The sequence below is a fragment of the Rhodoferax sp. RT4P68 genome (assembly GCF_056521305.1).
In genome coordinates this window covers 391,408-446,281 of sequence record NZ_JBWMBB010000005.1, presented here as the reverse complement: position 1 = coordinate 446,281, position 54,874 = coordinate 391,408, and the positions used below count along the sequence as shown (strand labels likewise).

General features: G+C 67.6%; 54 protein-coding genes, 1 pseudogene and 1 riboswitch (1 of these 56 cut by a window edge). Of the genes and pseudogenes, 15 read left to right on the top strand and 40 right to left on the bottom strand.

Annotation, left to right across the window (positions count from 1 at the left end):
- Nucleotides 1-236: 236 nt before the first annotated feature.
- From glcF to AC099J_RS14060, 5 genes are all read right to left on the bottom strand, one after another.
- A complete protein-coding gene (gene glcF, locus AC099J_RS14080; RefSeq protein WP_479615875.1) occupies nucleotides 237-1,478 on the bottom strand; it encodes a glycolate oxidase subunit GlcF in 1,242 nt (413 codons plus the stop codon).
- Nucleotides 1,479-1,492: 14 nt separating this feature from the next.
- Nucleotides 1,493-2,608 (bottom strand): glycolate oxidase subunit GlcE, encoded by a 1,116-nt coding sequence (gene glcE / locus AC099J_RS14075; RefSeq protein ID WP_479615874.1) that lies wholly within the window; start codon nucleotides 2,606-2,608, stop codon nucleotides 1,493-1,495.
- 192 nt (nucleotides 2,609-2,800) lie between these two features.
- Nucleotides 2,801-4,240 carry an ammonium transporter gene (locus AC099J_RS14070; protein ID WP_479615873.1) on the bottom strand — a complete coding sequence of 480 codons (1,440 nt, stop codon included), beginning with the start codon at nucleotides 4,238-4,240 and terminating at the stop codon, nucleotides 2,801-2,803.
- 31 nt (nucleotides 4,241-4,271) lie between these two features.
- Nucleotides 4,272-4,610: a P-II family nitrogen regulator gene (glnK, locus tag AC099J_RS14065; protein WP_068835224.1), complete on the bottom strand. Its 339-nt coding sequence runs from the start codon at nucleotides 4,608-4,610 to the stop codon at nucleotides 4,272-4,274.
- Nucleotides 4,611-4,639: 29 nt separating this feature from the next.
- Complete coding sequence (locus tag AC099J_RS14060) at nucleotides 4,640-5,377, bottom strand: TorF family putative porin (RefSeq protein ID WP_479615872.1); 738 nt, start codon at nucleotides 5,375-5,377, stop codon at nucleotides 4,640-4,642.
- A gap of 209 nt (nucleotides 5,378-5,586) precedes the next feature.
- Between AC099J_RS14060 and AC099J_RS14055 the strand changes: the two genes are divergently transcribed.
- The gene (locus AC099J_RS14055) at nucleotides 5,587-7,122 is read left to right on the top strand and encodes a YifB family Mg chelatase-like AAA ATPase (protein ID WP_479615871.1); all 1,536 of its coding nucleotides are present in this window, start codon (nucleotides 5,587-5,589) and stop codon (nucleotides 7,120-7,122) included.
- A gap of 2 nt (nucleotides 7,123-7,124) precedes the next feature.
- On the opposite strand, the gene AC099J_RS14050 is transcribed toward AC099J_RS14055, so the two are convergent.
- The 14 genes from AC099J_RS14050 to AC099J_RS13985 all read right to left on the bottom strand — a co-directional run bounded on the left by AC099J_RS14050 (nucleotide 7,125) and on the right by AC099J_RS13985 (nucleotide 23,543).
- Nucleotides 7,125-7,934, bottom strand: coding sequence for a PEP-CTERM/exosortase system-associated acyltransferase (locus AC099J_RS14050; RefSeq protein WP_479615870.1), 810 nt, complete (start codon nucleotides 7,932-7,934; stop codon nucleotides 7,125-7,127).
- A 315-nt stretch (nucleotides 7,935-8,249) separates the two neighbouring features.
- On the bottom strand, nucleotides 8,250-11,000 hold the full coding sequence (gene metH, locus AC099J_RS14045) for a methionine synthase (RefSeq protein ID WP_479615869.1): 2,751 nt from the start codon (nucleotides 10,998-11,000) through the stop codon (nucleotides 8,250-8,252).
- A gap of 22 nt (nucleotides 11,001-11,022) precedes the next feature.
- Nucleotides 11,023-11,098, bottom strand: a riboswitch (S-adenosyl-L-homocysteine riboswitch).
- Between the two features lie 113 nt (nucleotides 11,099-11,211).
- A complete protein-coding gene (gene hutG, locus AC099J_RS14040; protein WP_479615868.1) occupies nucleotides 11,212-12,030 on the bottom strand; it encodes an N-formylglutamate deformylase in 819 nt (272 codons plus the stop codon).
- The gene (locus AC099J_RS14035) at nucleotides 12,027-13,439 is read right to left on the bottom strand and encodes a formimidoylglutamate deiminase (RefSeq protein ID WP_479615867.1); all 1,413 of its coding nucleotides are present in this window, start codon (nucleotides 13,437-13,439) and stop codon (nucleotides 12,027-12,029) included. Before AC099J_RS14035 ends, hutG begins: the two co-directional genes overlap by 4 nt.
- Complete coding sequence (hutI, locus tag AC099J_RS14030) at nucleotides 13,436-14,653, bottom strand: imidazolonepropionase (RefSeq protein ID WP_479615866.1); 1,218 nt, start codon at nucleotides 14,651-14,653, stop codon at nucleotides 13,436-13,438. The genes AC099J_RS14035 and hutI overlap by 4 nt, the downstream gene beginning before the upstream one ends.
- An 11-nt stretch (nucleotides 14,654-14,664) precedes the next feature.
- Nucleotides 14,665-15,237 carry a HutD/Ves family protein gene (locus AC099J_RS14025; protein ID WP_479615865.1) on the bottom strand — a complete coding sequence of 191 codons (573 nt, stop codon included), beginning with the start codon at nucleotides 15,235-15,237 and terminating at the stop codon, nucleotides 14,665-14,667.
- Nucleotides 15,234-15,902, bottom strand: coding sequence for an amino acid ABC transporter permease (locus AC099J_RS14020; protein WP_479615864.1), 669 nt, complete (start codon nucleotides 15,900-15,902; stop codon nucleotides 15,234-15,236). The genes AC099J_RS14025 and AC099J_RS14020 overlap by 4 nt, the downstream gene beginning before the upstream one ends.
- Before the next feature lie 27 nt (nucleotides 15,903-15,929).
- Nucleotides 15,930-16,670 carry a glutamine ABC transporter substrate-binding protein gene (locus tag AC099J_RS14015; protein WP_479615863.1) on the bottom strand — a complete coding sequence of 247 codons (741 nt, stop codon included), beginning with the start codon at nucleotides 16,668-16,670 and terminating at the stop codon, nucleotides 15,930-15,932.
- Nucleotides 16,671-16,758: 88 nt separating this feature from the next.
- Nucleotides 16,759-18,474, bottom strand: coding sequence for a urocanate hydratase (hutU, locus tag AC099J_RS14010; protein WP_479615862.1), 1,716 nt, complete (start codon nucleotides 18,472-18,474; stop codon nucleotides 16,759-16,761).
- Nucleotides 18,475-18,505: 31 nt separating this feature from the next.
- Nucleotides 18,506-20,068 carry a histidine ammonia-lyase gene (hutH, locus tag AC099J_RS14005; protein WP_479615861.1) on the bottom strand — a complete coding sequence of 521 codons (1,563 nt, stop codon included), beginning with the start codon at nucleotides 20,066-20,068 and terminating at the stop codon, nucleotides 18,506-18,508.
- A 37-nt stretch (nucleotides 20,069-20,105) separates the two neighbouring features.
- A complete protein-coding gene (hutC, locus tag AC099J_RS14000) occupies nucleotides 20,106-20,897 on the bottom strand; it encodes a histidine utilization repressor (RefSeq protein WP_479615860.1) in 792 nt (263 codons plus the stop codon).
- 4 nt (nucleotides 20,898-20,901) lie between these two features.
- Nucleotides 20,902-21,684 carry an ABC transporter ATP-binding protein gene (locus tag AC099J_RS13995; RefSeq protein WP_479615930.1) on the bottom strand — a complete coding sequence of 261 codons (783 nt, stop codon included), beginning with the start codon at nucleotides 21,682-21,684 and terminating at the stop codon, nucleotides 20,902-20,904.
- Nucleotides 21,685-21,698: 14 nt separating this feature from the next.
- Nucleotides 21,699-22,532, bottom strand: a complete 834-nt coding sequence (locus AC099J_RS13990; RefSeq protein WP_479615929.1) for an ABC transporter permease — start codon at nucleotides 22,530-22,532, stop codon at nucleotides 21,699-21,701.
- Between the two features lie 48 nt (nucleotides 22,533-22,580).
- The gene (locus AC099J_RS13985) at nucleotides 22,581-23,543 is read right to left on the bottom strand and encodes an ABC transporter substrate-binding protein (protein ID WP_479615859.1); all 963 of its coding nucleotides are present in this window, start codon (nucleotides 23,541-23,543) and stop codon (nucleotides 22,581-22,583) included.
- A 150-nt stretch (nucleotides 23,544-23,693) separates the two neighbouring features.
- Between AC099J_RS13985 and AC099J_RS13980 the strand changes: the two genes are divergently transcribed.
- Entirely contained in the window at nucleotides 23,694-24,029 is a 336-nt protein-coding gene (locus AC099J_RS13980; RefSeq protein ID WP_479615858.1) for a PIN domain-containing protein, read from the top strand.
- A gap of 5 nt (nucleotides 24,030-24,034) precedes the next feature.
- On the opposite strand, the gene AC099J_RS13975 is transcribed toward AC099J_RS13980, so the two are convergent.
- The 4 genes from AC099J_RS13975 to AC099J_RS13960 form a co-directional block, all read right to left on the bottom strand.
- Complete coding sequence (locus AC099J_RS13975) at nucleotides 24,035-24,466, bottom strand: PIN domain-containing protein (RefSeq protein WP_479615857.1); 432 nt, start codon at nucleotides 24,464-24,466, stop codon at nucleotides 24,035-24,037.
- Nucleotides 24,467-24,469: 3 nt separating this feature from the next.
- A complete protein-coding gene (locus tag AC099J_RS13970; RefSeq protein WP_479615856.1) occupies nucleotides 24,470-24,796 on the bottom strand; it encodes a type II toxin-antitoxin system Phd/YefM family antitoxin in 327 nt (108 codons plus the stop codon).
- Between the two features lie 65 nt (nucleotides 24,797-24,861).
- Entirely contained in the window at nucleotides 24,862-25,236 is a 375-nt protein-coding gene (locus AC099J_RS13965; protein WP_479615928.1) for a PfkB family carbohydrate kinase, read from the bottom strand.
- Nucleotides 25,134-26,180, bottom strand: coding sequence for a homocysteine S-methyltransferase family protein (locus tag AC099J_RS13960; RefSeq protein WP_479615855.1), 1,047 nt, complete (start codon nucleotides 26,178-26,180; stop codon nucleotides 25,134-25,136). Before AC099J_RS13960 ends, AC099J_RS13965 begins: the two co-directional genes overlap by 103 nt.
- Nucleotides 26,181-26,324: 144 nt before the next feature.
- Between AC099J_RS13960 and recQ the strand changes: the two genes are divergently transcribed.
- The gene (gene recQ, locus AC099J_RS13955; RefSeq protein WP_479615854.1) at nucleotides 26,325-28,259 is read left to right on the top strand and encodes a DNA helicase RecQ; all 1,935 of its coding nucleotides are present in this window, start codon (nucleotides 26,325-26,327) and stop codon (nucleotides 28,257-28,259) included.
- Nucleotides 28,260-28,503: 244 nt separating this feature from the next.
- Nucleotides 28,504-29,655 (top strand): sensor histidine kinase, encoded by a 1,152-nt coding sequence (locus tag AC099J_RS13950; protein ID WP_479615853.1) that lies wholly within the window; start codon nucleotides 28,504-28,506, stop codon nucleotides 29,653-29,655.
- A gap of 9 nt (nucleotides 29,656-29,664) precedes the next feature.
- Here AC099J_RS13950 and AC099J_RS13945 read toward each other — a convergent pair whose 3' ends face one another.
- Nucleotides 29,665-30,000, bottom strand: a complete 336-nt coding sequence (locus AC099J_RS13945; protein ID WP_479615852.1) for a hypothetical protein — start codon at nucleotides 29,998-30,000, stop codon at nucleotides 29,665-29,667.
- A gap of 326 nt (nucleotides 30,001-30,326) precedes the next feature.
- On the opposite strand from AC099J_RS13945, the gene AC099J_RS13940 reads away from it, so the two are divergent.
- Complete coding sequence (locus tag AC099J_RS13940; RefSeq protein WP_479615851.1) at nucleotides 30,327-30,920, top strand: Clp protease/crotonase-like domain-containing protein; 594 nt, start codon at nucleotides 30,327-30,329, stop codon at nucleotides 30,918-30,920.
- Between the two features lie 257 nt (nucleotides 30,921-31,177).
- Here AC099J_RS13940 and AC099J_RS13935 read toward each other — a convergent pair whose 3' ends face one another.
- Both AC099J_RS13935 and AC099J_RS13930 read right to left on the bottom strand, forming a co-directional pair.
- A complete protein-coding gene (locus AC099J_RS13935) occupies nucleotides 31,178-32,566 on the bottom strand; it encodes a type II toxin-antitoxin system HipA family toxin (protein WP_479615850.1) in 1,389 nt (462 codons plus the stop codon).
- Entirely contained in the window at nucleotides 32,556-32,939 is a 384-nt protein-coding gene (locus AC099J_RS13930) for a helix-turn-helix domain-containing protein (RefSeq protein ID WP_479615849.1), read from the bottom strand. Before AC099J_RS13930 ends, AC099J_RS13935 begins: the two co-directional genes overlap by 11 nt.
- 308 nt (nucleotides 32,940-33,247) lie before the next feature.
- Here AC099J_RS13930 and AC099J_RS13925 point away from each other — a divergent pair.
- A pseudogene (locus tag AC099J_RS13925) lies at nucleotides 33,248-33,415 on the top strand (Fic family protein); the annotation flags it as partial.
- Between the two features lie 18 nt (nucleotides 33,416-33,433).
- Here AC099J_RS13925 and AC099J_RS13920 read toward each other — a convergent pair.
- The 5 genes from AC099J_RS13920 to AC099J_RS13900 all read right to left on the bottom strand — a co-directional run bounded on the left by AC099J_RS13920 (nucleotide 33,434) and on the right by AC099J_RS13900 (nucleotide 37,996).
- The gene (locus AC099J_RS13920) at nucleotides 33,434-34,225 is read right to left on the bottom strand and encodes an SDR family NAD(P)-dependent oxidoreductase (protein WP_479615848.1); all 792 of its coding nucleotides are present in this window, start codon (nucleotides 34,223-34,225) and stop codon (nucleotides 33,434-33,436) included.
- Nucleotides 34,226-34,467: 242 nt separating this feature from the next.
- A complete protein-coding gene (locus AC099J_RS13915) occupies nucleotides 34,468-35,142 on the bottom strand; it encodes a VOC family protein (protein WP_479615847.1) in 675 nt (224 codons plus the stop codon).
- A 10-nt stretch (nucleotides 35,143-35,152) separates the two neighbouring features.
- Complete coding sequence (locus AC099J_RS13910; RefSeq protein ID WP_479615846.1) at nucleotides 35,153-36,076, bottom strand: alpha/beta hydrolase; 924 nt, start codon at nucleotides 36,074-36,076, stop codon at nucleotides 35,153-35,155.
- Between the two features lie 19 nt (nucleotides 36,077-36,095).
- Entirely contained in the window at nucleotides 36,096-37,109 is a 1,014-nt protein-coding gene (locus tag AC099J_RS13905; protein WP_479615845.1) for a Bug family tripartite tricarboxylate transporter substrate binding protein, read from the bottom strand.
- Between the two features lie 14 nt (nucleotides 37,110-37,123).
- The gene (locus AC099J_RS13900) at nucleotides 37,124-37,996 is read right to left on the bottom strand and encodes a TauD/TfdA dioxygenase family protein (RefSeq protein WP_479615844.1); all 873 of its coding nucleotides are present in this window, start codon (nucleotides 37,994-37,996) and stop codon (nucleotides 37,124-37,126) included.
- 141 nt (nucleotides 37,997-38,137) lie between these two features.
- On the opposite strand from AC099J_RS13900, the gene AC099J_RS13895 reads away from it, so the two are divergent.
- Nucleotides 38,138-39,076, top strand: a complete 939-nt coding sequence (locus AC099J_RS13895; protein ID WP_479615843.1) for a LysR family transcriptional regulator — start codon at nucleotides 38,138-38,140, stop codon at nucleotides 39,074-39,076.
- A 169-nt stretch (nucleotides 39,077-39,245) separates the two neighbouring features.
- On the opposite strand, the gene AC099J_RS13890 is transcribed toward AC099J_RS13895, so the two are convergent.
- Both AC099J_RS13890 and AC099J_RS13885 read right to left on the bottom strand, forming a co-directional pair.
- On the bottom strand, nucleotides 39,246-40,253 hold the full coding sequence (locus tag AC099J_RS13890; RefSeq protein WP_479615842.1) for a TerC family protein: 1,008 nt from the start codon (nucleotides 40,251-40,253) through the stop codon (nucleotides 39,246-39,248).
- Nucleotides 40,254-40,557: 304 nt separating this feature from the next.
- On the bottom strand, nucleotides 40,558-41,721 hold the full coding sequence (locus AC099J_RS13885; protein ID WP_479615841.1) for an ATP-binding protein: 1,164 nt from the start codon (nucleotides 41,719-41,721) through the stop codon (nucleotides 40,558-40,560).
- Between the two features lie 293 nt (nucleotides 41,722-42,014).
- Between AC099J_RS13885 and AC099J_RS13880 the strand changes: the two genes are divergently transcribed.
- Nucleotides 42,015-42,326, top strand: coding sequence for a hypothetical protein (locus AC099J_RS13880; RefSeq protein ID WP_479615840.1), 312 nt, complete (start codon nucleotides 42,015-42,017; stop codon nucleotides 42,324-42,326).
- Nucleotides 42,327-42,663: 337 nt separating this feature from the next.
- Here the strand turns inward: AC099J_RS13880 and AC099J_RS13875 are convergent, their stop codons facing one another.
- Nucleotides 42,664-44,064 carry an HET domain-containing protein gene (locus tag AC099J_RS13875; protein WP_479615839.1) on the bottom strand — a complete coding sequence of 467 codons (1,401 nt, stop codon included), beginning with the start codon at nucleotides 44,062-44,064 and terminating at the stop codon, nucleotides 42,664-42,666.
- Here AC099J_RS13875 and AC099J_RS13870 point away from each other — a divergent pair.
- The gene (locus AC099J_RS13870) at nucleotides 44,006-44,170 is read left to right on the top strand and encodes an SWIM zinc finger family protein (protein ID WP_479615838.1); all 165 of its coding nucleotides are present in this window, start codon (nucleotides 44,006-44,008) and stop codon (nucleotides 44,168-44,170) included. The two genes, AC099J_RS13875 and AC099J_RS13870, sit on opposite strands and share 59 nt — an antisense overlap.
- On the opposite strand, the gene AC099J_RS13865 is transcribed toward AC099J_RS13870, so the two are convergent.
- The 6 genes from AC099J_RS13865 to AC099J_RS13840 form a co-directional block, all read right to left on the bottom strand.
- Nucleotides 44,091-45,905 carry an AMP-dependent synthetase/ligase gene (locus AC099J_RS13865; protein WP_479615837.1) on the bottom strand — a complete coding sequence of 605 codons (1,815 nt, stop codon included), beginning with the start codon at nucleotides 45,903-45,905 and terminating at the stop codon, nucleotides 44,091-44,093. The genes AC099J_RS13870 and AC099J_RS13865 overlap by 80 nt on opposite strands.
- Before the next feature lie 105 nt (nucleotides 45,906-46,010).
- Nucleotides 46,011-46,826: an ABC transporter ATP-binding protein gene (locus AC099J_RS13860; RefSeq protein ID WP_479615836.1), complete on the bottom strand. Its 816-nt coding sequence runs from the start codon at nucleotides 46,824-46,826 to the stop codon at nucleotides 46,011-46,013.
- 87 nt (nucleotides 46,827-46,913) lie between these two features.
- Nucleotides 46,914-48,101, bottom strand: a complete 1,188-nt coding sequence (locus AC099J_RS13855) for an ABC transporter substrate-binding protein (RefSeq protein WP_479615835.1) — start codon at nucleotides 48,099-48,101, stop codon at nucleotides 46,914-46,916.
- A gap of 11 nt (nucleotides 48,102-48,112) precedes the next feature.
- Nucleotides 48,113-49,150, bottom strand: a complete 1,038-nt coding sequence (locus tag AC099J_RS13850) for a branched-chain amino acid ABC transporter permease (RefSeq protein WP_479615834.1) — start codon at nucleotides 49,148-49,150, stop codon at nucleotides 48,113-48,115.
- A 92-nt stretch (nucleotides 49,151-49,242) separates the two neighbouring features.
- On the bottom strand, nucleotides 49,243-50,121 hold the full coding sequence (locus AC099J_RS13845) for a branched-chain amino acid ABC transporter permease (RefSeq protein WP_479615833.1): 879 nt from the start codon (nucleotides 50,119-50,121) through the stop codon (nucleotides 49,243-49,245).
- Nucleotides 50,122-50,133: 12 nt separating this feature from the next.
- Entirely contained in the window at nucleotides 50,134-51,042 is a 909-nt protein-coding gene (locus AC099J_RS13840) for an ABC transporter ATP-binding protein (protein ID WP_479615832.1), read from the bottom strand.
- Between the two features lie 115 nt (nucleotides 51,043-51,157).
- Between AC099J_RS13840 and AC099J_RS13835 the strand changes: the two genes are divergently transcribed.
- The 6 genes from AC099J_RS13835 to AC099J_RS13810 form a co-directional block, all read left to right on the top strand.
- Complete coding sequence (locus tag AC099J_RS13835; RefSeq protein WP_479615831.1) at nucleotides 51,158-51,949, top strand: TetR/AcrR family transcriptional regulator; 792 nt, start codon at nucleotides 51,158-51,160, stop codon at nucleotides 51,947-51,949.
- Between the two features lie 92 nt (nucleotides 51,950-52,041).
- Complete coding sequence (locus AC099J_RS13830) at nucleotides 52,042-52,827, top strand: enoyl-CoA hydratase/isomerase family protein (protein WP_479615830.1); 786 nt, start codon at nucleotides 52,042-52,044, stop codon at nucleotides 52,825-52,827.
- Nucleotides 52,828-52,881: 54 nt separating this feature from the next.
- Nucleotides 52,882-53,319, top strand: a complete 438-nt coding sequence (locus AC099J_RS13825; protein ID WP_479615829.1) for a glycerate kinase — start codon at nucleotides 52,882-52,884, stop codon at nucleotides 53,317-53,319.
- 89 nt (nucleotides 53,320-53,408) lie between these two features.
- Complete coding sequence (locus AC099J_RS13820) at nucleotides 53,409-54,347, top strand: branched-chain amino acid transaminase (protein WP_479615927.1); 939 nt, start codon at nucleotides 53,409-53,411, stop codon at nucleotides 54,345-54,347.
- Between the two features lie 4 nt (nucleotides 54,348-54,351).
- Nucleotides 54,352-54,606, top strand: coding sequence for a zinc-finger domain-containing protein (locus AC099J_RS13815; RefSeq protein ID WP_479615828.1), 255 nt, complete (start codon nucleotides 54,352-54,354; stop codon nucleotides 54,604-54,606).
- Nucleotides 54,603-54,874 carry the beginning of a glycosyltransferase gene (locus tag AC099J_RS13810; RefSeq protein ID WP_479615926.1) on the top strand. Its footprint extends 847 nt past the window's final position, so 272 of the gene's 1,119 nt are visible here — the first part of the coding sequence; its start codon is at nucleotides 54,603-54,605; its stop codon lies off the right edge, out of view. Before AC099J_RS13815 ends, AC099J_RS13810 begins: the two co-directional genes overlap by 4 nt.

The following is a 54,874-nucleotide window of genomic DNA, read 5'->3' as shown; positions in this document are numbered from 1 at the left end:
CACGCCGGCTGTCTGCTATGGCCCCACGGGCGCGGCCTACCACGGCATCGACGAATGGGTTTCGCTGGACAGCCTGATGGAGGTGACCGCCGTGCTGGCGGTCTTCATGGCGCGCTGGTGCGGGGTGAACCAGAGGGCGTGAGCTTGCCGGCCTGACGGGCCGTGCGATGGCTGTCGGCCCGCCGAGGTCATTGCATGGACCGGCACGGGCACCGGCGCTGGCGCTGGCGTTGCCGTCAGGCCAGCGCGGCGTCCAGCACCTCGACCCAATGGCGCACCGGCGTGTCACAGCCGCCTTGGAGGTGGGTGATGCATCCGATGTTGGCCGAGACGATGGTCTGCGGCTGCAGCGCCTGCAGGTGGCCGAGCTTGCGGTCGCGCAGCTGGGTCGACAGTTCAGGCTGCAGCACCGAATACGTGCCTGCAGAGCCGCAGCACAGATGCGCTTCGTTGGTTGCCACGCGCACGTCGAAGCCCAGCTCGCCGAGGTGGCGTTCCACCAGGCCGCGCAGTTGCTGGCCGTGCTGCAGCGTGCAGGGCGGGTGGAAGGCGACCACGCCGCGCGGGCGCTCGGCCGACAACTTGCCTGCGAGCGGGCCGGCGATCTCGGGCAGCAGCTCGACGAGGTCGCGCGCCATCGCGCTGACATGTGCCGCCTTGTCGGCATAGGCCGGGTCGCCCTGCAGCACGTGGCCGTAGTCCTTGACCATCACGCTGCAGCCCGAGGCGTTGACGACGATGGCCTCGACCGCACCCTCGGCGCCGGGCTGCAGCAGCGGCCACCAGGCGTCGATGTTGGCGCGCATCTGGGCCTTGCCGCCGTCGTGGTCGTTCAGGTGGAACTTGACAGCGCCGCAGCAGCCGCCACCGCCAGGCCCGCGCACGCCCGAGATGCCGGCCGCGTCCAGCACGCGCGCTGTGGCGGTGTCGATCGAAGGCGCCATCGACGGCTGCACGCAGCCGGCCGGCAGCAGCACACGCCGCGCGTGGCGCGGGGCTGGCCAGGCACCGGCGGGGCGGCGTTCAGGCACCTTGGCGCGCAGCTTGTCCGGCAGCAGGCCGCGCACCGCCTGGCCCACACGCATGGCCGGCGCGAAGGCAGGCGAGGTCAAGCCTTCTTTCAGCGCCCAGCGCAGGGCGCGTTCACCGGCGGGGCGTTCCACCTTGGCGTCGACCAGCTTGCGGCCGATGTCCACCAGATGGCCGTAGTCCACCCCCGAGGGGCAGGTGGTCTCGCAGTTGCGGCAGGTCAGGCAGCGGTCCAGGTGCAGCTGCGTGGCGCGCGTGGGCTCGGCGCCTTCCAGCACCTGCTTCATCAGGTAGATGCGCCCGCGCGGGCCGTCCAGCTCATCGCCGAGCAGTTGGTAGGTGGGGCAGGTGGCGGTGCAGAAGCCGCAGTGCACGCACTTGCGCAGGATCGCCTCGGCCGCCAGGCCGTCCGGCGTGCCTTGGTATTCGGGGGAGAGTTGGGTTTGCATGTCCTGGGCTGTGCTCAGAAATCGGCGTACAGGCGCCCGGGATTGAAGATGCCGGCCGGATCGAACGAGGCCTTGAGCGCGTGGTGGATGCGCATCAACGCCGGCGGCAGCGGGTCGAAGAACGCAGCGCGCGCGCCGCTGCGCTCGCCCGTCGCTGCGAGGAACAAGGTGGCGCTGCCGCCCACCGCCTGCGCGGCCTGGCGCACGTGCGCGGCCTGCGCGGGCGGCGCCGCCAGCCAGCGCTGGCCGCCGTGCCACTCCACCAGCGGCGCCTCGGGCAGGTCGAGCACCGGTGCCGTCTGCGGCACAGACAGGCGCCACAGGTCACGCGCGTGGCCGATGTCGGCCCAGGGCATGGCCATGTCGCGCCGCGCTTGCCAGAAGGTGGTGGCGGCTTCGGCCGCCAGGCGTTCGCCGCCCAGGTGCTTGCAGGCCGCGTCGACATCGGCCACCGCACCGCGCAAGCGCACTGTCAGGCCTTCGCCCTCTTGCCAGCAGCTGGCGTTCAGCGGCAGCGGCTGGCCGCCCCACTGATGCAACTGGCGCAGTGCCTCGGCCTGCTGCCAGTCGAAGCGCAGCGTGGCCTGGGCCGGCGCCACGGGCAGCACCTTCAGGCTGATGTCGGTGATGAGGCCCAGCGTGCCCAGTGCACCGGCCATGAGGCGCGAGACGTCATAGCCCGCCACGTTCTTCATCACCTGGCCGCCGAAGTTCAAATGCTCGCCACGGCCGTTGATCAGCTGCAGCCCCAGCACGAAATCGCGCACCGCGCCGCTGTTAGCGCGTGCCGGGCCCGACAGGCCGGCCGCCAGCATGCCACCACAGGTGGCCTGGCGCGGGGCATCGGGGTCGGCGCCGGGCAGGCGGTGCGGCGGCTCGAACGGCAGGCACTGGCCCTGCGCGGCGAGCGCGGCTTCGAGTTCAACCAGCGGCGTGCCACAGCGCACCGTGACCACCAGCTCGCTGGGCTCGTAGCTGACGATGCCGGTGTAGCCGCGCGTGTCCAGCGGTTCGCCGTGCAGGCGTTGGCCGTAGCCGTCCTTGCTGCCACCGCCGACCAGCCGCAGCGGCGTGCCGTCCTGCGTGGCGCTGCGCACCCGCTGGACCATCTCCTCCAATAGAGCATTCATGCGGCGCATGGTACGCGCGGCCCCGGGCCGGTGGCCCTGAGATTTTTTCAGCTGCGGCGTGAGCTCCCGGCCGGGCCGAGCCACCCAAAAAAAGGGCCCGCGGGGAACAATCCCCGCGGGCCCAACCTTTTCAGGAGACCTCGTGCATTGCACGCCACATGCCAGCCGGGCTGGCCGTGGCGCTGATCTTCCTCAGCGGTTGTAGGCCGTCTCGCCGTGCGAGGTGATGTCCAGGCCTTCGCGCTCTTCCTCTTCCGTCACACGCAGACCCACCGTCATGTCGGCGATCTTGTAGGCGATGAAGGCCACCACGGCGGACCAGACCATGGTGAACAGCACGCTCTTGGTCTGGATCCAGACCTGTGTGCCCATCGAGAACGTGTCGGGCGTCAGGCCGCCGGTGCCGCCCAGGCTTTGGGAGGCAAACACACCGGTCAGGATGGCACCCAGGATGCCGCCCACGCCGTGCACGCCGAACACGTCGAACGCGTCGTCGGCACCCAGCATGCGCTTCAGGCCACCCACGCCCCACAGGCAGATCAGGCCGGCCAGCAGGCCCAGCACGATCGAGCCCATCGGGCCGACGAAGCCGGCAGCGGGCGTCACGGCCACCAGGCCACCCACCGCACCGGAGGCAGCGCCCAGCATGGACGCCTTGCCCTTGTGCAGAGCCTCGCCCATGATCCAGGACAGCGTCGCCGCAGCCGTGGCCAGGATGGTGTTGATGAACGCCAGGCCGGCGGCGCCGTTGGCCGCACCGGCAGAGCCGGCGTTGAAGCCGAACCAGCCCACCCACAGCAGCGAGGCACCGACCATGGTCAACGTCAGCGAGTGCGGCGTGTAGGCTTCGCGGCCGTAGCCGACGCGCTTGCCCAGCACATAGGCGCCCACCAGACCGGCTACACCGGCATTGATGTGCACCACGGTGCCGCCGGCGAAGTCCAGCGCGCCGTCCTTGGCCAGCAGGCCGCCGCCCCAGACGATGTGGGCCATCGGCACGTAGCTGAAGGTGAACCACAGCACAGCGAAGACCAGCACCGCCGAGAACTTGATGCGTTCGGCGAACGAGCCCACGACCAGCGCCACGGTGATGGCGGCAAACGTGCCCTGGAACGCGACGAACACGTACTCGGGGATCGTGATCAGCGCGCCGAAGGTCTCGGTGGTCACGCCCTTCAGGAAGATCTTGTCGAACCCGCCGAAGAAGTTGCCGTCACCCGAAAACGCCAGGCTGTAGCCATAGATGGCCCACAGGATGCTGATCAGCGAGAAGATCACGAAGACCTGCATCAGCACCGACAGCATGTTCTTGGAGCGGGCCAGGCCGCCGTAGAACAGCGCCAGTCCGGGCAGCGTCATCAGGATGACCAGCAGCGTGGAGGTCAGCATCCACGCGGTATCACCGGAATCGACCTTGGGAACGGGGGCGGCGGGCGCTGCTTCCGCGGGTGCGGCGGCGGGCGCTGCGTCCGCAGGAGCCGCTGCGGGAGCTGCTGCAGCGGCTGGCGCAGGCGCTTCCACCACGGATGCTGCGGCCGAAGCCGCGTCGGCGGCGGGCGCCTGGGCCAGGGCCATGGACCCTCCCATCCACATGCCCAAACCAAGTACCAAGGTAGCCAATATTTTTTTCATTGCCTATGTCTTTCTGATGTGGAAAGGCGCCTTACAGCGCTTCCTTGCCGGTCTCGCCCGTGCGGATGCGCACGACCTGCTCGAGGTTGTAGACAAAGACCTTGCCGTCGCCGATCTTGCCGGTGCGGGCCGCGCTCTCGACGGCCTCGATCACGCGGTCGACCAGCTCGTCGGACACGGCCGCTTCGATCTTCACTTTCGGCAGGAAGTCGACCACGTACTCCGCGCCGCGGTACAGCTCGGTGTGGCCCTTCTGGCGGCCGAAGCCCTTGACTTCGGTGACGGTGATGCCTTGCACACCGATGCCGGACAAGGCTTCGCGGACCTCGTCGAGCTTGAACGGTTTGATGATGGCTGTGACGAGTTTCATGTGAGCTCCTCAGCGGGAAGAAAGAGGCGTCAGAACGAGTACTTCAGGCCGACCACCACCGTGGTCTTGCCGTTGAACTTGCCCGACGGGGTGAAGTACACGCCCTTGTCGGCGTCTGTGGCGATCAGCGCGGCGGAGGCCGAGAAGCCGTTGCCCAGATCCTTGCCCAGCGTCAGCGCGTAGTCGGTGTACGAAGCGCTGCTGTAGTTCTTGACCTTCTGGTAGCCGACGTGCGGGGTCAGCGTCCAGCCGCTGCCCAGGTCGAATGCAGCAGCCAGGTCCACGTAGAAGCTGTTCTGGCTGTCGGCAAAGCCGAACAGGTCGCTGATGGCGTGCGAGTACTTCAGCGTGAACATGCTGTAGGTCACGGCGCCATAGAGCTCGGTGGTGTTGGGGCTGGCCGCCAGGTCGTGGCTGGGGTACTGGTAGCGCAGCACGCCGACGTCATAGCCGATCACGCCTGCGGTGCCCTTGTAGCCGCCGTAGAAGTCGAGCTCGACCGGGGAGTCGCCGCCCGCGTCCTTGACCCATTTGATCGTGGAGCCCCAGGCGCCCAGGTACAGGCCGCTGGAATGACCGAAGTCGACGCCACCTTGCAGGGCAGCCTGTTGGCGCGACTGCGAGATGCCGCGGTAGCGGTAGTCGGTGACGACACCGGCGTTGTAGCTCAGCGTGTAGGCAGGTGCCGGTGCTGCGGTCTGCGCGAATGCGGCGCCGGACAGGGCCAGGCTGGCAACGATCAAGGACTTCTTCAAGCTCACGGTCATGGGTCTTCTCCAATTTGAGGTGTATGCAGGGGGCCGGCACCCTGTCAAGCACGGAGCGTGCCATGCGGCCGCAGGCATACCCGGTGCGCAGTGCCGCCGCCATTCGCGTTTGGTAACAACTTACAACAGGGTTGCCCCGGTTTGGTGCGTGTCACCGCCAACGGGCCTGCGTGCACCCGAAATGCACCGTCATGGGGAGTTGATCTGCAATGAGCTTGTCTTTGGTGCAAAGTCGTGTCCTGGTGGGGCTCGACGCCGCCGCGGTCACCGTCGAGGTGCATCTGGCGAACGGGTTGCCTGCCTTCACACTGGTGGGGCTGGCGCACGTGGAGGTCAAGGAAGCGCGCGAGCGCGTGCGCTCGGCCATCCTGAACGCGGGCCTGGAGTTCCCGCACAACAAGCGCATCACGGTGAACCTGGCGCCGGCTGACCTGCCCAAGGACTCAGGCCGTTTCGACCTGCCGATCGCGCTCGGCATCCTGGCCGCCAGCGGGCAGATCGACGCGGCGCGCATGCAGGGTTTCGAGTTTGCTGGCGAGCTGTCGTTGTCTGGCGAGCTCCGGCCGGTACGCGGCGCGCTGGCCATGGCGCTGGCATTGCAGGCGCAGCAGGTCGACGTCGGCCTGGTGCTGCCGCCCGGCAGTGCAGAAGAGGCGGCGCTGGTGCCGGGCATGCGGGTTTACCGCGCGCGCCATCTGCTGGACGCCGTGGCCGCGCTCCAGCCTGCCACCGCCGCGCCCGCGCCGGACGACGCCGGCTGGGTGCGCCTAGCGCCCACGCCGCGACCGCCCGCCGCCGGCTATGCGGACCTGGCCGACGTCAAAGGACAGACGGCTGCCAAGCGGGTGCTGGAAATCGCCGCTGCGGGCGGCCACAGCGTGTTGTTGGTCGGTGCACCAGGTTCGGGCAAATCCATGCTCGCCCAGCGTTTCGCCGGTCTGCTGCCGCCCATGACGACGGACGAGGCGCTGCAGAGCGCGGCCATTTCCAGCCTGGGCGGGCGCTTCACGCTGTCGCAGTGGGCCATGCGGCCGACCTGCCACCCGCATCACACGGCCAGTGCGCCGGCGCTGGTCGGTGGCGGCTCACCGCCCCGTCCGGGCGAGATCTCGCTGGCCCACCATGGCGTGCTGTTCCTGGACGAGCTGGCCGAGTTCCCGCGCGCGGCGCTGGAAGCTCTGCGCGAACCGCTGGAGACCGGCAGCATCGTCATTTCGCGCGCCGCGCGCCGGGCCGAGTTCCCGGCCCGGTTCCAGCTCATCGCCGCGATGAACCCCTGCCCCTGCGGCTACCTCGGTTCACCGCTGCGGCCCTGTCGCTGCACGCCGGACCAGGTCGGGCGCTACCAGGGAAAGCTGAGCGGCCCGCTGGTCGACCGCATCGATCTGCACCTCGAGGTGCCAGCCCTGGCGCCGCAGGACTTGCTGCAGGCGCCGCCCGGGGAGTCGACCGCGAGCATCCGCGCGCGCAGCGCCGCAGCGCGCCAGCGTGCACTGGACCGGCAAGGCAGCCACAACCAGGCTCTACAAGGCCAGGCGCTGGATGCGCAGGCACGGCTGACGAAAGAAGCGGGCAAGTTCCTCAATGCCGCCGCTGCGCGGCTGGGGTGGTCGGCACGCAGCATCCACCGGGCTGTGCGCGTGGCACGCACCATCGCGGACCTGGCCGAAGCCGACGAGTTGGCCATCGGCCACGTGGCCGAAGCCGTGCAGTACCGCCGCGCGTTGCGCACGCACGGGGGCTGAGCTCAAACGATGGCGGGCACGGGGGCAGGCGCAGCGGCAAAGGGCGCGGGCGCCGAATGCCGCATGGCGGCGTGGACCATGTGGGCCGTTTCGATCTGGGCATGTACTTCGTGCCAGATCGGGCGCACCAGGGCGCGCAGGCTGGGGTAAATCTCGGAGACACGCATCATCGATGGCACGCGCATGCCGCGGTGCTCGATCGGGGAGCCGACGGCGTGGATGGCGATGCCGGCTTTGGCGAAATGCCGGGCCAGCCGTGGCTCGGTCAGTGTGAACAGGTATTCCAGGCCCTGGCGTTGCGCCATCGCCACGGCGCCGAAGTACAGGCTGACCGGGATGTTGGGGAAACGCGCCACCGGCAGGCCGGCGATGTCCGCAGCCGACACCGTCACCGGGGCACGCCCTTCACCCTTGCGGCGGCGGAATTCACCCATCACCGCCAGACGTGAGACCTCGCCGATGCGATCGCGCGGGAGCTGGGCGGGGTCGACAATGCTGCGGTCCAGCGAGTCGCGGCAAGCGACTTCGAACGGCAGCGGCGCGTGCGGGTTCAGTGGGTCCGGCATCACCACGCGGGCACAACCTGCAGGGCGCGCGAGGTCGGCGGTGCGCACCAGGCAGTGCATGGAATGGCGATCGAAGCGGTCGGTTTCGCGCTGATCGGGACGCACAGGCTCGAAACCGAGCTCCCGCGCATACACGTCGTGGCGAATAAAATACACTTCGTCCCGCGTGGCATCATCCAATGCAGGCGTAACGCGGAAATACTTCCCAAATCGATCGTTCTCCCCCAGCGGCGTAGAGTTTTTCATAAGTTTTAAGGATTTGTGTGTTGCGCAATCTGCCGGACTGTGTGTAGGACTATGCTAATGGCGTTTGTAGTCAAAACACACTACAAATTGTCAGGACAAGGGGAGCGGTCTCGATCCCCCGCGATCCGGCCTCCCACCGCTGTCTTCGGTTGGCAACAGCAGAGAATCAATCGGTCGAAACCTGCTCTATTGCTGGGCAGGCGCTGATACGGTTAGAAGCAGTTTTCGGACGAATCCAATGCAAAAAAACCGCCGACGGCAGCGGCCGGTGCGGTTTTTTGGGGGTCACGCGGCCTAAAACCGCACTGCAATTTGTTACAAATGGGCGGACAGCGCCCGTTCCAGCGCTGCGGCTTCCACACCACGCCTGCGTGCGAGGTCGTGCAGCTGGTCTTCGCCGATCTTGCCGACGTTGAAGTACACGCTGGCGGGGTGCCCCAGGTAGAAGCCACTGACGCTGGCCGCTGGCAACATTGCCAGGCTATCGGTCAGCGTCATGCCGATCTCGTGCGCCTGCAGCACCTCAAACATCTGGCGCTTGACGCTGTGCTCCGGGCACGCCGGGTAGCCCGGCGCCGGGCGGATGCCGCGGTACTGCTCGCCGATCATGGCCGCGTTGTCCAGCTGTTCGCCGGCGGCGTAGCCCCACAGGTCGGTACGCACGCGGTGGTGCAGGCATTCGGCAAACGCCTCGGCCAGCCGGTCGGCAATGGCCTTGAACATGATGGCGGAGTAATCGTCCAGGTCGTCGGTGAAGAACTTGTCGCGCTTGTCCGCGCCGATGCCCGCAGTGACGGCGAACATGCCTGCGTAGTCGGCCACGCCGCTGCTGTCCGGGTGACGGGGCGCCACGAAATCGGCCAGGCAGCGGCTGGGCCGCATCACGCCGTCGATGGCCTGCTTTTCGGTCTGCTGGCGCAGGCCGTGCCAGGTCAGAGCGACCTGGCTGCGCGTCTCGTCCGTGTAGAAGGCGATGTCGTCATCATTGACGGCGTTGGCCGGGTACAGGCCGATCACGCCGTTGGCCGTGAGCCAGCGGCCCTCGATCAGGCGCTTGAGCATCCGCTGGCCGTCGGCATAGACGCGCACCGCTTCGGTGCCGACGATCTCGTCCTTCAGGATCGCCGGGAAAGGCCCGGCCAGGTCCCAGGTCTGGAAGAACGGCCCCCAGTCGATGTACTTGGCCAGCTCAGTCAGGTCGAAGTTCTTGAACACGCGCCGGCCGATGAACTTGGGTTGGACCGGCTGGTAGGCGGCCCAATCGATCGGCGTCTTGTTGGCGCGCGCCTTCGCAATCGGCCACAGCGGCGTCTGCTTCTTGCTGGCGTGCTGCGTGCGCACCTTCACGTAGTCGGCGTTCAGTTCGTCGATGTACGCCGATGCCTGGTCGGACAGCAGGCTCTGCGCCACGCCCACGCTGCGCGAGGCATCGGGCACATAGACCACAGGGCCTTCATAGTGCGGCGCGATCTTGACCGCCGTGTGCACGCGGCTGGTGGTCGCCCCGCCGATCAACAGCGGGATCTTCTTGATGCGGAAGTGGTCGTCCTTCTGCATCTCGCCGGCCACGTACTGCATCTCCTCCAGGCTGGGCGTGATCAGGCCCGACAGGCCGACGATGTCCGCGCCCTCGACCTTGGCCCGCGCCAATATCTCGTGGCACGGCACCATCACGCCCATGTTCACGACCTCGAAGTTGTTGCACTGCAGGACGACCGTCACGATGTTCTTGCCGATGTCGTGCACGTCGCCCTTCACGGTGGCGATGATGATCTTGCCCTTCGTGCGCACGTCGCGTCCGGCGGCTTCGTCCAGGCGCTTTTCTTCCTCGATGTAGGGGATCAGGTGGGCCACAGCCGACTTCATCACGCGGGCCGACTTCACCACCTGCGGCAGGAACATCTTGCCGGCGCCGAACAGGTCGCCCACGATGTTCATGCCGGCCATCAGCGGGCCTTCGATCACATGCAGCGGCCTGCCGCCCTTGGCCAGCACGGCCTGGTAGGCCTCCTCGGTGTCCGGCACGATGAAATCGGTGATGCCGTGCACCATGGCGTGGGCCAGGCGCGCTTCCACTGTGACCGGCGCCTCGGGCGTGCCGCGCCAGTCGTTCCTCTTGCTCTCGTCCTTGGCGCCGCTCTTGGCCGTCTCGGCCACTTCGACCAGGCGCTCGCCGGCATCGGGCCTGCGGTTCAGCACCACGTCTTCGACACGCTCGCGCAGAACGGGCTCCAGGTCGTCATAGACGCCCACCATGCCCGCGTTCACGATGCCCATGTCCATGCCGGCCTGGATCGCGTGGTACAGGAACACCGTGTGGATGGCCTCGCGCACCGGGTCGTTGCCGCGAAAGCTGAAGCTCACGTTCGACACGCCGCCCGACACCTTGGCGCCCGGCAGGTGTTGCTTGATCCAGCGCACGGCCTCGATGAAGTCGACCGCGTAGTTGTTGTGCTCCTCGATGCCGGTGGCCACGGCGAAAATGTTGGGGTCGAAGATGATGTCTTCGGGCGGGAAGCCCACCTCGTCCACCAGGATGCGGTAGGCCCGCTCGCAGATCTCCGTCTTGCGCGCGAAGGTGTCGGCCTGGCCCTTCTCATCGAACGCCATCACCACGGCGGCCGCGCCGTAGCGGCGCACCAGCTTGGCCTCGTGCTTGAACTTCTCGACGCCCTCCTTCATCGAGATGGAGTTGACGATGCCCTTGCCCTGGATGCAGCGCAGCCCGGCCTCGATCACCTCCCACTTGGAGCTGTCCACCATGATCGGCACGCGCGCGATGTCGGGCTCGGACGCGATCAGGTTCAGAAAGCGCACCATGGCCGCCTTGCTGTCCAGCATGGCCTCGTCCATGTTGATGTCGATCACCTGGGCGCCGTTTTCCACCTGCTGGCGCGCCACCGACAGCGCCTGGTCGAACTCCCCGTTCAGGATCATGCGGGCGAAGGCCTTGGAGCCGGTGACGTTGGTGCGCTCGCCGATGTTGACGAACAGTGTGCCGGCGCCGATGGAGACGGGCTCCAGGCCGGACAGCTTCATGGCGGGAACGGAGGATGCGGAGGACATGGGCTCACCTGTGGGTCGTGTGGTCAGGCGAGCGTCGTTGTGGCGGTCCCCAAGCCTGACGGGCGGCTGATCGGCCCGCTGCAACGCTCCTTGGGAGGCGGGATTTTATAGGGGCACGCCGCTGCAGTCGCTCCACTGCCGGTCGAAGATGGATTGCCGACGGTGACGGCGTCGCCACCCCGTGCGGCACGCTGCGCCGCGGGCAGGGCGTTCACCGCGGCGTTTCGGCGAAGCTCAGCACCGCTTCCAGCATGCGCTTCAAGTGCGGCTGCACGCCGGCCGCCACGCCCGGCAGGTAGTCGAAGGGCAGCGCCTCCTGCATGTAGCTGCACTGCGTCATCTCCAGCTGCACGGCGTGCACGCCATCCTGCGGACGGCCGTGCTGGCGCGTGATGGTGCCGCCGGTGAAGCGGCCGTTCAGCACGCTGGTGTAGCCCTCGGCCTGCCGGGCAATGTCCAGCAGGGCATCGGCCAGCGCCGGGTCGCAGCTCGTGCCCTTGCCGGTGCCCAGGTTCAGATCGGGCAGCTTGCCGTCGAAAAAGCGCGGCAGCTCGGAGCGGATCGAATGCGCATCCCACAGCATGGCGATGCCGTGCGCGGCCTTGATGCGGGCCAACTCCTCGGTCAGCTGGGCGTGGTAGGGGTGCCAGATGGCATCGCGCCGCGCGGCGATCTCGTCCTCGTCGGGCTGGTCGGCCGGGTCGGCGTAGATGGGGGTGTCGTCGAAGGTGTCGATGGGGCACAGACCGGTGACGCTTTGGCCCGGGTACAGGCTGGCGCCGTCCGGCGGGCGGTTCAGGTCGATCACGTAGCGGCTGTGCGTGGCCACCAGCACCGAGGCGCCGAGCGCATCGGCGAAGTCGTACAGCCGCTCCAGGTGCCAGTCGGTGTCGGGCACGTGCCGCGCCTCGTCGGTGAAGCGTGCGGCCAGCGCTGGCGGCACGTGCGTGCCGACATGCGGCATGGAGACCAGCAAAGGGCGCGTGCCCTGGCGAAAGCGGAAGGGGGGTTCGGTGGTGGTGAAGCTCATGGTGTTTCCTTCATCAACTGTGTGCGGGCCGCGACCAGCCCCTGGGCTGCGCCGGGTTGGGCGCTGTGGCGTGCCGCTTGGACGTGGGCGCGGCCTGCGACAAGCACGCTGTGGATGGCGCTGGTGCGGTGGCTGGCGAAGACGTGGGCCGACAGCATTTCGGGCGCCGCCAGGCCGGCCAGCGCCGGGTGCTGCGCATCCAGGGTGACCAGGTCGGCCTGCTGGCCCACGGCCAGGCCGGCGATGGGGCGGCCGGCCGCGCGCGCGCCGCCGGCCACGGCAGCCAGGGTCATGGCGGTGGCGACCTGCGGCTGGCCGGGCACCGCCATCACATTGCGCCGGCGCGTGGCCAGGCGCTGGCCGTATTCGAGCAGCATCAGTTCCTCAGCCGCATTGACGCAGGCATGGCTGTCCGAGCCCACGCCCCAGGCGCCGCCGGCCGCTTGCCAGGCTGGCCAGTCGAACAGGCCGTCGCCCAGGTTGGCCTCGGTGCTGGGGCACAGGCCGGCCACGGCGCCGGTGGCCGCCGCGCGCCTGTACTCGTCGGCATCCATGTGCGTGGCGTGCACCAGGCACCAGCGGGCGTCCACCGGTGCGTGGTCCAGCAGCCAGGCCACGGGCCGCTGGCCGCTCCAGGCGATGCAGTCGTCCACCTCCTGCGTCTGCTCGGCGATGTGGATGTGGATGGGCGCCGTGGCGTCCAGCGCGAACAAACCCGCCAGCGCGTCGCGCAGGGCATCGGGCGGCACGGCGCGCAGTGAATGCGGTGCCAGGCCCAGGCGGAACCCGTAGCCGACTCCCGCTGCATCCGCGCCCTGCGCAGTGCACAGCGGCTGCAGGCGCTGCAGCAAGCGCAGCATGTTGTGGGTGGAACGGATGAAGCGGCGCTGACCCTCCCCCGGCGGCTTGCCGCCGAAGCCACTGGTCTGGTAGAGCACCGGCAGCAGCGTCATGCCGATGCCGGCGCGGCCTGCGGCACGCAGCAGCGCCAGCGCGAGTTCGGCATCGTCGGCGTACGGCCGGCCATCGCCATCGTGGTGCACGTAGTGGAACTCGCAGACGCTGGTGTAGCCGGCCTCCAGCATCTCCACGTACAGACCGAAGGCGATGGCTTCGAGCAGCGTGGGCGAGAGGCGGGCGGCGAAGCGGTACATCAGCGTGCGCCAGCTCCAGAAGCTGTCCTCGCTGGCGCCGCGGTATTCGGTCAGCCCGGCCATGCCACGCTGGAAGGCGTGCGAATGCAGGTTGGGCATGCCGGGCAGCACCGGGCCGGCCGCGGTGGCCACGTTGGGCGGACGTGTGGCGCCGGCCTGCACGTGCAGCAGCGCGCCGGTGGCGTTCCACTCCAGCAGCACGTCACGCGCCCAGCCGGCAGGCAGCAATGCGTCGGCAGCAAACAGGGCCGTCATGTGGCCTCCTGTGCGATGCGGCCCTGCCGCACCACGGTGCGCACGGGCCGATGGCCGAACCAGTAGGCCAGCTCGGCCGGCTCGCGCAGGTTCCACAGCACGAAGTTGGCCGGCCGGCCGACGGCCATCGCGCCGTGCGTGTCCTGCAGCCCCAGCGCGCGCGCCGCGTGCTTGGTGATGCCGGCAATTGCCTCTGGCACCGTGAGGCGAAAGAGTGTGCATGCCATGTTGGCCATCAGCAGCAGCGAGAGCGCCGGCGAAGTGCCGGGGTTGTGGTCGGTCGAGACCGCCATGGGCACGCCGGCCGCACGCAGCGCTGCGATCGGCGGCAGTTGCGTGTCACGCAGCGTGTAGTAGGCGCCCGGCAGCAGTACGGCCACCGTGCCGGCCGCGGCCATGGCGTCGATGCCGGCCTGCGACAGGTGCTCGATGTGGTCGCACGACAGCGCCCCGTAGCGCGCTGCCAGCGCCGCGCCCCCCATGTCGCTCAGCTGCTCGGCGTGCAGCTTGACCGGGATGCCCAGCGCCTGCGCGGCGCGAAACACCTGCTCGGTCTCGGCCAGTGTGAATGCGATGCGCTCGCAGAACACGTCCACCGCGTCGACCAGCCTCTCGGCATGCAGCGCCGGCAGCATCTCGCGGCAGACGAGGTCGATGTAGTCCTGGCTGCGCCCGGCGTACTCGGGCGGCAGCGCGTGCGCGCCGAGGAAGGTGGTGCGCACCGTCACGCCATGGGCGTCGGCCAGCCGGCGCGCCACGCGCAGCTGCTTACGCTCGTGCTCGAGCGCGAGGCCGTAGCCGGACTTGATCTCGATCGCGCAGACGCCCTCCGCCAGCAGGCTCTGCAGCCGGGCCGAGGCGCTGGCGAAGAGGTCCTCCTCGCTGGCCTCTCGCGTGGCAAGCACGCTGGAGACGATGCCGCCGCCGGCTTTGGCCACCTCCTCATACGTGGCGCCGGCCAGGCGCATCGCGAACTCGCCCGCGCGCTGGCCGCCGTAGACGAGGTGGGTGTGGCAGTCGACCAGGCCGGGCGTGACGAGCGCGCCGTGGCCGTCGTGGCAGGGCACGCCGGTGTAAGCGGCCGGCATGGCATCGGGCGAGCCGATCCAGGCGATGTGGCCACGCGCCACGGCGATGGCGCAGGGCGCGCCGTCCAGGTTGCGCAGGTGGGTCCACAGGCCGTCGGCAGAGGGCAGGGAGTCGAAAGAAGGCATGGGTGGGTGTCCTATGTGGCAGCGTGCCATTGCACGGCGATCAGCACGGCGGCGGGGTCGCTGGGGGCCAGGCCGAGGGACGCGTCGGCATCTGACCACCACAGGCCCTGGCCGGCCGTGAGCGACTGGTCTGCCGCACGCCAGTTGCCGCGCCAGGCCCACAGCAGCCCATGTGGCGCCGCCGGCAACTGAGACGCGCCACGCAGCACGCGCACTTCCGCCCGCAGCCGGCCGCGCCGCGTCATCACATTGAAATCGCGGGATGCACCGCCCAACAGCGTGCAGCCGAGTGACGCGTCGCCGCTGAACGCGAACGGCGCCAGCGGCGTGGCCAGGCGGTGGTCCACGCCCGCGCCCTGCAGATGCACGCCATCGCCGTCGAGCAGCGTGATGATGCGGTCCACTCCCGCGAACACCGAGAACGGCCCGCTGGCGGCGATGCTGGCGATCGACACTCGCCACTGGAACGTGTCGAAGCCCGCGCCCGGCGGCCAGCAGGCGATCTCGCGCGTGCTGCCGCCGCCGTTTTTCCACGGCGTGGCTGGCAGCGCGGCCACGTCGAACCGTTGCAACGTAGCGCTCATCGCACCAGCCCGCCCTGGCTCAGTCGCCGCTCAAAGTGGCGCAGCACCAGCATCACCGTGCCCGTCAGCACGAAGTACACGGCGGCAATCGCCAGGTACACCTCCAGCGAGCGGTACGAGGTGCTGATGATCTTCTGGCCCTCGTGCATCACGTCGTGGATGGTGAGCAGCGAGACCAGCGCCGAGTTCTTGATCAGCGCGATGAACTCGTTGCCCAGCGGCGGGATCATGCGCACCACCGCCTGCGGCAGGATGATGTGGCGCATGGCGGTGGGCGCCGTCATGCCCAGTGACTGCGCGGCCATGGTCTGGCCCTGGTGGATGGACTGGATGGCGCCGCGCACGATCTCCGACACATAGGCACCCGAATACACGCCCAGGCCCAGCACGCCGCACACAAAGGCCGGCAGCAGCAGCCCGAAATGCGGCAGGCCGAAGAACAAAATGAACAGCTGCACCAGCAGCGGCGTGCCGCGCACCAGCGTCACGTAGGAGGTGCAGGCGCCATACAGCCAGCGCCGGCGCGGGTTCAGCCGCCCGATGCCGACCAGAAGGCCCAGCACGCAGCCCAGCAGCAGCGCGCAGACGGTGATCTCCACCGTGACCATCGTGCCGTGCGCCAGCGCCTGCCAGCCGTTCCAGACCGGGGAGAAGTCAAGATCCATGCGGCCCACCCGTGCGGCTCAACAGTGTCATGGCGTCGCGGGGAACCATTTCGTCACGATCGCGTTGTAGGTGCCATCGGCCTTCAGCTTGGCGAGCGCATCGTTCACTGCTCTGGTCAGCTCCGGCGTGTCCTTGCGAACGGCCATGCCGTATTCCTCGGTCGTCAGCTGCTCGGGCAGCACCTTCAGCCCCGGCCGCGTGCGCACGTATTGGTAGGCGGCAGGCTTGCCCGTCACCGCGGCATCGCTGCGGCCCACGTCGACCAAATTGAACATCTCCTGGTTCTTCTCGACCTCGACCAGCTGGGCCTTGGGGTGCGCCTCCTTCAGGTAGCTGACCGACTTGGTGCCCACCTGCACGGTGACCTTCTTGCCCGCCAGATCGGCCGGCGACTTGATGCCGGTGTTGTCGGCCTTGACCATGACCACCAGCCCGCCCGCGTAGTAGGGCACGGTGAAGTCGACGACCTTCTTGCGCTCGTCGGTGATGTAGATGGCCGAGACGGCCATGTCCACCCGCTTGGACATCAGCGCCGGGATCAGGCCCTTGAAGTCGATGTCCACCCACTCGACCTTGCGGCCCAGCTGCTTGCCCAGGGCCTCGACCAGCTCGGTGTCGAAGCCGGTGCGCTGGCCGTTGTCGAAAAATTCCATGGGCGGGAAGGTGGCGTCGGTGGCGACCTTCAGCACGGCCTGCGCGTGGGCATGGCTGGCGAGCAGCGTGGACGACAGCACGGCGAGTGCGAGCAGATGGCGGCGAAGAGTCATGAGAGTTTTCTCCAGTCTGGAAGGAACAAGGGGCAGTGCGTGGTCTAGCAGTTTTGGGGCCTGCCGGGCGGCGGCGGCGCGTCGGGCATCACTTCACCATCGGCAGCTTGAGCCCGAATTTTTTCGCCGTGGCGATCGCCAGCTCGTAGCCTGCGTCGGCATGGCGCATCACGCCCGAGCCACAGTCGTTGATCAGCACGCGCGCCAGGCGTTTGTCGGCAGCTTCGGTGCCATCGGCCACGATGACCATCCCGGCATGCTGCGAATAACCCATACCGACGCCGCCCCCGTGGTGCAGGCTGACCCAGGTGGCGCCGCCGGCGGTGTTGAGCAGCGCATTGAGCAGAGGCCAGTCGCTCACCGCATCCGTGCCGTCGCGCATGGCCTCGGTCTCGCGGTTGGGGCTGGCGACCGAGCCCGTGTCCAGGTGATCGCGGCCGATCACGATCGGCGCCTTCAGCTCGCCCGTGCGCACCATCTCGTTGAAGGCCAGGCCCGCCACATGCCGTTCGCCCAGGCCCAGCCAGCAGATGCGCGCCGGCAGGCCCTGGAAGGCGATGCGCTCGCGCGCCATGTCCAGCCAGCGGTGGGTGTGCTTGTTGTCGGGGAACAGCTCCTTGATCTTGGCGTCGGTCTTGTAGATGTCTTCCGGATCGCCAGACAGCGCGACCCAGCGGAACGGGCCCTTGCCCTCGCAGAACAGCGGGCGGATATAGGCCGGCACGAAGCCGGGGAAGTCGAACGCGTTCGTGACGCCTTCGTCCAGCGCGACCTGGCGGATGTTGTTGCCGTAGTCCACCGTCGGCACGCCCATGGCCTGGAAGTCCAGCATGGCCTGCACGTGCACGGCGCAGCTCTTGGCGGCGGCGGCCGTCAAGGCGGCATGCAGCGAGGGCTCGGCCCAGGCGGCCTTCCACTGCTCCACGGACCAGCCGATGGGCAGGTAGCCGTGGATCAGGTCGTGCGCCGATGTCTGGTCAGTGACGAGGTCAGGCTTGATACCGCCTGCCTTGGCACGCTTCACGAGCTCGGGCAGCACCTCGGCCGCGTTGCCGAGCAGCGCAATCGAGATCGCTTCCTTCGCTTCGGTGTGCTGGCGGATCAGCGCGATGGCGTGGTCGATGTCGCGCGCCTGCTTGTCCACATAGCGCGTGCGCAAACGAAAGTCGATCGAGGCCTGCTGGCACTCGATGTTGAGCGACACGGCGCCGGCCAGCGTGGCGGCCAGCGGCTGGGCGCCGCCCATGCCGCCCAGCCCGGCCGTCAGGATCCAGCGGCCCGCCAGGCTGTTGTCGTAGTGCTGACGCCCGGCCTCCACGAACGTCTCGAAGGTGCCCTGCACGATGCCCTGGCTGCCGATGTAGATCCAGCTGCCAGCCGTCATCTGGCCGTACATGAAGAGGCCCTTGCGGTCCAGCTCGTTGAAGTGTTCCCAATTGCCCCACTTGGGCACCAGGTTGGAGTTGGCCAGCAGCACGCGCGGCGCATCCGCATGGGTCTTGAACACGCCGACGGGTTTGCCCGATTGCACCAGCAGCGTCTCGTCGTCCTCCAGCTCCTTCAATGACGCCAGGATCTGGTCGAAGCATTCCCAGTTGCGCGCCGCGCGGCCGATGCCGCCGTAGACCACCAGGTCTTCGGGCCGCTCGGCCACGTCGGGGTGCAGGTTGTTCTGGATCATGCGGAATGGCGCCTCGGTCAGCCAGCTCTTGCAGGTGAGCGTGCTGCCCGTGGGCGCGGCGATCTTGCGGCTGGGGTCGTGGCGCGTGCCGATGTTGGCGACAAAGGGGGCGGGTGCGTTCATGGCGGTTCTCCTCGGTAATCGGATAGAGCGTTCAGGCGTGGCTGGGCAGGATGGCGGTGACGGCGGCTGGCCACGCGCGCGGTTGGCGGCCCAGGGCGCCCAGGCCCCATAGCCGCATGGATTCGACATCGGGCGCGAGGTAGCGGTCTTGGTCGATGAAGGCCACGTGTTCGCGGATGGTGTTGAACTCGGCCTCCATCAGGGGGCTGCTCTTGAGTTCATGCTTGAGCTCGATGCCCTGGCAGGCGGCCATGGCTTCGATGCCAACCACGACGGCCGTGTTCTGCACCATGTCGCCCAGCCGGCGCGCGGCAAAGGTGGCCATGGACACATGGTCTTCCTGGTTGGCCGAGGTCGGCAGGCTGTCCACGCTGGCCGGGTGCGCCAGCGACTTGTTCTCGGACGCCAGCGCCGCAGCCGTGACCTGCGCAATCATGAAGCCGGAATTCACGCCCCCATCGCGCACCAGGAACGGCGGCAGGTTGGACAGGCCCGAATCCAGCAGCAAGGCCATGCGCCGTTCCGAGATCGCGCCGATCTCGGCGATGGCGAGCGCCAGGATGTCGGCCGCGAAGGCCACCGGCTCGGCGTGGAAATTGCCGCCCGAAATCACCTCACCCGTGTCGGTGAACACCAGCGGGTTGTCGGACGCGGCATTGGCCTCGATCACCAGCACACGCGCGGCGTGTTGCAGGTTGTCCAGGCACGCGCCCATCACCTGCGGAATGCAGCGGATCGAGTACGGGTCCTGCACGCGGCCGCAGTTCGCGTGGCCGGGAATGATCTCGCTGCCCTCGAGCAGGGCCCGCACGGCACCGGCCACGGCCATTTGCCCGGGCTGGCCGCGTGCGGCGTGGATGCGCGCATCGAAGGGCTTGATCGAGCCCTGGATGGCTTCCAGCGACAGCGCGCCGGCCATGAGCCCGGCCGCGAACACGTTCTCGGCGCCGAACAGGCCGGCCAGCGCCAGGCCGGTCGAGACCTGCGTGCCGTTCAGCAGCGCCAGCCCTTCCTTGGGGCCGAGCACGAACGGCTCCAGCCCGACGCTGCGCATGGCCTCGGCACCGCCCACCACGCGGCCATCTGCCAAGGTGGCCTCGCCTTCGCCGATCAACACGCAGGCCAGGTGCGCCAGCGGTGCGAGGTCGCCGGACGCGCCGACCGATCCCTTGGCCGGGATGCGAGGCAGCACGCCGCCATTGAACAGCTTGAGCAGCGCATCCACGATCTCTGGCCGCACGCCGGAATGCCCGCGCGCCAGGCTCACCGCCTTGGTCGCCAGCACCAGCCGCACCACGCCGGCCGCCAGCGGCGCGCCCGTGCCCACGCTGTGTGAGAGCACCAGGTTGCGTTGCAACTCGGCCAGGCGGTTCGGTGGAATGACCGTCTGCGCCAGCTTGCCGAAGCCGGTGTTGATGCCGTAGACCACATCGCCGCTGGCGAGGATGCGCTGCACGGTGGCCTGCGCGGCGAGCAGTCCAGGGCGCGCGCCGTCGTCGAGCGCGAGGCGGATGCCGCCGTCGTGGATGCGGCGCAGCTGCGCCAGGTCTACGGCGCCGGGCACCAGCGTCAAGGTGGCATGGTCAGAGGTCATCACAGTTCCTGTCTATACAAGTAGGGGCGTAAAAAATTCAGCTCAGGACCTGGTTGCCGTCGTTGCGCAAACGGCTGCCCAGGCGGTAGCGCGACGCCGGGTGCAGGCAGCGCACCAGCGTGATCGTCTGGCCGCGCGACCAGGTGCGGCGCGTCAGCAGCAGGCAGGGCTCGGCCGGGTCCATGGCCAGGCGCTCGGCCTGCTCCGGCGTGGGCAGCACGGCATCGACCAGATGCTCGATCTGGTCGAACGGCACGTGGCGCACCAGGTATTCGCTGGGCGGCATGGTGGTGAAGTCCTGCTCCAGAAAGGCGGGCACCAGGCGCGGGTTCACGTAGCGGTCTTCCAGCTGCACGGGCACGCCGTCTTCCAGGTGCAGGCAGACGCAGTGCACCAGCGATTCGCCCATGCGCACATCCATCCACACGGCGACATCCGGTGAAGCGGCCACGCGCTCGCACGCGATCAGCTGGAAGCCGTAGTCGTGGCCGCGGCTGCGGATCTCGCTGGCGATGTTGGCGATCTGCAGCAGAGTGGACTGCGGCTTGGCCTCGGCCACGAAGCTGCCCACGCCAGCCACGCGCACCACGCGGCCCTGGTCCATCAGCTCGCGCAACGCGCGGTTGGCCGTCATGCGCGAGATGCCGAACTGGGCGACGAGTTCGTGCTCGGACGGCAAGCGGTGCCCGGCCGGCCATTCGCCGCTCTGGATGCGCCGCGTGATGTGCTCCTTGACCTGCTCGTACAGCGCCAGGGCCTGCGGGGCGGGCGTGGCGGCACTGGCATGGGGCCGCGCCGCAGCTTTGGTCGGAGCCGTCCTGGCCTTCATGGCGTCAATGCTCCGCAGCCGCCATCGATTCGGCGCGGATCTCTTCCGTCAGCCGCGCCTTCAGTTCCATGAACTCGGGTGTGGTCTTGACGGTGTAGTGGCGCGGGTGCGGCAGGTCCACCGCGATCTCCGTCTTGATGCGACCCGGCCGCGCGCTGAACACGGCCACGCGGTTGGCCATGAAGATGGCCTCGTCGATGTCGTGCGTGACGAACAGGACGGTCTTCTGCTCGGCCTCCCAGATGCCCAGCAGCAGCTCCTGCATCAGCACGCGCGTCTGGTTGTCCAGCGCGCCGAAGGGCTCGTCCATCAGCAGCATTTTGGGGTCGTTGGCCAGCGCCCGCGCAATCGCCGTGCGCTGCTGCATGCCGCCCGACAGCTGCTTGGGAAAGTGCTGCTCGAAGCCGCGCAGCCCCACCTTGGCGATGAAGTAGTCGGCCCGCTCCTTCTGCGCGCTCTCTGCCAGGCCACGCTCGCGCAGGCCGAAGCGGATGTTCTGCTCGATGTTGAGCCAGGGGAAGAGCGTGTAGCTCTGGAACACCATGCCCCGGTCGGCGCCCGGGCCTTCGATGCCCTGGCCGTCCAGCAGCACTTGGCCGCTGGTGGGGTAGTCAAGCCCCGCGACGATGCGCAGCAGCGTGGACTTGCCGCAACCGGAGGGGCCGAGGATGGTCACGAAGTCGTTCTGCCGCACCTCGAAATCCACCGGCAGCAGCGCCTGTGTGGACTTGCCGCCCGGGCTGGTGAAGGTGCGCGAGACGCCGCGAATGGACAGCTGGTTGCTCATGCTCATGCTCGTGCTCATAGCGATGCCCACGCGTACATCTTTTTGTTGACCGCTTTGAAGATGAAGTCCGACACCAGCCCGATCAGCCCGATTACGATGATGCCGAAGATGATCTGCCCGGTGTTCAAGAGCGCCTGGCTGTCCGTGATCATGTGCCCGATGCCGGACGACGAGCCGATCAGCTCGGCCACGATCACATACGTCCAGGCCCAGCCCAGCACCAGCCGCAGCGTCTCGGCGATGCCCGGCGCCGCGCCGGGGATCAGCACACGGCGCACGATGCCCCGGCTGTCGGCCCCCAGCGTATAGGCGGCTTCCACGAGGTCCTTGCGCGCGCCGCCGACGATGACGGCCACCATCAGGATGATCTGGAACACCGAGCCGATGAAGATCACCAGCAGCTTCTGCGTCTCGCCAATGCCGGCCCACAGGATCAACAGCGGAATGAACGCCGAGGCCGGCAGGTAGCGGCAGAACGAGACAAAGGGCTCCAGAAACGCCTCGATCGGCTTGTACGCGCCCATCGCAATGCCCAGCGGCACGGCGATGAGGGCTGCCAGGATGAAGCCACCCAGCACCCGCCACACCGTCATGCCGATGTCGTGGATGAAGTTGTATTCGGTGAACAGCAGCCAGGCCTCTTGCACCATCGTGATGGGGCTGGCCAGAAAGGTCGGCGAGACGTAGCCGCCCAGCGTGAAGAACGCCCACACGGCCACGAACAGCACGAAGAAGGCAAACCCCAGCAGCCAGCGGGCCGTGGGGCCGACCGGCTCCAGCGGGACCATGCCGCGGCGCCGGCGCTGCAAAGCGGCCACCGGCGCGCTGGCCGGCAACGCTGCCGGCATCACGCGTGTGGAATCGGAAGACATGGCGGTGGCCTCGGCGACGTGCGCTTATTTGATGAACGAGGCGTCGTACATGGCCGACCAGTTGTCGGGCTGCTTGCGGATCACGCCGGCCTCTTGCAGGATGACGGCCGCTTCCTTCATGAATGTCTCCAACTCACCGGCGAAGAACTTCTGGTTCGCTGCCTTGTCCTGCCAGCGCAGGTAGCTGGACGACTTGGCAAACGCCTCGCCGGTCTGCTTGACCGCGCCGCCCATGATCTCGTTGGACTTGGCCGTGTCGGCCTTGATCATCTCCAGCGCCTGGAAGTAAGAATCGACCAGCGCCTTGGCGGCTGCCGGGTTGGCCTTCAGAAAGTCGGGTGCGCAACCCAGCGTGTCCTGGATGTGCGGGAAGTCCAGCGTCGTCGCCAGGATCTTGCCGGCGGCCGGGTTGTCGCGCACGGTGGAGAGGTAGGGCTCATACGTCACGGCCGCATCGTTCTGGCCCGTCACGAAGGCCTGGGCGGCAGGCTGCGCGGCCATGGTCACGGTCTTCACGTCCTTCATGCTCATGCCGTTCTTGTTCAGCAGCCAGGCCAGCGTGAAGTAGCCCGCCGTGCCGGGTGCATCCACGGCCACCGTCTTGCCCTTGAGGTCGGCAAAGCTCTTGATGTCGCCACGCACGGCGATGCCGTCTGCGCCGTAGGACTTGTCGAGCTGCACGATCTGCACGATGGGCACGCCGTTCGTGTTCCACGACACATGCGTCTCTACGGTGGTGGCCGCGCACTGGATGGACTTGGAGGCCAGGGCCAGGTGCCGGTCCTTCTGCGGAATCATCTTGATCTCCACGTCCAGCCCGTTCTTCTTGAAGATGCCTGCGCGGTCGGCCAGCGTCAGCGGGGCGAAGCCCGTCCAGCCGGACATGCCGATCACGATCTTGGTCTGCGCGGCTGCGCCCTGGGCCACGCTGGCCAGAGCGACCACGGCGAGCAGCGATGCGAGCTTGGAGATAACGGTGTTGGCCATGCGGCCCTCCTCGGTTGGGGTTGAACGCTGAAGTCTTCGCCGGCGCACCCGTGGCAGGGGGCCACGGCCGCGCGTCGGCAGTTTCATTCACCTGCGCTGCCCTGTATATACAGATTAACCCGTAACCTGCACCGAGTTGGAGAGGCGGCGGTGTTCATACTGGTGCGCGGGGCACCAGAAGGCTGTATGGACAGGGTGGGCCCGGTGAATGCAGGGGGCGTCAGCAGGATGCGTGCCAGTCCGTCAATGGCCGCCGTCTCACGACTCGACTTGTATGAACAGTTCGAAGTCGTCCAGGTCACACCGGCCATCATCCGTGCCGGGCTGGACCTGCATCAGACACGCAGCATCGCGTTCAATGACGCGCTCATCGTCGCCAGCGCGCACACGGCGGGCTGCAGCGTGCTGTACAGCGAAGACCTGAACACCGGTGAGCGCATGGGGCCGGTGCGCATCGTCAATCCGTTTGTTGCCTCAGCCGCCTGAGCGCGCTATTCGTCAAACCAGTTGGCCAGCTTCAGGCCCGGGATGCCCTGGAAGTGGCGCGTGTTGCGGGTCACGAGTGTCAGGCCCTGGGCCAGGGCGCAGGCGGCGATCTGCGCGTCCGGCTCGGCCAGGGGGCGGCCGCGTGCCTGCCGGGCGACCCGCAGTTCCGCATGGCGGCGGGCCGTCAGCTCGTCGTAGGCCAGCCTGGGCAGTGCGCCAGGCACGGCATGGACGAAGCGCAGCAACGCGTCCTTGCGCTGGCCTTCGGGTAGTCGCAGCACGCCGAACAGCAGTTCGTGCCACACCACCATGGGTATCGCCGAAGCGCCCGCGTGTGCTGCAAAGGCTTGCAGCACCAGAGCCGATGGCTGCGGGCGCGCCAGCTCCGAGACGACGTTGGTGTCCAGCAGCCAGCGCAGCGTGGGGGTCGTCGCCACGGGTCAACGCTTGGCGCGTGCTGTGCCGGGTGCGGATGCCGGTACGGCCCAATCCACGGCACGGGTCGGCCGACGGTCACGCACGTCGGCCCATGGATCGGGTGCATCTGCCGCTTCGGCCAGAGCTTCTGCATGGTCGGCGCGCCATGCCTGCAGCCGTGCCGCCGGGTTGTCGCCTTGTGCCAGGAGCCGCTGGTACTGCGCCACGGACATCAGCACGGCAGCGGCCTGGCCGCGGCGCGAGATCATGACGGGCTCGCCACCCTGATCCAGCGCGCTGAGAGTTTCGGCCAAGTGCGCCCGTGCTTCGCTGAAGGGGATGGTGTTCATGGCGGATTTCAGTGCGTTGAAATGTACAGATGAATTGTACAAACCAAAGGTGTCGCTCGGTACAACTAGCCAGCGACAAACGACTCCACCTGCGCCGCCGTCGGCATTCCCCCAACGGCTCCGCGCCCCTGCACCGACAGCGCTGCCGCCGCGTTGGCGCGCACCATCGCCTGCTCGATCGGCAGGCCGCGCGCCAGGGCCGCAGCCAGCGCGCCGTTGAAGGTGTCGCCAGCGCCGATGGTGTCGACGACGGCGTCCACACGCCAGCCGGGCACGGCCAGCGGCGCTTGGCCCGCTCGCCACAGGCAGCAGCCGGCCCCTTCAACGCAGGCTAGCCCTACGCCGCCTCTTTGTAAAAATAGCTGCGCTGCAGCGCACGCGCCGGCAGCGGCGAGACGGCCTGCGCAATCGCGGCGATGTGGTCGGGCGTGGTGCCGCAGCAGCCGCCCACGATGTTGACCAGGCCCTCGGCCGCAAACTCGCGCACCAGCTTGGAGGTGTCTTGCGGCGCTTCGTCGAAACCGGTCTCGCTCATCGGGTTGGGCAGGCCGGCATTCGGGTAGCAGCTGATGAAGGTGTCGCCCGCCACGCGGTTCAGCTCCTGGATGTAGGGCCGCATCAGCGCCGCACCCAGCGCGCAGTTCAGGCCGATGGCCAGCGGCTGCGCATGGCGCACGCTGTGCCAGAAGGCGGTGACCGTCTGGCCCGACAGGATGCGGCCCGATGCATCGGTCACCGTGCCGCTGATGATCAGCGGCAGCCGTTCGCCCGAGGCTTCAAAATATTCATCCACCGCAAACAGCGCGGCCTTGGCATTCAGCGTGTCGAAGATGGTCTCGACCAGGATCACGTCGCTGCCGCCTTCGACCAGCGCCTTGGTCTGCGCGTAGTAGGCGGCGCGCAGCTCCTCGAAGCTGATGTTGCGCGCGCCGGGGTCGTTCACGTCGGGGCTGATGCTGGCCGTCTTGGGCGTGGGGCCGAGTGCGCCGGCGACGAAACGGGGCTTGTCCGGCGTGCTGAACTTGTCGCACGCCGCGCGCGCCAGCTGCGCCGAGCGCAGGTTCATTTCGTCGGCCAGGTCGGCCATATCGTAGTCGGCCTGGGCCACGGTGGTGGCGCCGAAAGTGTTGGTCTCGATCAGGTCGGCGCCGGCGGCCAGGTAGCCTTCGTGGATGGCGGTGATCACGTCGGGCCGCGTCAGGCTCAGCAGCTCGTTGTTGCCTTTTACATCGCGCGCGAAGTCGGCAAACCGCTCGCCCCGGTACTGCGCCTCGGTCAGCTTGAAGCGCTGGATCATGGTGCCCATGGCGCCGTCGAGGATGGCGATGCGTTGCGACAGGATCTCGGGCAGCTGCTGGGCGCGGGTGTAGGGCGGGGTCTTCATGGTCGGCCGATTGTAGAAAGTGGCCCGCATCACCGCCGCGCAGGGGGCATCGGCGCTGGCAACTGGATTTTTTGACAGGACAATACGCGGCATGAGAACCCAGCATTCCCGCCCACGGGCCCGCCGGGCCGGGGCCACGACGTGATGGCCCTGGCAACGCAAGACGCGCAGTCCGTGCAAGCCGTGCCGCTGGCCATCCTGCAGGAGACCTTCGGCTACCCGCAGTTCCGTGGCCCGCAGCAGGCCATCGTCGAGCATGTGGTCGCTGGTGGCGATGCGCTGGTGCTCATGCCCACCGGCGGTGGCAAGTCGCTGTGCTATCAGATCCCCGCGATCGCGCGCCAGCGCGCAGGCCACGGCGTGACCATCGTCGTCTCGCCGCTGATCGCGCTGATGCACGACCAGGTGGGAGCGCTGCACGAGGCGGGGGTCGACGCCACCTTCCTCAATTCCACGCTCGACTGGAACGCCACGCTCGATGTGGAACGCCGCCTGGCCCGCGCCGAGACCACGCTGCTCTACGCCGCGCCCGAGCGCCTGACCACGCCCCGTTTTCTGGACCTGCTCGACGCGCTGCATGCACGCGGCAAGCTGAGCCTGTTCGCCATTGACGAGGCGCACTGCGTGAGCCAGTGGGGCCACGACTTCCGCCCCGAATACCGCGCGCTGACCGTGCTGCACGAGCGCTATGCCGGCGTGCCGCGCATCGCACTCACGGCCACGGCCGATGCGCTGACGCGAGCCGACATCGTCGAGCGCCTGCAGTTGGAGGATGCGCAGCAGTTCGTCAGCAGCTTCGACCGCCCCAACATCCGCTACGCCATCGTCGAGAAGAAGGAGGCGGTGACGCAGTTGCTGCGCTTCATCGAGCGCGAGCACGCGGGCGATGCCGGCGTTGTCTACTGCCAGTCGCGCAAGCGGGTCGAAGAGGTGGCGCAGACGCTGGCCGGTGCCGGTGTGCGCGCGCTGCCCTACCACGCGGGGCTGGACGCCGGCATGCGCCAGCAGCACCAGGACCGCTTTCTGCGCGAGGAGGGCGTCGTCATGGTGGCCACCATCGCCTTTGGCATGGGCATCGACAAGCCCGACGTGCGCTTCGTCGCGCACCTGGACATGCCCAAGAACATCGAGGGCTACTACCAGGAGACGGGCCGCGCCGGCCGCGATGGCGAGCCGGCCAACGCCTGGATGTCCTATGGCCTGCAGGACGTGGTGAACCAGCGCCGCATGATCGACGAGAGCCCGGCCGGCGAAGAATTCAAGCAGGTCATGCGCGGCAAGCTCGATGCGCTGCTGGCGCTGGCCGAAGCCACCGACTGCCGGCGCGTGCGGCTGTTGCACTACTTCGGTGAGCGCTACCAGCCCCGGGGGCGCACCGCAGACGACGAGGGCGCGCCGCCCTCGATGCGGGCGGTCTGCGGGAACTGCGACAACTGCCTGTCGCCGCCTGACATCTGGGACGGCACCGACGCCGCGCGCAAGCTGCTGTCCACCATCTACCGCGTGCAGCAACAAAGCGGCATCAGCTTCGGCGCCGGGCAGATCATGGACATCCTGCGCGGCAAGGTGACCGAGAAGGTCAAGCAGTTCAACCACGAGCAGCTGAGCACCTTCGGCATTGGCGCCGAGTTCAGCGAAGCGCAGTTGCGCAGCGTACTGCGCCAGCTGGTGGCCACCGGCGCGCTGGAGGTGGATGCCGAGAAATTCAACACACTGCGCCTGACACCCGCCTCGCGCAGTGTGCTGAAGGGCGAGGTGGCGGTCCAGCTGCGTGAATCGGTCACGGCGCCGCCCAGCCGCTCGCCCCGGCGCAGCGCGCGCACCGTCCGCGTGCCGGCCGCTGCCGCGCAGATGGACGGGGTTGGCCAGGCCCGCTTCGCCGCGCTGAAGGCCTGGCGCGCCGAAGTCGCCAAGCAGCACAACCTGCCGGCCTACGTGATCTTCCACGACGCCACGCTGGCCGCCATCGCCGCCCGCGCGCCGCAGACGCTGGAAGACCTGCAGGGCATCAGCGGGATCGGCGCGCGCAAGCTGGAGGCGTATGGCGAAGAGGTGTTGCGCGTCAGTGCCAGTGGCTGAGCGTCTGGGCGGCGGGGAGCCGGCAGTCGCCCCGCCCGCGTTCCGCGCCGTGCGTTGCAGCGCGGCGCGTGCGCCTACGTGCAGGCCGACACCGGGCCGACAGCGGGGTGGCGGCGTTGCCGGCAAACTGTACGGTCCACAACTGCGCCGAAAGATGGCATGACAGCCTTGACGACGCGGCTCACGCACGGCTTGAGTCCGCGCTTATCGCCCGAGCTGCTGACCCACTTCGCCTGGCCTGCCGATGCTCGCTGACGCTGACAACCCCGCGTTTGTCCAGCGACTGCTGGCCGCCTTCTACGCGGGCGATTCCGGCGAGGCCGTGATCGTTCTGGACCGCAACGCCATCGTGATCGGGTGGTCCCGATCCAGCGAACTGCTGTTGGGGTGGACGGCGGAAGAGGCCACCGGCCAGAGCATCTCGACCATCTTCACGCCGGAGGACCGTCACCGCAAGATCGACTTCTTCGAGCTCGATGTGGCGAGGGCCAGCGGCCATGCAGAAGACGATCGCTGGCATTTGCGGCGTGACCAAAGCCGTGTCTGGGTCACCGGCGCGCTGTCATGCGTGCGCGATGAGCACGGCGAGGTGTTGGGCTTCGTCAAGGTCTTGCGCGACCGGACCGACCTGCGGGCCAAGATCGAGCGCCACGAGGCCGAACTCGGTGCGCTGCAGGAACAACTGCAGCGCCAGCAGTTGTTCCTGCACACGCTGGGGCATGAGCTGCGCAACCCGCTGGCCCCGCTCTCCATGGCGGTGCATCTGCTCGGTGCGCGCGAGACGGCGCCCGCGTCGACGCAGGCGTTGCAGGTCATCCGGCGACAGATCACCGTGCTGAAGGGGCTGGCCGACGACTTGATGGACTTGGCGCGCGCGCACCACAACGGCTTTGATCTCGTGCTGGAGCGCGTGCACGTGCAGCGGCTGCTGGAGGACGCTCTGAATGATCTGCAGCCTGCGGCCCAGGCCAAGGGCATCGCGCTGAGCGCCGTGCTGCAGCAGGGGCCGATCGAGCTGCAGGCCGACCGGCGCCGCCTGACGCAGGTGGTGCTGAACGTGCTGGGCAATGCGCTCAAGTACACGCCCTCGGGGGGCGCCGTGTTCCTGAAGGCCGGCGAGGAAGTCAACGAGGTCGTGATCCGCGTGGAAGACAGCGGCATCGGCATCGGTGCGGACATGCTGCCACGCATCTTCGACTTCTTCACGCAGGACGCTGGCGCCAGAAAGATGGCGCCAGGTGGCCTGGGCGTCGGCTTGGGGCTGGTGCGCGAGATTGTCGAGCTGCACGGCGGCACCGTGGCCGCGCGCAGTGCGGGCCCCGGCCAGGGGTCGCAATTCACGGTGCGCCTGCCGCTGCGGCGCCCCGACCCACTGCCGCCGCCAGCGCTGGTCTGAGCGCGCCGGTCAGCCGATCTTGCGCAGGCTGGACAGCGCGACTTCGCCCTGGGCCGTCGAGAACATCGGGCTGCTGCCGGAACCCTGGCCGCTCTGGCTCTGGCTGACCCCTGAAATCTCCAGCTCACCGGTGTCGTATTGCTGCACGGCGCCGCCCTGGCGAACGGCCAGGCGCCGCTGCTGTGGGAAGAAGGCGTATTGCAGGTCGTTCTGCCCGCCGCTGGACGAGGGGTTCGAGAGGCCGTCGGGCCACCAGGCATCGCCTCCCTGCATCGGCTTCATCGGTGCCATGGGTTGCATGGGCTCCATCGGCTTCATCGGTTCCATTGGCTTCATCGGTTCCATCGTGCGCTCCCGCGTGGTCAAGGCCATGAGTCTGCGCCAGGCGCTGTGCGCAGGTGTCAGGGCCCAGCGGATTGCGACGTAGGCTGAGCTCGCCTCGCACTGTGGCGGGTCCCTCAGTGCAGGCGCGCACCGGCCGCGACGGTGCCCGGGTGCTGCGCTGGCGCTCCTGAGCAGGGTCGCGGCCGCAGCTTGCCTTGCGGTGTGCGCCCGCACCTACCTGTGTGCTGACCACTTGACGACAGCCGCCCGCGGCTGTTGTTCCCATAGTGGACTTGCCAGAGACCTTTCGAAGGACTCCCATGCAAGCATTGACCACTCCTGACGCCATGACATCCACCACACAGAGCATCCCCAGCCTGGCCCCGCACATCCGGCTGTTCGGCCATGTCGACGGCGGCATGCTGAGCGAGTTCTTCCGCCAGCAGCACGACGCGCCCCGGGACGAGCCGGTGGTCTTCGAGCTCAGCACCCTGGGCGGCGATCCCGACATCGGCCGGCGGCTCGCGCAGGAGATCCGCCTGTGGCGCGAGCACCGGCAGGTGGACGTGTACTTTCTGGGCAAGACGTTTGTCTATTCGGCCGGCGTGACCATCATGTCGGCGTTTCCGGTGAACCGGCGCTTCATCACAGAAGACACGGTGCTGCTCGTGCACGAACGCAAGATCACCAAGACCGTCGAGCTCAAGGGTGCGCTGCGGGCCTGCCGGGCGCTGGTGGAAGATGTGCTGGCGCAGCTTGAATCGGGCCAGCGGGTGGAAGACCGCGACTTCGTCCGGCTGGTGCAGGGCAGCAGAATGTCGCATGCAGACCTGCGCGAGCGCGTGCTCGCGCGCGACTGGTATGTGCCTGCGGCGCAGGCGTTGGAGCTGGGGTTGGTGGCGAACATCATCGATGACGCCGGGTTGGTGCGCGCGGCTTGATGGCGCCGGCTTGCCCGACCAGCCTGCGACTACACCCGGCCGATCAGAAACCGCTGCGGCATCAGTTCGTTGAACGGAAAGTGTGCACCTGCAGCCGCGCATCGGCGTCGGCCGGCAGCAGCGGCGCGGCGGCGGGGAAATGGTGCGGCTTTTTCGCAGAGTGCATGACAAGCCGTTTCCAACCCGTCGGGCTGCACCATGCCAGCGGCCTCATCGACCACGGCCCCACGATGCTGGTCGAACGGCTGCGTGACGGGTCAGCCTTCGAAGGACCGGAGGGCCTTGGCCAGTTCCGGGGAGGTGAATGCCTCCAGGCGACGAAATGCGCCTTCCAGGTGCGACATGTCACTGCCTGAGGCATTGAAACGTTCGAAGTACGCCTTCCAGCTCCTGGCCGCCACCCAGACTTCATGCACGGCGCGAAGCGCTTCACGTTCACGGGCGAAGTACGCCGGCCAGCGCGTCATCAGGTTGTCCAATGTCGCCAGCCGGCCCTGGTCGCCAAGCTCCAGGTGCAACAGACGCTCGTGCGCCACGGTGTTCATGGGAAGGACGTCGTACAGGGGGCTGAGCCTCCAACCCTTGGCCGCAACGTCATAGATGAAGGCGTGGTTGCGCAGGTGGTCGTCGTTGTTGTTGGCAAAGATGTTCAGCGCCTGCCGCTTGAACAGATCCCGAAGATCGCGCTCGATGAACGCTGGCACGGCTCGGGCGCGCAGCTGCTGGGCCAGGGCGTGGTAGGAGCTGTTGCGGGCGTCGTACTCGTCCATCCCCATGAGGGTCATGGCCGAGCAGAACCCGATGCGGCCTTCGATCACGGGCGAGTCGTGTTCGGTCGGCACGGGCTCCCAGCTTTCCTGGCCCGCCGGCAGCACAGCGCCGGGCGCAGCCCAGTAACGGTCGAAGCGCCGGATGAACAAGACCCGCGCGCCACCCGCGTCGATGACGTTCACCGGGGGCACCCGCAGGCCTGCCGCGCGGGCCAGCGCCAACGTGCCGGCTTCGAGCACCGCGTTGCAGGCACGGTCGGACTTCGAGGGGAATTTGGCCAGCCACAGCACACCTGCGGCATCACGCACGGATGCTTTTGGCCGGGCTCCGCCGGCGCTGCCCAGGCCGTCGAAGCAGTTGGCCAGGTCCTCGCCCACGGGTTCGTCGTTTTCGATGCGGTCTGCCGCCTCCAGCAAGCGGGCCAGCCCCACCTCGCCTGCCGCAGAGTGCTTGGCGGGGGTCGCGATGTCCTTGCGCACGTCAAGGGCGCCGACGCGGTCCACGCCGGCCTCCAGAAGGTAGGCCACCTCGGGAAGTGTGCCGCTGCCCACCTTGAGCTTGTTCTCGATGACGCGACGTCCCCAGGCGTCGGGTGCGGCATCTCTCAGCCCGCCGAACTCTGCGTGGCCCGGCAAGGTGAATCGCTTGACGCCACCTTCGGCCTTGGCCAGGGAAAGAGTGACCGGGTCGACTTCGATGGCGTTCGGGCGCGCCAGGTACCGTCGCCCATACGCAAATGTGGGCGCTTGCGTGTTCAGGTCCTCCAGTAGCCCGGCGGGCACGAAGTCGTTTGCGCCATCGACGCCGGCAAGGTGCGCAAACACCGCGACCTCGCCAGGTGGTTTTGCGTAGGGGTTGGGGGGCTTAGAAGTCATACGGGTCGCGTTCTTTGGCGGGCGACGTTGGTGCCGGCTTCTTTTTGCGCACTCGTTCGCGCAGGGCGGGAGATTTCGGCGCAACGGATGTTGCGGTCAGCGGCAAATGGCCCAACGCACCGGCCTGCGCAACCTGCAGATGCTGTCGCATCGGGTGGTGCGCCAGCTTGTTGCGCACCGCGCTGGACTGACCCAGCAGCAGCCCGACCAGGGACAGCTCTGGTTCGATCGCATGCAGATAGCGCAGCACCTGCGTCAGGGTGCGGCTTTCGTCGCCCTTCTCGATGAGCACGGCGGTGGAGCGCGAGACACCGGCCCGCGCGGCGACCTCGCTTTGGGTCATCTCGTGCGCCTTGCGCAGCTCCTGCAGCATCAGGCCGATGTGTTGAGCTTCAGCCAAACGGCTGGGGGGTGTGCGCAGTGTTTCGTCGTACTTCATGGCTTCGCTGGTGGATTTGGTGGCTCAGGACACACGGACGCCGGCTGGCCTATCGCGTCCCACCTCGAAAACAAATGTGCCGTCTGCAATCCCGGCCCTTACGAGATTTAATGACTGTTATTGGAGACAATTTAGCCAACTGTATTGCGCAAGACAAGCCTTGATCATTGATCAAGTCTGTCATTTCAGTCTTTAAACACATTAAAGGGTGCGATTGCGTACATCCCTTGTTGAAACTTCGGATGCCGTCCCGTCGTTCTGGCGGAAGGTTTCGCGTGGCGGCGACTGGCGGCAGGTCTCAGCAGTTGGCGCGCGTGGAGCATTTCCGCACGGCGCATTTGCGGCCTGCACTGGCTCGCGGTCTGGTCGAGATGACCTTGCCCGATACGCCGCGCAGCAGCAAGCAGCGCTACCGCCTGACGTCGCGCTCAGGCGTTTTCGGCGGTGCCTGGCTCGGCCATCTTGCGGTGCTGTTCGGCCAGCACCTGCGACGGTGTGACCTTGGCGACCATGACCTGCAGCTTGTTCTTGAGCCCGGCGACCACATCCGCTTCGCCGTCCATCATGGCGCGGAAACCCACGGCGGCCACTTCGGCCGGGTCCATCTTGTCCTGCGAGCCCACCTTGGTATCGAGCATGTCGGCGCGCACGAAGAAGTCGGTGTCCGTCACGCCCGGCATCAGGCAGGTCACGGTCACGCCACTGTCCTTCAGCTCGTTGCGCAGCGCCGCCGCGAACGAGTCCACAAACGCTTTGGATCCGTTGTAGACGGCCTGGAATGCTCCCGGCAGAAAGCCTGCGATGGAGCCCGTGATGAGGATCCTGCCCTGGCCGCGCCGGCACATCAGCGGCGCGGTGCGGTGCAGCAGGTAGAGCGTGCCGGTGATGTTCGTGTCGATCACGTGCCGGATGTCCTTGAACTCCTGCTCCAGAAAAGCCTTGCCGAGCCCGTGGCCGGCATTGGCGAGCAGGGCGTCCACCGGGCGCTGCGCCACCAGCTGCATCAGGCTTTCGACGCCCTCCTGGCTCGCCAGGTCGCACTGGATCGACTCCACCGCGGCGCCGAGCGAGCGGCAGTCGTCCGCCGCCTCGTCCAGGGGCTGGTCTGCTGCCAGCACCAGATCGAAGCCGTTCTCCGCGCAGCATTTGGCCAGGTTGAACCCGATGCCGGACGACGCGCCGGTGACGACGGCAAGGGGCTTGATGGGTGGTGTGGACATGAAGGCTCCGGGGAGATGGCAGGGCTTCCACTGTCTGCCTGCGCGCCAGGGCCAAGGATCGGCTCGTGCGCCGTTCCCATGTGCGCGGGCGCCTACCATCGCCCCCACCGCAGACGGCCGACAGGGCCGCGCGTAGCGTGTGACGCTTGGGGTCTGACGGCGCTTGCAGCGCTGCAAGCGCTGGCTATTGCCGCCGCACACCGGCACTCGTCACGCCGCCATGGGTTCCGGTTCGACGCTGGCTACAGGCGGCCAACCAGCGACGCGCGCTGCGACAGTTCAATGAAGTTCCCGTCAGGGTCACGCACGAAGGAGACGATGGCGACATCGCCCAGGCGCTTCGGCGGCGCACCTTCGCCGCCGCCGCGGGCCAGCACGGCACGGTGCTCGGCCGCGCAGTCGGTCACCTGCACCGTCAGGTAGCGCCAGCCGTAGCCGCGCCAGCTGTGCGTGGGCTGCACCGTCGCGTCCTCGCGCACGAAGACGCGGGTGTCGCCGCACAGGTACACGCCGGGTGCCGGCGACGGGCACTGCAGGACGTGGCGCCAGAACCATTCGTGCGCTTCGCGCTTGCGCACGCGCAGATCGATGCCGATGCCAGTGACGCCGTCGTGCCCCGGCGGTACCAGGGTGACGCCGTTGCCGTCCGGGTCCGACAGCCGCTGGGGCACGCGGGTGACAGCCGTGGCGACACGCACGCCGGCAATGCCCGACGGGTCTGCCTCGGCGAGTGGCTCCCGCGCGTGGTTGACCTTCAGCACCGATCCGTTCAGATGCAGGCGGTGTTGGTGCACGCCTGCGCCCAGCTTCAGGCAGTGGTCGTAGGGCAAGCCCACCACGTCGCGCCAGAACGTCAGCTGCGGCTCGATCGAGCGTGCGAAGAGACCCACGTCGAGGTGCGGTTTGGCAAGCTGCATGGCGGATCGGTCACAGATGTGTGGCGAACCAGTCGAGCGCCGCCGCGCTGCCTGCCTCGAAGCCATCGAAATAGATGCCGTAGTGGTCGATGCCGGGGATGACCGTGTAGCGAACCGGCACATGCGCTTGGCCCGTCAGCATCTCGTAGGCCTTGCCGCTGCTGTCTCGGATGTCGAACAGTTCCTCATTCCCCGCGTCCAGCATCAAGGTGGGAACCTTGAGCTTGTGGACTTCGCCGATCGTGTCGTGCTGCAGAAACCTGGCCAGGTGCGGCGTGCCCGCCAGCCGCGGATAGAACTCGGTGTCGATATCCTGGGGCACGGCGGCGATCGTTCCCCTGGCGATGTCGATGGCACGCTGCTGGCAGTGCGCGCGCATCGGCTCCTTCACGCCCGAGAGGTAGGCCACCTGCACCGCCAGCGCCCGGACGCGCGCGTCGTTCGCTGCGGTGTGCATGGCGATGCCGCCGCCGTAGCTGGTGCCCCAGGCGCCGATGCGCTGGGGGTCCACGCCCGGTTCTCCTTCGATGTAGTCGATGGCGGCGCGAAAGCTCTGCCGCCACTCGACCGGGTCGACCAATTCGCGGATGAAGCGTACACGGGCCACCGCCTCGTTGTGCTCGTCCAGCACGGGCTGGTCCCCCACCAGCACCACCCTGCTGCCCGAGGCGCCCCAACCGCTGTGGCTGAAGCACAGGCTCACGATGCCGGCCGCTGCGAACTTCGCGGCATAGCGTTCTGCGGACAGCTTGGTGCCGCCCCAGCCGTGGCACAGCACGACGGCGGGCGCGCGCTCGCGCGTGTCGACATCCTTGGGGCGGTAGAGGTCGGCGTCGAGCGGGACGCCGTTGCTCCAGATGGTGACGGTGGTGCGCTTCACCGTGGGCGGCATGACCAGCGGCGGGTATTGGATGGCAGGTTCCTTGAGCAGCATGGCTTGTTCCTTGGGCGGGTCAGTCGAGCCGGATGTCGGCCCGTTGCGCGATCTGCTCCCACACCCGCAGGTCGTCCCGCACCGTTCTGGCGAATTCCTCTGGCGACTTGACCGGTGGGTTGCCGATGTTCAGTTGCAGCAGCCGGTCCCGCAGCTCGGGCGATGCCAGCAGGCGGTTCACTTCCTGGTTCAGCAAGGCCACCACGGGCGCCGGCGTGCCCTTGGGCGCGAACAAGCCGTACCAGCCGTCGGTCTTGAAGTCGATGCCCTGCTCGGACATCAGCGGTGCCGCCGGCAGCCCGGGCGAGCGCAACGACCCGGTGAGGCCGAGCACCTTCAACCGCCCCTGCTTGACCAACGGCATGGCGCTGGCGACATCCATGAAACCCAGGTTGATCATGCCGCCCTGGATGTCCTGCGTGATCGCGCTGATCGACTTGTAGGGCACGTGGTTCGTTCGCATGCCGCTCATCTGCTCCAGCCCCTGCATCACGAGATGACCCTGGCTGCCGATCCCCCAGGTCGCGTAGTTGAGCTTGCCCGGTTGCGCCTTGGCCAGGCTGATGAACTCCTGCATGCCATTGGCGGGGAAGTCGGTGGTGGCCACCAGCGCCACGCCACCGGCGCCCACCTGGGCGATGGCCACCAGGTCGCTGCGGGCGTCGAAGCGCTGGGTCTTTTGCACCGCCTGGTTGATCACGGTGCTGGACGCATTGCCGAACAGCAGCGTGTAGCCGTCGGGCCTGGCGCCGACCACCGCCATGCTGGCGATCAAGCTGTTGGCGCCAACCCGATTGTCGACCACCACCGACTGCTTGAGCGCCGCACCGAGGCCGGCGGCGATCACCCGGCACAGCAGGTCGCCACCGCTGCCGGGGATGTTGCCCACCACGATCGTGATCGGCCGGGCGGGATAGGCGTTGTCGGCCAGGGCTGGAACCGCGCACAGCGCGGCGGCCGCCGCGAGGAAGCTCCTGCGCTGCAGGCCGTGCGGCAGGGCTGCCACGTGCATCGTCGGGTTGGAGGATGGCATGGTGATCTCCCGGTTCAGGCGGCGACGGCCGATGCTTGCTGTTTGCGCGAGACATGCGCCTGCACGGCGGCCAGCGGCCGCGTGCCATTGATCGTCACGCGGTAGCCACTGCGGCGCGCCGGGAAGTAGTCGAAGATCGCCTGATGCTGCGTGCAGCGGTTGTCCCAGAACGCCACCGAGTTCGGCTGCCACCGGAAGCGGCACATGAAGCGCGGATTCTCGACATGGCGGTACAGCATGTCGAGCACCGCATCGCTTTCTTTGGCCGACAGCGCCGGGACGTGCGAGGTGAATACCTTGTTGACGAACAGCAGCTTGCGGCCGGTGTCCGGGTGCACGCTGACGATGGGATGCTCGGTACGCGCGAACGGGCGTGACGGTGCCAGGCCGTACTTGGTCCAGACCTTCGCGCCATCGTGCACCGCCGTCAGGCCTTCCAGAAATTGCTGCATCGGCCGCGACAACGCGTCGTAGGCCGCGTACATGCTGCAGAACATGGTGTCGCCGCCGCTGGCAGGAACGTCCGTCAGGTACAGCATGCTGCCCATCGGCGGCTCTTCCTCGCAGCTCACATCGCTGTGCCAGTCTTCGCCGGCCACGCGTTGCGAGGTCTCGTCGGCGTGGATGCGCAGCAGTTCCGGATGGTCCGGATGGTTGCCGGCTGCCAGCGGGTGGATGTGCAGCGACCCGAAGCGCTGGCCCAGTGCGATGTGTTGCGCATGGCTCATGTGCTGGTCGCGAAAGAAGATCACCTGGTGCGCCACCAGCGCGTGGCGAATCGCCTCGATGTCGGACGGCGCCAGTGGCGCCGCGAGGTCGATGCCGAAGACCTCGGCGCCGAGCGCCGGCGTCAGCGGACGGATGTCGAGCGGGGTGGTGTGGCGCATGGTGTGTCTCCGTTTCGTGGGGCTCTGATCGCCGGGTTTGGCGACAAGCGAATTGTGTTGACGGGCATGGCCTTTGCCCAATGAATTCGACCCTCCACGGCATAACCTGCTGGTTATGATGAGCGCTGAACGGAGACTGCCATGGCCAACATCTCCAGTGCCTTCTTGCAGCGTGCGCTGACGCTGCGCCACCTGCGGCTGCTGGTGTCGCTGGAAGAACTCGGCCAGGTGGGGCGCGTGGCAGCGGCGCTGAACATCTCGCAGCCCGCCGTCTCCAAGGCGCTGGCCGAGATCGAAAGTGGTGTCGGTGTGCCGCTGTTCGAGCGCACGCCGCGCGGCATGGTGCCCACCGCACACGGCGTCTGCCTGCTGCGCTACGCCCACATGATGAGCAACGAGATCAGCCGCGCGATCGACGAGTTGACGAGCATCGAGCAAGGCATCGCCACCACGCTGGTCGTGGGCGCCACCGCCGGCGCCGGTACCGGCACCCTGCTGAATGCCGCGATCCTGCAGGCGCGCAAGCAGCTGCCGGCGTTGACGGTGACGGTGAGCGAAGGGCTGCGCGAACACCAGTTGCGCCAGCTGCGCACCGGGCGGCTGGACCTGGTGGTGGGCGCGGCATTGGACAGCGCGGTGCCCGACGACCTGGACTGCACGCCGCTGTACATCGACGCCCTGGTCATCGTGTGCGGCATGCGCCACCCGCTGGCCGCCAGGCGCAAGCTCGACTGGGACGCCCTCGTGGCCGAGGACTGGGTGCTGCCGCCGCGCAACACGCGCGTGCGCGCCGCGGTGGATTCGCTGTTTCGGCGCAGTGGCGCGGCGCTGCCACGCGAGCTGGCGGCCACGCTGTCGCTCGACCTGATTCTGGAACTGTTGACGCAGGGCGGCGCGCTGGCCGTGCTGCCCCAGCATCTGGCACGGCGGCTGGCCCTCGCGGGCCAGGTGCGCGCGTTGGAGATCGACACGCCGGGGCTGATGATGCCGGTGGCGGTGTTCACGCTGGCGGGGGCGGCGCTGTCGGCGGCGACGGAGGTGTTCAAGGGGTGTCTGGTGGCAGCGGCTGCGCTGCGATGAGGCAGGCCGAGTGGCACGGTCATCCAGACGTGTTCTGCATCCCCTGCCGTGCATGCGCCGACACCCCGCCGCGCGTCATGGTCAGCTGTCGAAGGACCGGAGGGATCCGACCAATGCTGGTGAGGTGAACGCCTCGAGGCGACGAAATGCGCCTTCCAGGTGCAGCATGTCACTCAGACTTGTTCTTCGCCCCGAACGGGTAAGCACCGCCACCGCCCTTGCCCTTGGCAGGAACCATGAGCGACAGCACCATGGTGGCCGCCAGCACCACCACCGTGAAGCCCAGCGAAACCACCACCGGAATCTTGTACAGGTCGATCAGCAGCATCTTGGTGCCGATGAACACCAGGATGATGGCCAGGCCGTAGCTCAGCAGGTGGAAGCGCTCGTGCATGTTGGCCAGTAGGAAGTACATCGCGCGCAGGCCCAGGATGGCGAACACGTTGGACGTCAGCACGATGAACGGGTCGGTGGTGATGGCGAAGATCGCGGGGATCGAATCCACCGCGAACACCACGTCCACGATGCCGATCAGCAGGATCACCACCAGCATGGGCGTGGCCATCTTGACGCCGTTCACCACGGTGAAGAACTTCTCGCCGTCGTAGTCGGGCGCGATCTTGAAGCGCCGGCGCATCCACTTCAGCGCCGGGTTGTTGTCCAGGTCGGGTTCCTGGCCTGCGGCCCACCACATCTTGATGCCGGTGAACAGCAGGAACGCGCCGAACACGTACAGCACCCAGTGGAACTGCGTGATCAGCCAGGCGCCCACCAGGATCATGCCGGCGCGCAGCACCAGTGCCCCCAGGATGCCGATCATCAGCACGCGCTTCTGGGACTCTGCCGGCACGGCGAAGTAGGTGAACAGCATCAGGAACACGAAGATGTTGTCGACCGCCAGCGCCTTCTCGATCAGGTAGCCGGTGAGGAACTCCAGCGACTTCTCGCCCGCGAGCGCACGCGCGGCCTCGTCTGTTCCCGTGCCGCCGAGGTACCACCACATCCAGCCCATGAAGACGAAGGAAACGCCCACCCAGACCAGCGACCAGATGGCCGCCTCCTTGGTGCTGACGCGGTGGGCGCCCTGCTTGCTCATGGCGAAGAAGTCGACCAGCAGCGCCACGAGGACGAACGCCGCGAACAGGGACCACATGAGTGGTGAACCGATGGTTTGCATGACAGCCTTCAAAAATGAGTCGCAACAATCCACCCGGCGGCCCTTTGCAGAGCACGCCGTGATGGCTTCAGGAACCCAAGACTGGTCTTGCCGTGCCGACGTTCACGCGGTGCAGGACCGGTGCCGTGACTGGCAGCGCCGGGCCGCGGTGCAGGGCACCCCGGCCGTACTGACGACGCTGCTCCGGGATGGCGTGCTGGCGTGCAGACGCATCCCGGTGGCTACTCCCCAATAAGAGCGGGCGGAGTCTAGCGGGGGCGCGATTGCCCGCAGGGCGGGCGGGGGAATGGGGGCGTGGCGTCGATCAGCCGGGCGTGTGTTGCATCCCATGCCATGCATGCACCGACACCCCTTCGCGCACCATGTTGTCGTCACCGCCGTAGACCAGATGCGCAGGCAGCGCCAAGTCGCCAGCATGGCGTTGCCACTTGTGCAGGCCGGCCAAAAAATCGGTGTGAAAGGTTTGGCCGGACTTGATCTCCACCGGCATCAGCTTGTCGCCCTGCTCGATCAGCACATCCACCTCGTCGCCCGTGTTGCTGCGCCAGAAGAAGAGGTTGGCCGAAAGACCCTGGTTGTAGCGGCGCTTCATCAGTTCGCAGACCACGAAGTTCTCGAACAGCGCACCGCGCGCGGCGTGGATGGACAGGTGCGCGGCATCGCGGATGCCCATCAGGTATGCGGCGAGGCCGGTGTCGTGGAAGTACAGCTTGGGCGTTTTGACCAGCCGCTTGCCCAGGTTCTGGTGGTGTGGCTGCAGCAGGAACACGATGTAGCCCGCCTCCAGTACCGACAGCCACGCGCCGATGGTCTTGTACGACACGCCGCAGTCGTTGGCCAGGCTAGACATGTTGAGCAACTGCCCGCAGCGGGCCGCGCACATCTTCAGGAAGCGCTGGAACAGGCTCAGGTTCTGCACCTCGATGAGCTGGCGCACATCGCGCTCCACATAGGTCATCACGTAGTTGGCAAACCACTGCTCTGGCACCAGGGGGCGGTCGTGCAGTGGTGGATACAGGCCGCGCAGCAGAAGGTCGTCGAGGCTCCCCACGACGACCTGGGCGTCCAGCAGTTCCTGCAATTCGAACGGCAGCAACTGCACCAGTCCCACCCGGCCCGCCAGCGTCTGCGTGATGCTGGAGAGCAGCCCGAACTGCTGCGAGCCGATCAGCACGAACCGGCCCATGCGCTGGTCTGCGTCCACGCGCGTTTGCAGGTAAGAGAACAGGGCCGGGCAACGCTGGGCTTCGTCGAGGATGGCGCCGTCCGGGTAGCGAGCCAGGAATCCGCGTGGGTCTTCGTCGGCGAAGGCGCGGGTGTCGGGGTCTTCCAGCGAGACGTAGGAGCGGTCGGGAAAGGTACTTCGGGCCAGCGTTGTCTTGCCCGATTGGCGTGGGCCGGTGATCGCCAGGATCGGGTAACCACGTGCGAGTTGCAGCAGCGTGGGTTGGGCTTGGCGCGGGACCATACTTACAAATCAGAAATTGGATTTCTAAATTGTAAGCGCGCTGGCCGCCATCGCGGCCCCTGCCATCACCATGTGCGCGACTTGGCGTGGCGCCATGGCGGGCGCCCATGCGGCGATTGTTCCGCGTGCGGAAACGATCCATTGCCCGGTGCACGGTTTTTCTTTCGGGTCGCGGATTCCACAATTCAACCCATCGATGAGACGCACACAAGACGCCTCATCGAGGACGGGGACGGAAGGTCCGGCCCCGCCGACATGAGAAGTCGCAACCGTCACTTTCAAAGGAATCCATCATGAACAAGTTCATCGCCTCCGCCCTGATCGCCGCCGCCGGTTTTGCCGCAGCCCCCAGCTTCGCTGGCGACAACATCAGCGGTGAAGTCGGCTACGTGCCCCCGGTGAGCAGCGCCAAGAGCAACCTGACCCGCGAAGCCGTGCGTGCCGACTACCTGCAAGCCCAGCGCAACGATGCGCTGCCTGAAGTGGGCGAAGGCGCCGACGTGGGCGCCGTGGCACACGACAGCAGCACGCTGGCGCGTGATGCCGTCCGCGCCGAAGCCGTCTACGCCGTGCAGCACGGCGCGCACCTGGGCGGCGAAGTCTGAAAGGCTTGGAATGCTCCGTGATGAAACCGCCTTCGGGCGGTATCTTCGTTGTGGGGCGCCATGGCGACGACAGCAAACTCCCAGCCCCTGCTAACCCGCAACGTCATCATGGTGATGGCGTCGGCGCCGGAGTGGAAGTCGCCCGCGCGTTTGCGCAGCGGCACGGGAAGGCCGCGCGCCGCAGCACCGATGCGCAAGGGTCTACGTCTACGTCCTAGATCAAAACGACTTCTGGTACTGGTAAAGCACGCGCATCTGATGCCGGTTCTGCCTGCTGGATCCAATTGACGCAGGCGGTTTGTTGGTGACCCGGAAGACCCCGGCGTCCTCGCAGTCGTCAAATCAGCAGCACAGAGCGCGCGCCATCCGGCATGGCGCCGACGAACACGCCGACGTCGCGGAACTTCAGCCCGTCGTGTCCGCTGGGCTCCACTAGTAGCGCAGGCGCGCCGTGCACCCACCGAATGCCCGACGGGACGACCACGGCAAGATGCACTGGATCGTCATGCGCCTCCTGCCTGAAGACAATGCCGGCGCCCACCTGAATCGCGTCAGGGCAGCCGGTGAATCCAGCGTGGCACATGCGCCGGTAGGCGCTTTCGATCGCGACGTCCGTATCGAACGCTTGCCGGTCCATGCCGAGCCAGTGGCATAGCTGATCGATACCGACATCGGTCAGGCGGCCCGGAACGAGCAAGCAGACCTGTTCCAGGCGCAGGTGGGTCGGGAACAGCGTGCCCGACTGCCCGTCGCCATAGCTGTGCCACTGGATCGGCGCGTGCAGCGGTCCCGGTGGCGCTGGCCGCCAGCCGCGTCCCGCTTCGAGCGAACGCGCACTGATCGCGTAGACATATGAGAAGTCCTGCTTGACGTCGCATGCGCGTAGAACAGCTTCGAGTGCAGGCAATTCTTGCGCGTGCGGCGCCGGCGCTGTCGATGCGTCCTCGACCATGCCGAGCAGCGCATCGAATCGCTCATGCTCCTGCGTGGACCGCCGTTCCGTCATCCCTCCGATGAGCTGGAACACGGGCCGCTGCAGGGGGTCTCCGATCTGCCACTCCACCATCAGGTCCTGCAATGCATTGAGATGGGGATACAGCGTCTTGAGTTCGAACGCGTTGGTTCCGAGCGCGTGTCCACGGTCCACGAGGTAGTGCCCGACCCCGTCGAGGAACTCCATCGCTGTCACGGCAACCTGGCCTCCCTCGGCTGCCAGATGCATCTCCCGGCTGTTCATGATCTCCTGGTAGGTCCAGGCTCGCGCCACCCAGTCGTCGGCTTCGAGGCCATCCGGTTGCAGCCCGGCATGACCGCCAGTGGCCAGCAGCTGGATCGTGGGAGCACACGGTGCCGAGAGCACGGCGACGACTTGCGAGGCGCGTGCATAGATCGACCCCAGATGCCGCAAGCATTCGGCGCGCACCGGGCCGCTGTGTGGAACGCAGAGCGCGTCGATCCAGAGCGCGGATGGGGCCAGCACGGCGATGGCGGTCTCAGCCACCCGTAGGGCACGGGCGGAGATCTCGACAGATGGGTCATGCGGGTGCGGCTGCATCGCATCGCCCCACGCATAGGACACGCAGGTGTAACTGTGTGAGGCCATTGCCGTCGAAGCGTCGTCGCATTCCTGCAGCACCCACGTCGTGCCACCGAGGACGTAGTGCTCCGCATCGGGGCCAATGGTGTCGGCGACGCTGGCCTTGACGAGAACGCGGAAGAAATCCGTGCTTGTATTCATCGTCGATCCTTGTGCGCGTGGCCGCGCTATCTTTTGTACATGCCCTCGATTTCCCCTGCATACGCCTTGTAAACACTCCCCCTGCGCACCTTCATCGTCGCCGTGACCTCGCCATCGTCATGGTCCAGCTCCTTCACCAGCAGATGCACCTTGCGCACCTGCGACACCTGCGCCAGCCGCGCGTTGCCTTTGGCAATCTCCTCGTCGATGAGCTGCACCACCTCCGCCCGCTCCACCAGTGAGCGAAAGTGCGTGAACGGAATCCTCCGCGCCTCGGCCCATTGCGCGACCGTCTCGTAGTCGATCTGCACCAGCGCCGCCACGAACTTGCGGCCTTCGCCGATGGCGATGCACTCCTTGATGTACGGGCTGGCCTTCATGGTGTTCTCGATCTCCGACGGCGTCAGGTTCTTGCCGCCGGCCGTGATCATGATGTCCTTCAGCCGGTCCACGATGCGCAGCTGGCCGCCCGGTTCCTCACGCACCACGTCGCCGGTGTGCAGCCAGCCGTCCTGGATCGACGCGCCCGTGGCCTCGGGGTTCTTGTAGTAGCCGGCGAACACCATGTCGCCGCGGATCTGCAGCTCGTCCTTGTCGCCCAACCGGTATTCGACGCCCAATGTGGTCGGACCCACGGTGCCGATCTGCATGGCGTCGCGGCGGTGGCCGGTCACCATGCCGGTGGACTCGGTCAGGCCGTAGACCTCGACCAGCGGCACGCCCAGCGTGCGGAAGAAGCGCACCACGTCGGGCGGGATGGGCGCTGCGCCCGTCAGCGCCACGGCAGCGCGGCGCAGGCCGATGAAGTTCTGCAGCGCCCGCAGCACCGTCCAATAGGCAAGCCCATACCGCGCGCGTTCGCCCAGCGTCCACGCACTGCGCGGCTTCTCGGCCAGCGGCGCGCACGCTGCCAGGGCGCGGGTGTACAGCGCGCGGCGCAGGCCGCCGGTCTCCTGCATCTTGATGCTGATGGCGGCGTGCAGCTTTTCCCAGATGCGCGGCACGCCCAGGAACATGGTGGGCGCCACCTCGCGCAGGTCTTCCTGCACGGTGCGGATTGATTCGCCGAAGTTGACCTGCGTGCCCAGGTACAGCGGCACGAAGCTGGTGAACATCTGCTCGGCCACGTGGCATAGCGGCAGGTACGACAGGTGCGTGGTGTGCTCGTTGAGCCCCAGCCGGTCGACGATGCCGGGCACCACGCCGCGGATGTTGCGCCACGACACCATGGCGCCCTTGGGCGCGCCGGTGGAGCCGGACGTGTAGATCATCAATCCGATGTCGTCCAGCGTCTGCGCGGCCAGGGCCGCATCGATGCGCGTGTTACCCTCTGCGGCCTGCAGCGCGGCACCGGCGGCTTCGAGTTCGACGAAGCTGGTGATCAGCGCGCGGGCCTCGGGCGCGTAGCTGGCCAGGCCCTTGGTCTCGACGATGACGATGCGGCGCAGCCGGGGCAGCTGCGCGATGGCCTCCAGCACCTTGTCGGCCTGCTCCTGGTCTTCGCAGACGACCACCTCCACATCCGCATGGCCCAGCACGTAGGCCACTTCGTTCGTGGGGCTGGTGGGGTAGACGCCGACCGTCACGGCGCCGATGAGGCCCGTGCCCATCTGCGCCAGCACCCATTCGACGCGGTTCTCGGACAGCACGCCCACGTGGCTGCCTTTGCCCAGACCGATGCTCGCCAAGCCCAGGCCGACATGGCTGGCGCGGCGCAGGTAGTGGCCCCAAGTCAGGGGCTGCCAGATGCCGAAGTCCTTCTGCCGGATGGCGATGGCCGTGGGCTGGCGTTGCGCCTGCGCGCGCAGCATCTGGGGGAGTGTTTTCTCAGGCAGTTGCATGGTGCGTGTGCCTTGGGGAAGAAGAGGCTTCTGGAGGCGCGGCAGCGCGGGTGCGCCCCCTCTCCCCGGCCCTCTCCCGCGAGGGGCGAGGACGTGAGTACGGGGTCACGACAACCACCTTTTGCGCCGCTTGTAGTGCTTCAACTCCTTGAAGCTGCGGGCCTCGCCGCTGCCGCCCACGCCCAGGTAGAACTCGCGCACGTCCAGGTCGGCCGCCAGCCGCTCGGCGCTGCCGTCGATCACGATACGGCCGCTCTCCATGATGTAGCCGAAGTCGGCCACGGCCAGCGCCACGCTGGCGTTCTGCTCCACCAGCAACATCGACACGCCACGCTCGGCGTTGATGCGCGCGATGATGGTGAAGATCTCCTCCACCAGCAGGGGCGACAGGCCCAGCGAGGGCTCGTCCAGCAGGATGAGTTGCGGCTCGGCCACCAGCGCACGGCCGATGGCCAGCATCTGCTGCTCGCCGCCCGAGAGGTAGCCGGCCAGGCCCTTGCGCCGCTCGTGCAGGCGCGGGAAGTAGGCGTACACGGCGTCGAAGTCCTTGGGCGCGGCCTTGCGGCCGGTCAGCGCGTAGGTGGCGGCGATCAGGTTCTCTTCGATCGTCAGGTCTTCGAACACGCGCCGGCCTTCCATCACATGGGCCAGGCCGCGGCGTACCAGCTGGTGCGGTAGTTCCCCACCTGTGGGCGCGCCGTCGAACGCAATCTGCCCGGCCTGCAGCTCGCCGTCTTCCAGCGGCAGCAGGCCGCAGATGGCCTTGAGCGTCGTGGACTTGCCGGCCCCGTTGCTGCCCAGCAGCGCCACGATCTGCCCGCGCGGCACGGCCAGCGACAGGCCGCGCAGCACCTGCACGACCTTGTTGTAGACCACCTCGATGTTGTTGACTTCGAGGATCGCGCCGGGCGATGCGGACATGTCAGTGAGCGCCCGGCCGCCCGAAGCCACTGAGCGCCCCCTCGGGGGGCAGCGATACGCGAAGCGATGAGCGTGGGGGCTGCATTTCTAGAGCTTGATCCAATCGGAGGCGGCGACCATCTTCTGCGCCTTCATGTCGGCGCGGTACACCCGGCCCACCGGGATCGAGTTGCCCGAGATCGTGATCGGCGTGCCGATGATGCCGCCCGTGTCGAAGTCCTTGATCGTGTTCAGCGCCGCCTTCAAATTCTTGCCGTCCAGCGGCTTGCCCGCGTCCAGCGTGCGCTTGGCCGCCTCGGTGAACAGCATGGCTGTCAAGAAGCCCTGGATGTACGCCGTGCTCTGGTACTCCGGCCGCAGCGCGCGGATCTTCTCCAGCATCGGCGCCTTCTCGGTGTCGTAGTAGTAGCGAAACGGCATCACGCCCATGAAGCCGTCGCCCGCCTCGCCCATCTTCATCACGGTGGAGCTGTCCATCGTCCAGAAGGTGCCCATCCACTTGCTCGTCATGCCCTGCTGCTTGCCTTGCTGGATGAACTCGGGAATTGGCGCCAACACATATCCGTGGAAGATGGTGTAGTCGGGCGCGGCGCGGCGCAGCTTGATGACCTCGGTCGACACGTCCACGCTGCCGGGTGGCGTCATGATCTTGACGGGCACCGACAGGCCCAGCTTCTTGGCCTCTGCCTCGCTCTCGTCGATCGGGTCGCGGCCAAACTCGGAATCGCTGTAGACGAAGGCCACCTTGGCACCCGGCTTTTCCTTGGCGATGTGGCGCAAGAGAATGCCGATCATCTCGGTGTAATCCGGCCCCACCAGAAACTGGTTGGGGTACTTGGCCGGGTTGTTCAGCTCGGTCGCAAACGATGCGCCGGCCATCAGGATCTGGCCGCTGCGGTCCAGCTCGGGGTTGATGGTCTTGGCAAAGCCGGTGGAGTCGCCGTAGTACAGATGCACCTTGTTCTGGCTGGTGATCTTCTTGAACGCGGCCACCGACACGTCGACCTTGTAGCCCGTGTCCTCGGGCACGTAGCGCAGCTTGCGGCCCTTGATGCCGCCCGCGTCATTGACGATCTTCACGTAGTCGGCAATGCCGGCGTTGATGCCGATGCCAGCGAACGCGAACACGCCCGTCATGGGGATGGAGCCGCCGATGACGATGTCTTCGGCCTGGGCGCGCACCGTCAACGGCAGCGTGCCCGCGGCCAGTGCGGCGCCGGCGCCGAGCACCAGGCTGCGGCGGCGTGTGGAGGTGGGGGTCTTGTCTGCGCGCATGTCGGTCTCCTTCAGTTTCTAAAAGGCCACAAGTGAAAGAAGCGGCGGACGCGCCGCCACATTTCGGCGAGCCCGTGCGGCTCGAACACCAGAAAGCCGACGATCAGCAGGCCGAACACGACCGTGCGCACCGGCGACAGGAACACCGTCATCTCGGTGCCGCCCGGCAGCAGGTCGAAGATGAGCTTTAGCACCTCGGGCACCAGCGTCATGAACACGGCACCCAGGATGCCGCCCAGGATGCTGCCCATGCCGCCCACGATGATGGCGGCCAGGAAGAAGATCGACATCAGGAGCGGAAAGCTCTCGGGCGTGACCACGCGAAAGAAGTAGGCCCACAGCCCGCCCGCCACGCCCGCGTAGAACGACGACAGGCCGAACGACAACAGCTTGGTGCGCAACAACGGGATGCCCAGCACCTCGGCCGAGATGTCGCGGTCGCGGATGGCGATGAACGCCCGGCCCACGCGCGTGCGAAACAGGTTGGCCGCGCCCAGCACCATCAGCAGCATCACCGGCACGATCAGCCAGTAGATGCGGAACGAGGTGTCCAGCGGCAGACCGAACACCGTTGCGGGCTTCAGCGAGAGGCCCGTGGTGCCGCCCGTGAGCGTGAGGTTGGCGAACAGGAAGTGCGCGATGAACGATGCGGCGATGGTGGCGATCGCCAGATACAGCCCCTTCACGCGCAACGACGGGATGCCCACGACGATGCCGCCCAGCATGGCGACCACGCCGCCCGCCAGGATGTTCAAAAGGAACGGCGTGCCGTAGCGCGTCTGCAGGATGGCCACCGTGTACGCGCCCAGGCCCATGAAGGCGGCCTGACCCAGGCTCACCAGGCCGGTGTAGCCGGTGAGGATGTTCAGCCCGGTGGCGCTGGCCACGTTGATGGCCACCAGGCAGGCCAGGTACAGCCAGTAGTCGCTGGCGACGAAGGGGAAAAGCAGCAGCAGCGCGGCTCCAATGGCCAGCCACGTCTTCTGCGTGCGCGAGTCGAACAGCGCCGCGTCGGCGGTGTAGGTCTGCTTGAGGGTGCCGATGCGCATGGTCAGTTCGCCCGCCGGGCCCCCCCCAGGGCGAACAGCGCCCCCCCGGGGGGCAGCGAGGACACGAAGTGCCGAGCGTGGGGGTACGGCACCTACAGTCTTTCGATCTCATGCGTGCCGAACAGCCCGTACGGCCGAACCATCAGCACGACCACCAGCACGATGAAGGTGGCCAGCAGCTTGTATTCGCCGCCCAGGTAAGCCCCCGCCAGCGCCTCGATCAAGCCGATCAGCAGCCCGCCCACCAGCGCCCCCAGCACGCTGTCGAGCCCGCCCACGATCACCACCACCAGCACCGACAGCCCGAACACACCCATCGACGACGAAATGCCACCGATGGCGCCGACCACGATGCCGGCAACCGCCGCGATCATGGCCGACGCCACCCAGGCCAGCGAGAACACGCGCGGCACGTTGATGCCCATCATGGAGGCCGCGCCCTGGTCCGACGCGGTGGCGCGCAAGGCCACGCCGCCACGCCAGAAGCGAAACAGCACCAGCACCGCCGCGATCAACACCACGGCCGCCAGCGATCCATACGCCACCTTGGGCGCGAGGAAGGCTTCGCCCACCATCACCGGCGTGTTCGGGAAGAACTCGGGCAGCCGGCGTTGGTCCGCTGTCCAGATGATCTCGACCAGCCCCACGAGGATGGACGCCAGCCCCACCGTCACCATGAACACCGAGATCGGCGGCTCGCCCATCAGCGGGCGGATCATGGTGCGCTCCACCACCGCGCCCAAAAGGCCCGTGCCCAGCACCGCCCCCAGCACGGCCAGCCAGATCGGCAGCGCCATCGTCGTGGCGAAGGCGAAGAACAGATAGGCGCCGACCATCAGCATCTCGCCGATGGCGATGTTGACCACGCGCGTGGCCTTGTAGACCAGCACGAAGGCCAGCGCCGCCAGCGCATAGAGCCCGCCGCTGGCGATGCCGGTCAGCGCGATCTCGAACAGGTAGGCCCAGTCCATGGGGTACGTCCGTCAGGCGGCCAGGGCGGCCGGGCCGCGCAGCTTGCGCCGCAGTTCGCCGACGTCGCCCGCGCCCAGGTACGCGCGCACCACCTCCGGGTCGGCCTGCACCTGCTGCGGCGTGCCCTGCGCGATCACCTGGCCGAAGTTCAGCACCACCACGTGGTCCGACAGGTCCATCACCATGGCCATGTCGTGCTCGACCATCAGCACGGTGATGCCCCACTCGCGCCGCACGTCGAGGATGAAGCGCGCCATGTCTTCGGTCTCCTCGCGGTTCATGCCGGCCACGGGCTCGTCCAGCATCAGCACCTTGGGGCGGACTGAAGAAGCGTCGGCCTGACGGCTTGCGCTGCGCGCCTCTCGGGGCGGCCCGTCGAGGAGCATGGCCAGCGCGCGCGCCATCTCCACGCGTTTTTGCAGTCCGTAGGGCAGGGCGGCCACGCTGGCGTGGCGGATGTGGTCGATCTCCAGGAAATCGATGATGCGTTCCTCGACATCGCGCCGCAACTCTGCCTCTTCGCGACGCGCGCGCCCCAGGTAGAACAAGGCCTCGAACACGTTGGTTTTCAGGTGCGCGTGGCGGCCCAGCTTGATGTTGTCCAGCACCGTCATGCCGCGGAACAGCGCGATGTTCTGGAAGCTGCGTGCCAGGCCCATCGCGGCCCGCTTGGGGGCGGGCACGCGCGTGATGTCGGCGCCCTCGAACAGCACGCGGCCGGCCGTGGGCCGGTAAAAGCCCGAGACGGTGTTGAACAAAGAGGTCTTGCCCGCGCCGTTGGGGCCGATCACGGCGGTGATGCTGCCCGGCTGCACGTCGAAGCCCACGCCGTTCAACGCCTTCACGCCGCCGAACGCCAGCGTCAACGCCTCCACCCGCAGAACGGGTGCGGCGCTGGCAAGTGGCAGGTCGATGGCCATGGCTGTAGGGGTTTGTTCCTGGATGCCGAGGGGGCTACTGGTTCGTAGACTTTCTACCCGCCGGTAACGTCGCGATCTTCGTGACATCGCGACCGCGCCGGCATCGGGAAATACCATGAGCGCCGTACCGGGCCAGCATGCTCGACAGCAAAGCCAAGCCGAGAGACCACCTGTGACCACCACGCCCCGCCGCCGCGCCGCCAAGGCGATTGCCTCGCCCTGGCTGGCCAGCGGCGCGCGCGTCGACCAACGCGAAAAAAAGCGCCAGGCCGTGCTGCAGACGGCGGCGCGCCTCTTCAACGAGCGCGGCTTTCACGCGACCTCGCTCGATGACATCGCCGAGCGGCTGCACGTCACCAAGCCCACGCTGTACTACTACGTCAAGAGCAAGGACGACATCCTGCTCGAATGCGTGCGCCACGCGCTGGCCATGATGCAGGCCGGCATTGCCGAGGTGCGCCAGGGCGGCGGCCGCGCGCTGGACCAGCTGGAAGCCTGCATGCGCATCTACGCCGGCATCGTGCTGGACGACTTCGGCCGCTGTGTGATCCGCATCGGCGAAGACCCGCTGCCGCCGCCGCTCAAGAAGGAACTGCGGCGCCTCAAAGCCGGCATCGACCACGAGTTTCGCCACCTCATCGCCGAGGGTGTGGCCGAGGGCTCGCTCAAGCCCTGCGATCCCAAGCTGGCGGCCTTCATGCTGGCCGGCGCGCTGAGCTGGGTCGGCCGCTGGTACCGGCCCGAGGGCACGATGACGCCCGCCCAGATCGCCGACCAGGGCATCGCGCTGCTGCTGGGGGGGGTGCTGGCGCCGGCTCCACCCGCAGGTACGGCGGTCGCACCGCACCGTGCGACGGCGAGCAAGCGTGCTGCGCTGCCTGAACCGAAGCCGAAACCGAAGCTATAGCCAAAGCCAAAGCCAAAGCCAAAGCCAAAGCCAAAGCCAAAGCCAACCCCGGCCCCGGCCCCGACCCACCCCACGAAGTCCAAGGCACATCCATGACGAACGACAACGCCCCTTTGCTGGTCGGCCGCGAAGGCGCGGTCGCCACCCTCTGCTTCAACCGCCCGGCCGCGCTGAACGCGCTGGATGTGCCCATGGCGGAGGCCTTCCTGGCAGCAGCCAACAGCATCGCTGCCGACAAGACCGTGCGCGCTGTCTTGCTGAGCGGTGCCGGCAAGGGCTTCATGGCGGGCGGCGACCTGGCCGTGCTGCAGGCCGACCCGCTGGGCGGCGCCAAGGCCTTGATCGGCCCGCTGCACGAAGCGCTGGTGGTGCTGGCCGGTATCGATGCGCCCATCGTGGCCCAGGTGCACGGCGTGGCGGCCGGCGCCGGGCTGAGCCTGATGCTGCAGGCCGATTTCGTGCTTGCGGCCGAGGGCACGCGTTTCAACCTGGCCTACGTGAACATCGGCGCCAGCTGCGACGTGGGCGCTTCGTGGGCGCTGCCGCGCTGGGTCGGCATGCGCCGCGCACTGGAGATTGCGCTCCTGGGCGACATGCTCGATGCGCCAGCCGCCGAGCGCATCGGCCTCATCAACCGCGTGCTGCCGGCCGATGCGCTGGCCGGCGAGGCGATGGCCTTGGCGCAGCGCCTGGCCAACGGCCCCACGGTGGCGCTGGGCCAGCTGCGCCGGCTGGTGCGCGGCAGTCTCGACCGCACGCTGCCCGAGCAGCTGGACGCCGAGTCAGCCGCGTTCCAGGTCTGCGCCGCGACGGACGATTTCCGCAGCGGGGTGGACGCCTTCTTCGCGCGCGGCAAGCCGGTGTTCCAGGGCTGTTGACAGCGCCAGGGGCGCCATACCTGACGGGCTGCACGCCCAGGCGAAAATCGCCACATGAAGTTCATGAACATCCTCGTCCCCGTCATCGGCCTGGTCGTCCTGGGCGCTGCCTGGCAGAACTACGGCTGGCCCGGCCTTGCCATGGTGGGTGGCGCCATCGTCATGTGGGCCCTGCTGCACGTCACGCGCATGATGCAGGTCATGAAGCGCGCGGCCGACCGGCCCATCGGCCACGTGGCCAGCGCCGTGATGCTGAACGCCAAGCTCAAGCCGGGCATGAGCCTGCTGCATGTGGTCGCCATGACGCGCGCACTCGGTGCCCTGCAGTCCCCCAAAGACACGCAGCCCGAGATCTACCGCTGGACCGACACCGGCGGCTCTTACGTGACCTGCGTGTTCCAGGGCGGCAAGGTGCAAAGCTGGGACATGGTGCGCCCGGCACCGGCGGACGAGGCGCCGCCGACCCCCGCTGTGCCGCCAGCGGCACCGTAAAATCCTGCGCTTGCCCGGGGGGTACCGGCCCGCAAGGCCGCGTCCCACGGCGCCATACCTACACAACATAACCAGGATTTCGCATGAGTCTGATCCCCCCAGCCCCTTCGATGGCCGACCGTGACGGCAAGATCTGGATGGACGGCCAGATGGTCGACTGGCGCGACGCGAAGATCCACGTGCTGACGCACACGCTGCACTACGGCTGCGGCGCCTTCGAGGGCGTGCGCGCCTACGACACGGTGGACGGTACGGCCATCTTCCGCCTGCAGGAGCACACGCAACGCCTGTTCAACAGCGCCAAGATCCTGCGCATGAAGATCCCCTTCAGCATCGAAGAGGTCAACGAGGTGCAAAAGGCCGTGGTGCGCGAGAACAAGCTGGCCAGCTGCTATCTGCGCCCACTGGCATGGATCGGCTCGCAAAAGCTGGGCGTCAGCCCCAGGGGCAACACCATCCACCTGATGGTTGCGGCCTGGGCCTGGGGCGCCTACCTCGGTGAGGAAGGCATGCAGCGCGGCATCCGCGTGAAGACGTCGAGCTACACACGCCACCACGTCAACATCACGATGACGCAGGCCAAGGCGGTCAGCAACTACACGAACTCGATTCTGGCCAACATGGAAGCGCTGGACGACGGCTACGACGAGGCGCTGCTGCTCGATGCGTCCGGCTTCGTCAGCGAAGGCGCGGGCGAGAACGTGTTCGTCATCAAGGATGGTGTGGTCTACACGCCCGACCTGTCGGCCGGCGCGCTGAACGGCATCACGCGCAATACCGTGCTGCACATCTGCAAGGATCTGGGCATCGAGCTCGTGCAAAAGCGCATCACGCGCGATGAGATCTACATCGCCGACGAGGCCTTCTTCACCGGCACTGCGGCCGAAGTGACGCCGATCCGCGAGCTCGACCGCGTCGAGCTGGGCAGCGGTTCGCGCGGCCCGATCACCGAGAAAATCCAGAGCGCGTTCTTCGACATCGTGAACGGCCGCAACCCCAAGTACGCCCACTGGCTGACGAAAGTTTGACCCCATGTCCACGACGCCGCGCACCCCATTGGCCGCTCAGGCCTCCTCCAGCGAGCGCCGCTCGCGCATCGAACTGGCCGCCAAGGATCTGAACTCGCAGGGCGGCGTCTTCTGCCCCAGCCCCCAGGCCCACATGCCGTTGTGGAGCGCCCACCCCAAGGTGTATCTGGACGTGGCCAGGACGGGCGAGGCCAAGTGCCCGTATTGCGGCACGCTGTATGCGTTGAAGCCTGGCGAGCACTTCGGCGGCGGCCACTGACCACAGCGGTCGTGGCAGAGCGGCCCCGCGTTCTGCACTTCGTGACGGGCGGCTTCTCAGGCGCCACGCAAGTCGCAGTCGATCTGGTGCAGGCGCACGCGGCCTCTGGTCGGTGCGACGCCCTGTTGGTGTTGCGCCGCAAGCGCACGACACGGCCAGAGCGCGTGCAGGCGCTGCGCGACCAGGGCTTGGCCGTGGACACCGTGGCCGGCTGGTCGCACCTGGCCACGGTCTGGCAACTGGTGGCGGTGTGCCGCCGCTACCGCCC

Excerpts from the sequence above, each read along its gene's own strand:
- AC099J_RS13940 (WP_479615851.1), top strand. The coding sequence starts at position 30,327 with ATGACATCCACCACACAGAGCATCCCCAGCCTGGCCCCGCACATCCGG.
- AC099J_RS14070 (WP_479615873.1), bottom strand. The coding sequence starts at position 4,240 with ATGAAAAAAATATTGGCTACCTTGGTACTTGGTTTGGGCATGTGGATG.
- AC099J_RS14060 (WP_479615872.1), bottom strand. The coding sequence starts at position 5,377 with ATGACCGTGAGCTTGAAGAAGTCCTTGATCGTTGCCAGCCTGGCCCTG.
- AC099J_RS13905 (WP_479615845.1), bottom strand. The coding sequence starts at position 37,109 with ATGCCATCCTCCAACCCGACGATGCACGTGGCAGCCCTGCCGCACGGC.
- AC099J_RS13845 (WP_479615833.1), bottom strand. The coding sequence starts at position 50,121 with ATGGACTGGGCCTACCTGTTCGAGATCGCGCTGACCGGCATCGCCAGC.
- AC099J_RS13910 (WP_479615846.1), bottom strand. The coding sequence starts at position 36,076 with ATGCTGCTCAAGGAACCTGCCATCCAATACCCGCCGCTGGTCATGCCG.
- metH (WP_479615869.1), bottom strand. The coding sequence starts at position 11,000 with ATGTCCTCCGCATCCTCCGTTCCCGCCATGAAGCTGTCCGGCCTGGAG.
- AC099J_RS13815 (WP_479615828.1), top strand. The coding sequence starts at position 54,352 with ATGTCCACGACGCCGCGCACCCCATTGGCCGCTCAGGCCTCCTCCAGC.
- AC099J_RS13995 (WP_479615930.1), bottom strand. The coding sequence starts at position 21,684 with ATGAGCAACCAGCTGTCCATTCGCGGCGTCTCGCGCACCTTCACCAGC.
- AC099J_RS13935 (WP_479615850.1), bottom strand. The coding sequence starts at position 32,566 with ATGACTTCTAAGCCCCCCAACCCCTACGCAAAACCACCTGGCGAGGTC.
- AC099J_RS13825 (WP_479615829.1), top strand. The coding sequence starts at position 52,882 with ATGAAGTTCATGAACATCCTCGTCCCCGTCATCGGCCTGGTCGTCCTG.
- AC099J_RS14035 (WP_479615867.1), bottom strand. The coding sequence starts at position 13,439 with ATGACGGCCCTGTTTGCTGCCGACGCATTGCTGCCTGCCGGCTGGGCG.
- hutI (WP_479615866.1), bottom strand. The coding sequence starts at position 14,653 with ATGCCTTCTTTCGACTCCCTGCCCTCTGCCGACGGCCTGTGGACCCAC.
- glcE (WP_479615874.1), bottom strand. The coding sequence starts at position 2,608 with ATGAATGCTCTATTGGAGGAGATGGTCCAGCGGGTGCGCAGCGCCACG.
- AC099J_RS13880 (WP_479615840.1), top strand. The coding sequence starts at position 42,015 with ATGAACAAGTTCATCGCCTCCGCCCTGATCGCCGCCGCCGGTTTTGCC.
- AC099J_RS13920 (WP_479615848.1), bottom strand. The coding sequence starts at position 34,225 with ATGTCCACACCACCCATCAAGCCCCTTGCCGTCGTCACCGGCGCGTCG.
- AC099J_RS14015 (WP_479615863.1), bottom strand. The coding sequence starts at position 16,670 with ATGACTCTTCGCCGCCATCTGCTCGCACTCGCCGTGCTGTCGTCCACG.
- AC099J_RS13890 (WP_479615842.1), bottom strand. The coding sequence starts at position 40,253 with ATGCAAACCATCGGTTCACCACTCATGTGGTCCCTGTTCGCGGCGTTC.
- AC099J_RS13895 (WP_479615843.1), top strand. The coding sequence starts at position 38,138 with ATGGCCAACATCTCCAGTGCCTTCTTGCAGCGTGCGCTGACGCTGCGC.
- AC099J_RS13850 (WP_479615834.1), bottom strand. The coding sequence starts at position 49,150 with ATGCGCATCGGCACCCTCAAGCAGACCTACACCGCCGACGCGGCGCTG.
- AC099J_RS13990 (WP_479615929.1), bottom strand. The coding sequence starts at position 22,532 with ATGCCGGCAGCGTTGCCGGCCAGCGCGCCGGTGGCCGCTTTGCAGCGC.
- AC099J_RS13870 (WP_479615838.1), top strand. The coding sequence starts at position 44,006 with ATGGTGTCGGCGACGCTGGCCTTGACGAGAACGCGGAAGAAATCCGTG.
- AC099J_RS13855 (WP_479615835.1), bottom strand. The coding sequence starts at position 48,101 with ATGCGCGCAGACAAGACCCCCACCTCCACACGCCGCCGCAGCCTGGTG.
- AC099J_RS13860 (WP_479615836.1), bottom strand. The coding sequence starts at position 46,826 with ATGTCCGCATCGCCCGGCGCGATCCTCGAAGTCAACAACATCGAGGTG.
- AC099J_RS13885 (WP_479615841.1), bottom strand. The coding sequence starts at position 41,721 with ATGGTCCCGCGCCAAGCCCAACCCACGCTGCTGCAACTCGCACGTGGT.
- AC099J_RS14020 (WP_479615864.1), bottom strand. The coding sequence starts at position 15,902 with ATGGATCTTGACTTCTCCCCGGTCTGGAACGGCTGGCAGGCGCTGGCG.
- AC099J_RS13840 (WP_479615832.1), bottom strand. The coding sequence starts at position 51,042 with ATGGCCATCGACCTGCCACTTGCCAGCGCCGCACCCGTTCTGCGGGTG.
- hutU (WP_479615862.1), bottom strand. The coding sequence starts at position 18,474 with ATGAACGCACCCGCCCCCTTTGTCGCCAACATCGGCACGCGCCACGAC.
- glnK (WP_068835224.1), bottom strand. The coding sequence starts at position 4,610 with ATGAAACTCGTCACAGCCATCATCAAACCGTTCAAGCTCGACGAGGTC.
- AC099J_RS13960 (WP_479615855.1), bottom strand. The coding sequence starts at position 26,180 with ATGAAGACCCCGCCCTACACCCGCGCCCAGCAGCTGCCCGAGATCCTG.
- AC099J_RS13900 (WP_479615844.1), bottom strand. The coding sequence starts at position 37,996 with ATGCGCCACACCACCCCGCTCGACATCCGTCCGCTGACGCCGGCGCTC.
- AC099J_RS13985 (WP_479615859.1), bottom strand. The coding sequence starts at position 23,543 with ATGGCCAACACCGTTATCTCCAAGCTCGCATCGCTGCTCGCCGTGGTC.
- AC099J_RS13970 (WP_479615856.1), bottom strand. The coding sequence starts at position 24,796 with ATGAACACCATCCCCTTCAGCGAAGCACGGGCGCACTTGGCCGAAACT.
- hutH (WP_479615861.1), bottom strand. The coding sequence starts at position 20,068 with ATGACCTCTGACCATGCCACCTTGACGCTGGTGCCCGGCGCCGTAGAC.
- AC099J_RS13915 (WP_479615847.1), bottom strand. The coding sequence starts at position 35,142 with ATGCAGCTTGCCAAACCGCACCTCGACGTGGGTCTCTTCGCACGCTCG.
- recQ (WP_479615854.1), top strand. The coding sequence starts at position 26,325 with ATGGCCCTGGCAACGCAAGACGCGCAGTCCGTGCAAGCCGTGCCGCTG.
- AC099J_RS13875 (WP_479615839.1), bottom strand. The coding sequence starts at position 44,064 with ATGAATACAAGCACGGATTTCTTCCGCGTTCTCGTCAAGGCCAGCGTC.
- AC099J_RS14025 (WP_479615865.1), bottom strand. The coding sequence starts at position 15,237 with ATGAGCGCTACGTTGCAACGGTTCGACGTGGCCGCGCTGCCAGCCACG.
- AC099J_RS13835 (WP_479615831.1), top strand. The coding sequence starts at position 51,158 with ATGAGCGCCGTACCGGGCCAGCATGCTCGACAGCAAAGCCAAGCCGAG.
- glcF (WP_479615875.1), bottom strand. The coding sequence starts at position 1,478 with ATGCAAACCCAACTCTCCCCCGAATACCAAGGCACGCCGGACGGCCTG.
- hutG (WP_479615868.1), bottom strand. The coding sequence starts at position 12,030 with ATGAGCTTCACCACCACCGAACCCCCCTTCCGCTTTCGCCAGGGCACG.
- AC099J_RS13930 (WP_479615849.1), bottom strand. The coding sequence starts at position 32,939 with ATGCTGCAGGAGCTGCGCAAGGCGCACGAGATGACCCAAAGCGAGGTC.
- AC099J_RS13945 (WP_479615852.1), bottom strand. The coding sequence starts at position 30,000 with ATGGAACCGATGAAGCCAATGGAACCGATGAAGCCGATGGAGCCCATG.
- AC099J_RS13830 (WP_479615830.1), top strand. The coding sequence starts at position 52,042 with ATGACGAACGACAACGCCCCTTTGCTGGTCGGCCGCGAAGGCGCGGTC.
- AC099J_RS14055 (WP_479615871.1), top strand. The coding sequence starts at position 5,587 with ATGAGCTTGTCTTTGGTGCAAAGTCGTGTCCTGGTGGGGCTCGACGCC.
- AC099J_RS13865 (WP_479615837.1), bottom strand. The coding sequence starts at position 45,905 with ATGCAACTGCCTGAGAAAACACTCCCCCAGATGCTGCGCGCGCAGGCG.
- AC099J_RS14050 (WP_479615870.1), bottom strand. The coding sequence starts at position 7,934 with ATGAAAAACTCTACGCCGCTGGGGGAGAACGATCGATTTGGGAAGTAT.
- hutC (WP_479615860.1), bottom strand. The coding sequence starts at position 20,897 with ATGAAGGCCAGGACGGCTCCGACCAAAGCTGCGGCGCGGCCCCATGCC.
- AC099J_RS13950 (WP_479615853.1), top strand. The coding sequence starts at position 28,504 with ATGCTCGCTGACGCTGACAACCCCGCGTTTGTCCAGCGACTGCTGGCC.